42 protein-coding genes (1 of these 42 running past the window's edge) are annotated in these 57,671 nt (G+C 72.0%); 18 read left to right on the top strand and 24 right to left on the bottom strand.

The features are described 5' to 3' along the window. Positions 1 to 314, top strand: partial view of a YchJ family protein gene (locus ACYVAQ_RS00210; RefSeq protein ID WP_460786385.1) — the 3' portion only. 46 nt of this gene lie to the left of the window's left edge; only the last 314 of its 360 coding nucleotides appear in the window; its start codon lies off the left edge, out of view; it ends in the stop codon at positions 312 to 314. A 52-nt stretch (positions 315 to 366) separates the two neighbouring features. Further along, complete coding sequence (locus tag ACYVAQ_RS00205) at positions 367 to 1,191, top strand: adenylate/guanylate cyclase domain-containing protein (protein WP_460786384.1); 825 nt, start codon at positions 367 to 369, stop codon at positions 1,189 to 1,191. A gap of 17 nt (positions 1,192 to 1,208) precedes the next feature. Here the strand turns inward: ACYVAQ_RS00205 and ACYVAQ_RS00200 are convergent, their stop codons facing one another. The 8 genes from ACYVAQ_RS00200 to mshB form a co-directional block, all read right to left on the bottom strand. Next, complete coding sequence (locus ACYVAQ_RS00200) at positions 1,209 to 2,243, bottom strand: hypothetical protein (protein ID WP_460786383.1); 1,035 nt, start codon at positions 2,241 to 2,243, stop codon at positions 1,209 to 1,211. A gap of 85 nt (positions 2,244 to 2,328) precedes the next feature. Beyond that, positions 2,329 to 3,519: a lipid-transfer protein gene (locus ACYVAQ_RS00195; RefSeq protein ID WP_460786382.1), complete on the bottom strand. Its 1,191-nt coding sequence runs from the start codon at positions 3,517 to 3,519 to the stop codon at positions 2,329 to 2,331. Continuing rightward, positions 3,516 to 3,950: a Zn-ribbon domain-containing OB-fold protein gene (locus ACYVAQ_RS00190; RefSeq protein WP_460786381.1), complete on the bottom strand. Its 435-nt coding sequence runs from the start codon at positions 3,948 to 3,950 to the stop codon at positions 3,516 to 3,518. Before ACYVAQ_RS00190 ends, ACYVAQ_RS00195 begins: the two co-directional genes overlap by 4 nt. A gap of 71 nt (positions 3,951 to 4,021) precedes the next feature. Continuing rightward, positions 4,022 to 4,879, bottom strand: a complete 858-nt coding sequence (locus tag ACYVAQ_RS00185; RefSeq protein WP_460786380.1) for an esterase/lipase family protein — start codon at positions 4,877 to 4,879, stop codon at positions 4,022 to 4,024. Between the two features lie 31 nt (positions 4,880 to 4,910). After that, positions 4,911 to 5,591, bottom strand: a complete 681-nt coding sequence (locus tag ACYVAQ_RS00180) for a YoaK family protein (RefSeq protein WP_460786379.1) — start codon at positions 5,589 to 5,591, stop codon at positions 4,911 to 4,913. Next, a complete protein-coding gene (locus ACYVAQ_RS00175; protein ID WP_460786378.1) occupies positions 5,588 to 7,246 on the bottom strand; it encodes a VanW family protein in 1,659 nt (552 codons plus the stop codon). The genes ACYVAQ_RS00180 and ACYVAQ_RS00175 overlap by 4 nt, the downstream gene beginning before the upstream one ends. Positions 7,247 to 7,253: 7 nt before the next feature. Further along, the gene (locus ACYVAQ_RS00170) at positions 7,254 to 7,616 is read right to left on the bottom strand and encodes a hypothetical protein (RefSeq protein ID WP_460786377.1); all 363 of its coding nucleotides are present in this window, start codon (positions 7,614 to 7,616) and stop codon (positions 7,254 to 7,256) included. 1 nt (position 7,617) lies between these two features. Next, a complete protein-coding gene (mshB, locus tag ACYVAQ_RS00165; RefSeq protein WP_460786376.1) occupies positions 7,618 to 8,541 on the bottom strand; it encodes an N-acetyl-1-D-myo-inositol-2-amino-2-deoxy-alpha-D-glucopyranoside deacetylase in 924 nt (307 codons plus the stop codon). 24 nt (positions 8,542 to 8,565) lie between these two features. Here mshB and ACYVAQ_RS00160 point away from each other — a divergent pair, with 24 nt between their 5' ends. After that, complete coding sequence (locus ACYVAQ_RS00160; RefSeq protein WP_460786375.1) at positions 8,566 to 9,666, top strand: hypothetical protein; 1,101 nt, start codon at positions 8,566 to 8,568, stop codon at positions 9,664 to 9,666. A 10-nt stretch (positions 9,667 to 9,676) separates the two neighbouring features. On the opposite strand, the gene ACYVAQ_RS00155 is transcribed toward ACYVAQ_RS00160, so the two are convergent. The 3 genes from ACYVAQ_RS00155 to ACYVAQ_RS00145 all read right to left on the bottom strand — a co-directional run bounded on the left by ACYVAQ_RS00155 (position 9,677) and on the right by ACYVAQ_RS00145 (position 15,016). Continuing rightward, positions 9,677 to 9,955: a hypothetical protein gene (locus ACYVAQ_RS00155; protein ID WP_460786374.1), complete on the bottom strand. Its 279-nt coding sequence runs from the start codon at positions 9,953 to 9,955 to the stop codon at positions 9,677 to 9,679. A gap of 108 nt (positions 9,956 to 10,063) precedes the next feature. Next, complete coding sequence (locus ACYVAQ_RS00150) at positions 10,064 to 11,869, bottom strand: CocE/NonD family hydrolase (protein WP_460786373.1); 1,806 nt, start codon at positions 11,867 to 11,869, stop codon at positions 10,064 to 10,066. A 30-nt stretch (positions 11,870 to 11,899) separates the two neighbouring features. Further along, positions 11,900 to 15,016 carry an MFS transporter gene (locus tag ACYVAQ_RS00145; protein WP_460786372.1) on the bottom strand — a complete coding sequence of 1,039 codons (3,117 nt, stop codon included), beginning with the start codon at positions 15,014 to 15,016 and terminating at the stop codon, positions 11,900 to 11,902. A gap of 270 nt (positions 15,017 to 15,286) precedes the next feature. On the opposite strand from ACYVAQ_RS00145, the gene ACYVAQ_RS00140 reads away from it, so the two are divergent. Next, positions 15,287 to 24,949, top strand: a complete 9,663-nt coding sequence (locus tag ACYVAQ_RS00140; RefSeq protein WP_460786371.1) for a C25 family cysteine peptidase — start codon at positions 15,287 to 15,289, stop codon at positions 24,947 to 24,949. Positions 24,950 to 24,956: 7 nt separating this feature from the next. On the opposite strand, the gene ACYVAQ_RS00135 is transcribed toward ACYVAQ_RS00140, so the two are convergent. The 4 genes from ACYVAQ_RS00135 to ACYVAQ_RS00120 form a co-directional block, all read right to left on the bottom strand. Further along, entirely contained in the window at positions 24,957 to 28,712 is a 3,756-nt protein-coding gene (locus ACYVAQ_RS00135; protein ID WP_460786370.1) for an AAA family ATPase, read from the bottom strand. A gap of 63 nt (positions 28,713 to 28,775) precedes the next feature. After that, on the bottom strand, positions 28,776 to 29,108 hold the full coding sequence (locus ACYVAQ_RS00130) for a cupredoxin domain-containing protein (protein ID WP_460786369.1): 333 nt from the start codon (positions 29,106 to 29,108) through the stop codon (positions 28,776 to 28,778). Between the two features lie 46 nt (positions 29,109 to 29,154). Further along, a complete protein-coding gene (locus ACYVAQ_RS00125) occupies positions 29,155 to 29,394 on the bottom strand; it encodes a hypothetical protein (protein WP_460786368.1) in 240 nt (79 codons plus the stop codon). A gap of 2 nt (positions 29,395 to 29,396) precedes the next feature. Continuing rightward, complete coding sequence (locus ACYVAQ_RS00120; protein WP_460786367.1) at positions 29,397 to 30,446, bottom strand: oxygenase MpaB family protein; 1,050 nt, start codon at positions 30,444 to 30,446, stop codon at positions 29,397 to 29,399. A 95-nt stretch (positions 30,447 to 30,541) separates the two neighbouring features. Between ACYVAQ_RS00120 and ACYVAQ_RS00115 the strand changes: the two genes are divergently transcribed. Beyond that, positions 30,542 to 31,153 (top strand): TetR/AcrR family transcriptional regulator, encoded by a 612-nt coding sequence (locus ACYVAQ_RS00115; protein ID WP_460786366.1) that lies wholly within the window; start codon positions 30,542 to 30,544, stop codon positions 31,151 to 31,153. 230 nt (positions 31,154 to 31,383) lie between these two features. Here the strand turns inward: ACYVAQ_RS00115 and ACYVAQ_RS00110 are convergent, their stop codons facing one another. Then, positions 31,384 to 34,587, bottom strand: coding sequence for a beta strand repeat-containing protein (locus ACYVAQ_RS00110; RefSeq protein WP_460786365.1), 3,204 nt, complete (start codon positions 34,585 to 34,587; stop codon positions 31,384 to 31,386). Positions 34,588 to 34,838: 251 nt separating this feature from the next. On the opposite strand from ACYVAQ_RS00110, the gene ACYVAQ_RS00105 reads away from it, so the two are divergent. Further along, positions 34,839 to 36,440 (top strand): hypothetical protein, encoded by a 1,602-nt coding sequence (locus tag ACYVAQ_RS00105; RefSeq protein WP_460786364.1) that lies wholly within the window; start codon positions 34,839 to 34,841, stop codon positions 36,438 to 36,440. Positions 36,441 to 36,453: 13 nt separating this feature from the next. Here the strand turns inward: ACYVAQ_RS00105 and ACYVAQ_RS00100 are convergent, their stop codons facing one another. Further along, positions 36,454 to 37,644 (bottom strand): helix-turn-helix domain-containing protein, encoded by a 1,191-nt coding sequence (locus ACYVAQ_RS00100; RefSeq protein WP_460786363.1) that lies wholly within the window; start codon positions 37,642 to 37,644, stop codon positions 36,454 to 36,456. Between the two features lie 109 nt (positions 37,645 to 37,753). Between ACYVAQ_RS00100 and ACYVAQ_RS00095 the strand changes: the two genes are divergently transcribed. Then, complete coding sequence (locus tag ACYVAQ_RS00095) at positions 37,754 to 39,604, top strand: flavin-containing monooxygenase (RefSeq protein ID WP_460786362.1); 1,851 nt, start codon at positions 37,754 to 37,756, stop codon at positions 39,602 to 39,604. 10 nt (positions 39,605 to 39,614) lie between these two features. Here ACYVAQ_RS00095 and ACYVAQ_RS00090 read toward each other — a convergent pair whose 3' ends face one another. Further along, positions 39,615 to 40,097: a MarR family winged helix-turn-helix transcriptional regulator gene (locus ACYVAQ_RS00090; RefSeq protein WP_460786361.1), complete on the bottom strand. Its 483-nt coding sequence runs from the start codon at positions 40,095 to 40,097 to the stop codon at positions 39,615 to 39,617. Positions 40,098 to 40,127: 30 nt separating this feature from the next. Between ACYVAQ_RS00090 and ACYVAQ_RS00085 the strand changes: the two genes are divergently transcribed. After that, entirely contained in the window at positions 40,128 to 40,427 is a 300-nt protein-coding gene (locus ACYVAQ_RS00085) for a hypothetical protein (RefSeq protein WP_460786360.1), read from the top strand. On the opposite strand, the gene rnhA is transcribed toward ACYVAQ_RS00085, so the two are convergent. Genes rnhA through ACYVAQ_RS00070 form a run of 3 tightly spaced genes read right to left on the bottom strand, consistent with a single transcriptional unit; the run spans position 40,424 to position 41,942 of the window. After that, positions 40,424 to 40,870, bottom strand: coding sequence for a ribonuclease HI (gene rnhA / locus ACYVAQ_RS00080; RefSeq protein ID WP_460786359.1), 447 nt, complete (start codon positions 40,868 to 40,870; stop codon positions 40,424 to 40,426). The two genes, ACYVAQ_RS00085 and rnhA, sit on opposite strands and share 4 nt — an antisense overlap. Then, positions 40,867 to 41,511: a hypothetical protein gene (locus ACYVAQ_RS00075; protein WP_460786358.1), complete on the bottom strand. Its 645-nt coding sequence runs from the start codon at positions 41,509 to 41,511 to the stop codon at positions 40,867 to 40,869. Before ACYVAQ_RS00075 ends, rnhA begins: the two co-directional genes overlap by 4 nt. Further along, the gene (locus tag ACYVAQ_RS00070; RefSeq protein WP_460786357.1) at positions 41,508 to 41,942 is read right to left on the bottom strand and encodes a type II toxin-antitoxin system Rv0910 family toxin; all 435 of its coding nucleotides are present in this window, start codon (positions 41,940 to 41,942) and stop codon (positions 41,508 to 41,510) included. Before ACYVAQ_RS00070 ends, ACYVAQ_RS00075 begins: the two co-directional genes overlap by 4 nt. Before the next feature lie 69 nt (positions 41,943 to 42,011). On the opposite strand from ACYVAQ_RS00070, the gene ACYVAQ_RS00065 reads away from it, so the two are divergent. The 8 genes from ACYVAQ_RS00065 to ACYVAQ_RS00030 all read left to right on the top strand — a co-directional run bounded on the left by ACYVAQ_RS00065 (position 42,012) and on the right by ACYVAQ_RS00030 (position 46,626). Beyond that, on the top strand, positions 42,012 to 42,722 hold the full coding sequence (locus tag ACYVAQ_RS00065) for a methyltransferase family protein (protein ID WP_460786356.1): 711 nt from the start codon (positions 42,012 to 42,014) through the stop codon (positions 42,720 to 42,722). A gap of 16 nt (positions 42,723 to 42,738) precedes the next feature. Next, positions 42,739 to 43,227, top strand: a complete 489-nt coding sequence (locus ACYVAQ_RS00060) for a VOC family protein (RefSeq protein ID WP_460786355.1) — start codon at positions 42,739 to 42,741, stop codon at positions 43,225 to 43,227. Next, a complete protein-coding gene (locus tag ACYVAQ_RS00055; RefSeq protein ID WP_460786354.1) occupies positions 43,224 to 44,075 on the top strand; it encodes an SDR family NAD(P)-dependent oxidoreductase in 852 nt (283 codons plus the stop codon). The genes ACYVAQ_RS00060 and ACYVAQ_RS00055 overlap by 4 nt, the downstream gene beginning before the upstream one ends. After that, positions 44,072 to 44,788 (top strand): enoyl-CoA hydratase/isomerase family protein, encoded by a 717-nt coding sequence (locus ACYVAQ_RS00050; RefSeq protein WP_460786353.1) that lies wholly within the window; start codon positions 44,072 to 44,074, stop codon positions 44,786 to 44,788. Before ACYVAQ_RS00055 ends, ACYVAQ_RS00050 begins: the two co-directional genes overlap by 4 nt. Before the next feature lie 37 nt (positions 44,789 to 44,825). Then, positions 44,826 to 45,263 carry an SRPBCC family protein gene (locus ACYVAQ_RS00045; RefSeq protein WP_460786352.1) on the top strand — a complete coding sequence of 146 codons (438 nt, stop codon included), beginning with the start codon at positions 44,826 to 44,828 and terminating at the stop codon, positions 45,261 to 45,263. A gap of 1 nt (position 45,264) precedes the next feature. Further along, positions 45,265 to 45,669, top strand: a complete 405-nt coding sequence (locus ACYVAQ_RS00040; protein WP_460786351.1) for a TIGR03618 family F420-dependent PPOX class oxidoreductase — start codon at positions 45,265 to 45,267, stop codon at positions 45,667 to 45,669. Between the two features lie 94 nt (positions 45,670 to 45,763). Beyond that, a complete protein-coding gene (locus ACYVAQ_RS00035) occupies positions 45,764 to 46,285 on the top strand; it encodes a pyridoxamine 5'-phosphate oxidase family protein (protein ID WP_460786350.1) in 522 nt (173 codons plus the stop codon). Between the two features lie 5 nt (positions 46,286 to 46,290). Next, positions 46,291 to 46,626, top strand: a complete 336-nt coding sequence (locus tag ACYVAQ_RS00030; RefSeq protein WP_460786349.1) for a hypothetical protein — start codon at positions 46,291 to 46,293, stop codon at positions 46,624 to 46,626. 51 nt (positions 46,627 to 46,677) lie between these two features. Here the strand turns inward: ACYVAQ_RS00030 and ACYVAQ_RS00025 are convergent, their stop codons facing one another. The 3 genes from ACYVAQ_RS00025 to ACYVAQ_RS00015 form a co-directional block, all read right to left on the bottom strand. Further along, a complete protein-coding gene (locus ACYVAQ_RS00025; RefSeq protein ID WP_460786348.1) occupies positions 46,678 to 47,226 on the bottom strand; it encodes a hypothetical protein in 549 nt (182 codons plus the stop codon). A 223-nt stretch (positions 47,227 to 47,449) separates the two neighbouring features. Continuing rightward, the gene (locus ACYVAQ_RS00020) at positions 47,450 to 48,688 is read right to left on the bottom strand and encodes a hypothetical protein (protein WP_460786347.1); all 1,239 of its coding nucleotides are present in this window, start codon (positions 48,686 to 48,688) and stop codon (positions 47,450 to 47,452) included. Beyond that, a complete protein-coding gene (locus ACYVAQ_RS00015; protein ID WP_460786346.1) occupies positions 48,685 to 49,329 on the bottom strand; it encodes a mycothiol-dependent nitroreductase Rv2466c family protein in 645 nt (214 codons plus the stop codon). The genes ACYVAQ_RS00020 and ACYVAQ_RS00015 overlap by 4 nt, the downstream gene beginning before the upstream one ends. Before the next feature lie 112 nt (positions 49,330 to 49,441). Between ACYVAQ_RS00015 and ACYVAQ_RS00010 the strand changes: the two genes are divergently transcribed. Further along, the gene (locus tag ACYVAQ_RS00010; protein WP_460786345.1) at positions 49,442 to 52,207 is read left to right on the top strand and encodes an ATP-binding protein; all 2,766 of its coding nucleotides are present in this window, start codon (positions 49,442 to 49,444) and stop codon (positions 52,205 to 52,207) included. A 546-nt stretch (positions 52,208 to 52,753) separates the two neighbouring features. Further along, positions 52,754 to 57,487 (top strand): DUF6531 domain-containing protein, encoded by a 4,734-nt coding sequence (locus ACYVAQ_RS00005; protein WP_460786344.1) that lies wholly within the window; start codon positions 52,754 to 52,756, stop codon positions 57,485 to 57,487. Positions 57,488 to 57,671: the final 184 nt, after the last annotated feature.

Here is a 57,671-nt window from a genome sequence, read left to right as displayed (position 1 = left end):
ACGCCTGCTGCGGGCCCCTGCACCGCGGAGCCCGGGAGGCGGTGACGGCCGAGGAGCTGATGCGGTCGCGCTACTCGGCGTACGCACTCAAGGACGTGGACTACGTGTTCCGCACCTGGCACCCGCGGACCCGCCCGGACGTGATCGCGCCCGACACGCTGACCTGGACCGGCCTGGAGATCCACGGTTCCGGTGAGGACTGGGTCGAGTTCACGGCGTCGTACGAGGGAGCGGTGACGGGCTCGATGCACGAGCGGAGCCGGTTCGAACGGCGCCGCGGGCGCTGGGTGTACGTCGACGGGGACGTGACCTGAGCAACGTGCGGATCACCCTCTCCGACCACACCCGACGCCCTAGGCTGCGGCCGTGACGGTGCTGCTGGGAATTGGTTGCGCGGTGCTCCTGGCAGCCTGCGTGGCACTCGGCTGGGCGCTCGCGTTCGCGCGCCGCCAGCTCTCGCTCGCCCGGATGCACATCGAGACCCTCGAGCGCGACCTGGACGCCGCGCTCCGGCCCGGACCGCCGACCAGCTCGGCAGAACGCGCCGTCCGCCGGGTGATCCGCACCGCCTCGCGGGTGCGCGAGCAGGGCATCACCGGACTCATCCAGTCCACGATCGAGGACATCACCACCTGGGCCGGAACCGAGCGGGCCGACATCCTCAACATGGCCGCGGCCGACGGCACGGTCACCCTGTTCTTCTCCGACGTCGAGGACTCCACCGCCCTCAACGACCAGCTGGGCGACAAGACGTTCGTCAAGGTGCTGGCCGCGCACGACCGGATCGTGCGCACCCGCGTCGAGCAGCACCAGGGCCAGGTCGTGAAGACCGCGGGCGACGGCTTCATGGTCGCCTTCCGCGACACCGAGGCGGCCTGCCGGGCGGCGATCGCGATCCAGCGCGACCTGGGCCGCCCCGGCGACGCGATCCTGCGCCGGCACCCCATCCAGGTCCGGATCGGGATCCACACCGGCCAGGTGGTCGCCCGCGACGGCGACTACTTCGGCACCAACGTGGCCATGGCCGCCCGGGTCGCGAGCGTCGCCGCCGGCGGCGAGATCTTCGTGAGCGAGGCGGTCACCGAGGCGCTGGCCGGCACCAGCATCACCCCCGTGCCGGTGGGGGTCTACGAGCTCAAGGGCCTGTCCGGGGAGCACGCGATCTCGCAGCTGCTGGCCGCGGCACGGTAGCCCCTGCCGTCACCGGGTCAGCCGCCGGTCGCCTCCGCGTGCCAGGACGGCACCTGGGCGAGCTCGTACGACGCCGACGACGGCCCCGCCGCGGTGTGGCAGTCGCCGGTCACCGGGCAGCGCACGATCCACTTCTTCGTGTTGTCGACCGCGACCAGCAGCTTCGCGTCCGACTCCCACTGCAGGCCGTTCGTCGACCCGAACGCGAGCTGGCGGACGAGCGTGCCGTCGCTGACCCTGCGGACCTGGACGGCGCCCGCGCCGTAGCCGGCGACGTACGTGCCGCCGGACGAGACGGAGACCGCCCGGAACGCTGCCGTCCAGGTCGGGGCTCGCGGGGCGGAGAGGCTGGTGACCCCGGCCGGGGTGGTGCTGGTGGGCCGCAGGAACAGCAGGTCGTGCGTCGGGTCGGCGAGGTAGCCGCGCACGCCGAGGCTGGTCGTGGTGCTGCCGGGGACGGCCCACCGGTGCGTCGACGACGAGCTGAAGTCGGTGTACCAGACGCTGGCGCTGGTGGCGCCGACGTAATTGCCGTCGTTGCCGCAACCGTGGTGCGCGACGAGCGCTCCGGTCAGGTCGGTGACCCGCAGGTCGCAACCGCCGTACCCGTCGGTGCTGTGCCGGACGATCCGCCGGTGGTCGGCGGTGAGGTACCAGGTCAGGAAGCCGCTGCCGTAGTCCGAGCCGGCGCTGATCCGCCGCACCGACGTGGCGGTCACGCGGTAGAGCCAGCCGTCGTAGTAGTCGTTGTCCATCCGCTGCACGTACCAGGCGGTGCCGACCCGACCGACCAGCGTGAGGAGGTCGGGCAGGTACGGCTGCGTCGAGTGCAGCCGCCACGAGCGGGGCAGCCGGACGGTGCTCCCGGTCGAGGAGTGCAGCGCGCGGCCGACCAGGTAGTCGACCTTCGGCGCCGCGCCGCGGCCCAGCGTCGAGGCGGCGACGTGCTCGGTGGTGACGCCGCCCGTCGCGGCCAGCGCGGTGGTCGACGGTGTGGCGACAGCCGCAGCTGTGGCGATCGCGACGAGCGTCGCAGCGAGACGGTTCCTCATGGTCCCTCCAGGTCATGACGCGGGCCCGAGCCCGACGAACGCGTGTCCCGGGATCCTGCGCCGGAACCGACCGGAGGAAACCTGTCTACCGCGCCAGGATCACCGACGACCCGTGCCCGAAGAGGCCCTGGTTGGCGGTGATGCCGACCCGGGCACCCTCGACCTGGCGGCCGCTCGCCTGACCCCGCAGCTGCCAGGTGAGCTCGCAGACCTGGGCGATCGCCTGGGCGGGCACGGCCTCGCCGAAGCAGGCCAGGCCGCCGGAGGGGTTGACCGGGATCCGTCCGCCGAGCGCGGTGTCGCCCGCGCGTAGCAGCACCTCGGCCTCGCCGCGCTTGCACAGCCCGAGGTCCTCGATCCAGTCCAGCTCGAGGGCGGTGGAGAGGTCGTAGACCTCGGCGACGTCGACGTCCTCGGGCGAGATGCCCGCCTCGTCGTACGCCGCCAGGCCGATCGACTCCTTGAACGTGTGGTCCGGGGCGCCCGCCACGGCCGAGCAGTCGGTGGCGAGCAGCGGCATGTCGATGACCGTGTTCGGGAACGTCGGCGTGACCGTCGAGACCGCCTCGACCCGCACCGGGTCGGCGATCCCGTGCCTCCTCGCGTAGTCGACCGAGCAGAGCACGAGCGCGGCCGCGCCGTCGGAGGTGGCGCAGATGTCGAGCAGGTGCAGCGGGTCGGAGACCACCGGCGAGGCGAGCACCTCGGCCACCGACGACTCCTTGCGGAAGCGCGCGTAGGGGTTCTCCAGGCCCTGCCGGGCGTTCTTCACCTTGACGGCGGCGAAGTCCTCCGAGGTGGCGCCGTACAGGTCCATCCGGCGGCGCGCGTAGAGCGCGAAGTACGCCGGGTTGGTCATGCCGAACAGCCGGAACCGCAGCCAGTCCGGGTCGTCCCAGCGCTCGCCCGCGTTCGGCGCGAGGAAGCCCTTCGGGGTGGTGTCGGCGCCGACGACCAGCGCGACCTCCGACATGCCGGCGAGGATCCGGGCGCGGGCGGTGTCGATGGCTTGGGCGCCGGTGGCGCAGGCGGCGTACGACGTCGCGATCCGGGCGCCGTTCCAGCCGAGCGCCGAGGCGAAGGTGGAGCCGGCGACGTACCCGGCGTAGCCGTTGCGGACGGTCTCGCCGCCCACGACCAGGTCGACGTCGGACCACGCGATGCCGGCGTCGGCGAGCGCGGCGCGGGCCGCGTGGACGCCGTACTCGACGAAGCTCCTGCCCCACTTGCCCCAGGGGTGCATGCCGGCCCCGGCGACGGCGATCGCCCTGCTCACGACTGCGCCTCCACGGGCTTCCAGCGGTAGGTGGTGCGACCGTCGGGGTCGAGGGGTTCGACGACGAGCTCGACCTCGTCGCCGACCTTCAGGTGCTCGACGCCATAGCCGTCGGCGACCTGGCCGAGCACGACGAGGCCCTCGGGCAGCTCGACGGCGGCCAGGGCGAACGGCTGGAACGGCTCGGTGCGCGGGACGTACGGCGCAGGAGGCTGGTACTGCGCGTCGGTGTAGGACCAGACCCGGCCGCGGCGCGAGAGCTCGGCGGGCTCGGTGGTCTCGCCGGAGCACCGCGGGTTGCGGCAGTACGTCGCCGCGTCGGCCGGCGGGGGCGGGAAGACCAGGTTGCCGCAGTCGGTGCAGCGGGCGGCCAGCAGCCGCGGGTCGTCGCCCGTGGTGAACCAGCCGTCGACGACGGGGGTGGCAGACATGGATCATCCCTCTCGGAACTAGAACGTGTTCCTATTCTAGCCCAGTCCCCGGAGGTCGAGCCTGCCGAGACTCAGCAGTGCGGCTGGAAGTCCGGACGAGCGGGACCGGCGTGGGCCAGCGCGTCGAGCGCGATGTCGATCGTGGGCCGCACGGTCGGGACGAAGATGTGCTCGGTGATCAGCAGCGGGCACTTGTCCTGCAGGGTGATGTTCGTGGTCCGCGGTCCGGCCGCCAGGAACGCCGAGGTGTAGGGCACCACGACCTCGTCGTACCGGGTCTCGATCTGGGTGTAGCTGACCATCCCGGGCGTCTCGTCGCCGGCGTTGAGGTTCTTCAGGAACGTCGATCCCCAGGCCTGCTGGTTGCACGCCACGCACAGCGCGCCGGGCAGCAGCTGGTAGAGCGGGTTGAACGCGGCCGTCGGGACCAGCTGGGTGCCGTGGTTGGACGGCGCGATGCCGATCAGGTCGTCGACGTACCGCGCGCCGCCGAGGAACTTGATGTAGTAGCGCGGCATCATGCCGCCCTGGCTGTGCCCGATCATCGACACCTTCGACGCGCCCGTCGCGGCGAGCACCTTGGCGACGTACGCCTTCAGCTGACGCGCCGAGGTGGGGATGTCGCCGGTGCCGCGGTTGCCGTAGTCGAGCGCGAAGACGCAGTAGTGGCGGGCCACCAGCGCCGTCTCCAACGGTTCCAGGAGGTGTCGCCGGTCACCGAAGGTGCCGTGCACCATCACCACGGGCTCCGGGTGGGTCACGGTCGGCCGGCACGACCAGTTGTTGACGCCCGCGATGTCGCCCTCCGGCGCGGTCGGGAGCGGAGGCAGGATCGTGGTGTCGGCGTGCGCGGTCGCGACGCCCGAGAGCCCCACGGTGAGCAGGAGACCGGCGACCAGGGCCGAGAGGTACGTCGAGAAGGGCCGCATGACCTGATTCAACGACAGGTTGTGCGATGAGTCACAGACCGTCCACCGGTCGGCTCAGGTGACCCAGCGTCGTGACGGCCGCGATGACCACGCCCGCGACCACCAGGCCGAGCCCCAGCTCGGCCCTGATCAGCAGCGCACCGACAAGCGCGCCGAGGAGGATCAGCACGACCGCGCCGAAGCGCCGGGCCGCGCGGGACCGGTGCTCGCCGCGGAACGGGTCGGCGGCGAGGCCGGTGAGGGTGGAGGTGACGACGACGGTGGTGATGTCAGCGACGGCGACGTGCCGGGCGGTCGCCGCCTGGATGCCCATCGCCACCGCGGCACAGGTCGTGACGGCGACCATGACGCCGTGCGTCGGGTCGTCGACGAGCAGCAGCACGGCGCCCAGGGCGAGCATGATCGCGGCGACCGCGGCGAGGGCGGCCGTGACGGGACGGGTCCAGCCGGTGCCGGCGTACCTCATCGCGCGGCCACCGCTCGCCGCCCCGGCCATGTAGCCGAGCAGGGCGAGCGCGGGGCCGAGGACCGGCAGGCCGGAGCCGCCCGCGAGCGCCATGCCGAGGACGACCACGTTGCCGGTCATGTTGCCGGTGAAGACCTTGTCCAGGCCGAGGTAGCCGACCGCGTCGTTGATGCCGGTCGTGAAGGTGAGGGCGAGCATGAGGAACAGGTGCATCCGGTGCACGGGCACCGCGCGCAGCCGCCTCACCGGCAGACCACCCGCGCGACCGGGGCGGTCACGGATCGGAAGGTCTCGGTGTGGTCGACCGCCGCCTCCCCCACCGGGCGGAAGACGCGGGTGACGGCGACCGTGTAGCCCGCGCTGCCGGCGCTCGGACGACACGCGCTGCCGTGCTGGGTGCGCGTCGGCGGCGGCACGGGGTCGGTGCGGGCGCCGCGACGGAGGGTGACGGTCCAGGCCTTCGTCGACCACAGCCGGACGCGCACGGTGCCGGGCCGGCCCGGCCGGGCCGGGGTGAGGGCGACGTCGACCAGCACGCCGGAGGGGCTGTCGTTGCGGAACTGCTGCTGCGCCGGGACGTCGTTGCCCACGGTCGGGTCGACCACCACCGGCAGGTCCGCGGTGACGTCCGCGAGGCCGGCCCGGAAGGCCGCGCCCGAGAGGGCGACGGCGAGCGCTCCCGCGCCCGGCGGAGGCCGGAGGACGTCACCCGGGCGCAGCACCCTGCCCTGGACGGCGGCCACCCCCGCACGCACCCGGGCGTTGTCGGCCGGGCTCGCGACCGGGGCTGCGAACGACACGATCGGGGTGCGGATCGCCAGCGCCCGGGCGTCCGCGGCGGTGAAGGTCGGCTGGGTCGAGGTGCCGGTGACCGCGCGGGTGCGGCCCGCTCCGTGCGCCGTCAGTGCGGACCGGAAGGCGGTGACGACCGCGGCATCGGTGAAGGTGCTGCCGGGTCGCGCCGGGACCACGCGCGGCCGGTCGCCGACGAGGCGGACGGTGGCGTCCCGCGGCGCGATGGCGGTGCGGGCGTGGGCGACGAGGGCGAGCACCCGCGGCCAGTGCAGGAGCGGCACCAGGCGGCCGTCCTGCGGGACCATGGCCAGCGCGGCGGCGTACTGGCGCGGCTGGAGGGTGAGCCGGCGGGCACCGAAGCCGAGCGTCACCGGGCCGGACATGGCCGGGTGCGCGAAGCTCGCCAGCGCCGCGGTGAGGTCGGCCTGGTCGATGGCGGGCGGCGCGGGCACGAGGGGCACCTGGGCCCGGCTCCGCCCCGAGAGGTACGCCGTCTCGAGCGCGTCGACCGCGGCCGCGAGCGAGACCGCGTCGCCGGCCTGGCCGGGGATCTCGCGCACGCCGTGGGCGGTGAACACGACGCGGCCGTCGACCGGCGGAGCACCGAAACCACCGGACATCGTGCGGATCCGGGCGGCCAGTCGGTCGGTGTCGACGAGGGCGACGGCGTCGCGCCGCGCGGCGTCGCTGAAGTAGTCCCAGAGCCGCTGCGGGTGCCAGCTGCGGACCGGGTCGGTGAGGTCCACCGAGGCGACCGCGTCGATGCGCAGGCCCACCTGGGCGGGCCGGATCGTGACCGTGCGGTCGGCGCCCGTCGCGTCGGTGGCGGCGAGGGTGATCGGGGTGTGGGCACGGGCCGCGAAGGCCGCCTGCAGCCGGGCGATCGCGGCGTCGCGGCTCAGCCCGCCGACGTCCACCCCGGAGATGGTGGTGCCGCGCGGGACGCGGTCACCGGCGGCGGCGTGCGCGGCGACGTACCCGGCTCCCCCGAGGACGCCGAGCAGCAGCACCACCACGACGACCACGGACAGCCCGGCCCGCTCGCGCTCGACGCGCCCCAACCGGTCGAGCACGACCGGCGCGGACGAGTCCTCCCAGAAGCTCACACCGGCATTATCGGGAGCCGGCGGGCCCTCCTTCGGGAGGCACGACGGGCGACCGCTTCCGAGCGCCGATCATCCCGGCGATCAGGACGACCACGGCCGCGACGAGCACGGCCCAGCCGGCGACGTCCTGGGCGATCACGAAGTCGCCCTCGGGACGGACCTGGCTGGCGTAGACGACCAGGGCCGACCACCCGAGCGCGAACGGCATCCGCGCCCAGCCGCCCGGCAGCGCGACCATCGTCGCCGCGGTCGTCATCAGACCGAGCGCCAACCCCCACGGGTAGCCGTGCAGCGCGACGGTGAACAGCGACACGGCACCGCCGAGCAGCAGGGTCGCCGCGGCGACGACCAGCCGGCCCAGCCAGCGCACCTCAGTCGGGGTCGATGCCGGCGAAGAGGTCGGACTCCCAGCCGTTCTCGCCGACCGGGCCCAGCGTCCCCTTGGCCAGCCGGAAGTGCTCGACCGCGAGCGCCTCGGCGCCGAGCTCGTCGTTGAGCGAGAAGAACCCGCCCTCGGGGTTGATCTGGGTGGGGTGCGCGCGCAGCGCGGCCACCTTCTGCTGCACGTACGCCGACCCGTCGACCTCGCACGCGATGTCCTGGTCCTTGCAGAACATCGGCGGCAGGTCGCCGTCCGGCTCCATGCCCTCGAAGGCGGTGGTGTTGCCGGCCGCGCGCAACCGCCGCAGCCCCTCGCGCAGCCGCGTCTCGGAGATCGCGCCCCAGTAGATCTTGGCGATGTCCCAGGGCTCCCCGAGGTCGCGCCGGTACGACGGGACGGCGGCCAGGCTGGCGGCGTACGTGGCGACCCGGTGGGCCTGGACGTGGTCGGGGTGGCCGTACTGACCGAACTCGTCGTAGGTCACCATCACCTGCGGCCGGATCTCGCGGATCACCCGGACCAAGTGCGCGGCGGCCTCGGTGAGGTTGGCGTACCAGAACGCGTTGTCGTGGATGTCGTCCGCGGCGACGGCGTAGCCGTCCTCGTGCCACTTCATGCCGGAGTCGCGGTAGGTGCCGAAGCCACCGAGGAAGCGGTGGTCGGTGACGCCCAGCGCCTTCATCGCGTTCGCGAGCTCGCCCTTGCGGTGCTCGCCGAGCGTGTCGTCCTGGTCGGCGGCCAGGTGGGCCAGCTCGGGAACGAGCACCTCACCCATCTCGCCGGCGGTGCAGGTCACCAGCGTGACGCCGCGCCCCTCGGCGACGTACCGGGCCATCGTGGCGCCCTGCCCGATGGACTCGTCGTCGGGGTGGGCGTGGACCAGGAGCATGCGGAGGCCCGGCGTCTGACTCATGGTGCCCAGCGTAGTGTCGCGCCCATGCAGCGTGGGGTGCGCCGTGTCGCCGTGACGATCGCAGTGATGACCGCCGGGATGACCGTGGCGACGGGGCTGGCCGGTTGCGGGCTCTTCCACGACACCCCGCACATCGACGCGGCCGCGAAGCTGCTGCCGTCCGACACCACCGCGATCGTGTTCACCGACCGGCAGGCCGTCGCGAAGCGGCTGGGGGTCGACATCAGCGGGCGCGACGCGACCGACGAGCAGATCGTCGCCTACAACAAGGCGTTCGCGGACCAGGGATGGGGCACGACCCAGCTGGCGACGTACCTGACGGTGATGAAGGACGCCCCCTTCAACGAGCTCGACGTGCGCTGGGAGGCGGCGGCGCGCTGGGGCTCCGGGGCGGACGCGCGGTCGGCGTACCTCTGGCGGACGAGCGACAAGCTCGACCTCAGCGGTCTGGACCGCAGCCTCACCGAGCACGGCTGGAAGAAGGACACCGTCGACGGGCTCGCGCGCTACACGATCGACTTCGCCAAGGCCGCGGACCCGAACACCGGGCTGGTGGCGGGGATGTACCCGGCCGCCATGACCGACGTGCTCATCGACTCCGACGACCACCTCGTCGTCGGGTCGGGCGACCCGGCCGCGCTGGCGGACGTCGCCGCGGTCGCGAACGGCGACGCCACCTCGTTGGACAAGCAGCCCGGCGCGTTCTCGCCGCTGCTCGACAAGGCGGAGAAGGCGGAGTTCGCGGCGATGTCGACCGGGAGCGGGATCTGCCAGCAGGTGACGGCGTACGGGACGGACAGGCCGACCAGGCCAGGCCCCCTGTACGACGCCCTCGGCCACCCCACCGCCCGCGCCCTCGTGGCGACCGGCGACCCGCTCGCGACGACGAGCTACCTGGAGTTCGGGTCGGCGGACGAGGCCACCGCGGACGCGACCGCGCGGCAGGCGCTCATCGCGCAGGGCAAGGAGCTGCGCTCGCAGCAGCCGTTCAGCCACCTCGGCACGTTCACCGTGGCGCACGACGGATCGCTCGAGTCGATCGCGTCCACCTGGGCGACCGGCCCCCGCGCCGCCGTCAGCACCGAGATCACCGGGGGCGGTCCGGCGGCCTGCCCGCCCAGCTGATCGGGCTGAGCTACGGCTTCTTGATCCGCTTCGGCGCGTCCGGCAACGGCGCGGGCGGGAGCTGCACACGGGTGGGCTCGGGCGGCGGCGCGTCCAGCCAGCCGTCGTACCTCTCGACGAGGAGCTCGAGGGTGATCGCGGGGGCGTCGGTGGTGACCGCCCAGGGGTGGTCCTCGTCGTCGTCCTCGCCGGCCAGCCGCTCGCGGCTCAGCTCGGCGCGGTAGCCGTCGGCGACGAGCGCCGCCACCGCGGCGCGCGCCTCGTCCTCGTCGAAGAAGATGCCCCGCACGCCCCCATCATCGCCGAGTTCAGGCTCGTGGTCAGCCGAGACCAGGGTTTCGGCTGACCACGAGGCCGGATTCGCGGGACCAGAAGCCAGAACTCGCGAGAGAGGGGGTCAGGGGACGACGGGCAGGCTCAGGGTCTGGGTCGAGCCCGACGCCACGGTGACGGGGACCGGGGTGAGTCCGCCGCGGTAGTTGACCGAGCCGCCGGCGACCTGCAGCTCGATCCGGTGACCGGCCGCGAACCGGTGCACGATGCCGGGCACCTTGACCGTGAACGGCTGGGTGACGTCAGGGATCCGGACCGGCGCCTCGAGGCCGTGGATGAGCGTGGCGGTGCCGTCGGGGGCGACATCGGCGACGCGGACGAAGAGCACGAGCTCACCGGACTCCCCGGTCGCCTGGGTCAGCGCCGCGGTCGGCGCGCTGACCTGGAGCCGCACCGTGGGCGAGCCGGCGACGTCGACCGGGGAGGCCAGCGCGGCCGTGTCCCAGTGCACCATCGTGCCGGGCAGGTCGCCGGGCAGGCTCGGGGCGGTGCCCAGGTAGCTGCCCAGGACGTCGGCGTTGTTCAGGCTGGTCGGCGCACCGGCCGCGGGCGTGACCAGGGTCTGGCTGCCGGCGGCGCTGGGCGTCGTACCGGTGACGAGGCCGTTGGTGCCGGAGAGCCGGTAGACCCGCGCGGTCCCGACCGGGAAGCTGTTCGAGGTGGCGTACGCCGGCGTGGCGATGCCCGAGTAGCCGACCCAGTCGCGGAAGTAGGCGAAGTTGGGCCCGGTCGGGGTATCGGCGCCCTTCAGGTAGTGGTCGAACCAGTTGGCGACCCGCGCGGTCTCGTACTGCGTCGCCGGGTCCGGCGAGGTCAGGCTGATCTCGCCGGGGGCCGCGGTCGAGCCGGAGTGGCCCCACGACTGCCAGACCATCTTCACCGGCGTGCCCTGCGCCTTCAGGGCGCGGTAGGTGGCGGCGGCCTCGTTGAGGTTGAACAGGGTGTCGTTCTCGCCCTGCATGAGCAGGGTCGGGATCTTGATCTTCGCCATGTACGACGCTACCGACGCGTGCTGCAGGTGCGCCGTGGTCGCGGGATCGGTGTAGCCGGTCGTGCCGGCCCACACCAGGCCGGGGCAGATCCAGTCGGCCATGTTCGCGCAGGCCAGCAGGTCCGGCGGGACCTGCTGGTTGGTGATGTCGCCGGTCATGCCGATCAGCGAGAAGCCCGCGGCCCAGATCAGCTTCGCGGCACCCGAGTGGGCGGTGGTGACGCCGGTCGCGGTGGTCTGGTCGGTGTTGTTCGGCGCGAGGCTGTAGCTCAGGTCGTTCCACGTGATGATCGGGATCATCGTGTCGAGGCGCTTGTCGACGCTGGCGGTCGCAAACTGGAAGCCGCCGCCGTACGAGCCGCCGATGGTGCCGACCCGCGGGTCGAGGGTGGCGCCGTCGTCGAGCTGGACGACGTCCAGCGCCGGCGCGGCGGTGGTGTGGGCGGCGTCGGTGTAGGCGATGCCGGACTCCCCGCCGAGGTAGCTGATCAGCTGGCTGCCGGCCTTGCCGTCGTAGTCGGGGTCGTCGAGCGTGACCTTGCAGGAGGAGCCGCCGAACCCGAGGCCGGAGTAGGACAGCACCTCGTAGTCGCGCGACGCGAACGCGGCCCCGATGCCGGCCTGGTCGTTCTTCGACCCGCCGAACCCGTTGGTCGTCAGGATCGCCGGGACGCGGTGCGTGGGCGAGGCGTCGGCGGGCTGGTAGAGGTCGCCGACGATGTCGCAGGTCTGGTCGTCGTTCGGGCCGACGACGACCTTGAAGTGCAGCGTCGTGACGGAGTACGCCGGCGCGGCGACCGCGTGCGCGAGGGTGCTCGGCGCCAGCGCACCGGCCAGGAGGAGGGCCGACGTGGCGGCGTACAAGGGGGTCTTCCGCATGCGCGTCCAACGACGGGTGTGTGACGCGCGTTACGTGCCGAGCGGCTGCTCGGCGAGCTCGGCGACCAGCCGGCGGCCCGCGGCCCGGCCCGCCTCGAGGGCGGTGTCGATCTGGTGGAACTCCAGCAGCCCGATGTTCCGGGTCTGGATGCGGACGACGAGGTCGGCCGCCCTGGCGGCGCGCCGGTTCTCCTCGGCCGCGGCGAACAGCAGCGTCCGCATGAGCGTCTCGGGGAGGGTGGGGACCCGGGGCGGGCGCGGCGCGCCGGCGTTCCGCGGCCGGGGCTCGCCGCTCCCGACCGACAGGTCGAGGGCGATCACCGGGCCGGCCGACTCCCCGGCCAGCGGGAGCACCGGCAGGTTGCCGGTGACCGCGCCATCGACGTACACCCGACCCTCGTGGACCACCGGCGGCAGCAGGCCGGGCACCGCCGCGGAGGCCCGGGTGATGTCGCGGAGCAGGCCGCGGCGCAGCGCGACCGCCCCGTGGCTGTGGATGTCGGTCGCCATCACGGTGAGCTCGCGCGGGAGCGACTCGGCCGTGGCATCGCCGTACACCCGGGCCGCGGCAGCGGCGATCCGGCCGCCACGCGACAGCGCGTACTTCGGCAGGCCGTAGTCGCCGACCGGGTTGTGGTGGACGAACTCCTCGCGGACGATCGCCTCGATGTCGGCGGGGCTGTGGCCGGCGGCGTACAGGGCGCCGACGTAGGAGCCGACGCTGGTGCCGGCGACCCGGTGGACGACGACGCCCGCGGCCTCGACCTCGTGCAGCACGCCGATGTGGGCGAAGGCACGGGCGCCACCACCGGCCAGGGCGATGCCGAGGGACCGACCGGCGAGCCGGGCGGCGAGCTGCTCGCGTCCGCCGAGCGCGGCCTGGTGGACGCGGCGGGCACCGGTGGCGTCCATCCAGGCGGTGACGCGGCGCGGGTTGGTGGGACCGTCGAGGAGCACCTCGCACCCCGGCACCGGCGCGACGCCGCGCGGGTCGCCGTGGGCGACGAGCACCACCACGTCGGCATGCCGCCGGCAGAAGTCCGCGTGCGCGGGGTCGGTGCCGGCCACCAGCAGGACTCGGTCGTGGTCGGCCTCGACCGCCGCCAGTGCGCTCGCGTCGAGCGGCCGGTCCACGACGGCGACCGTGCGGTGGACCCCGATCAGGTCGGCGAGCTTCGCCGCGGCGTCGCGGGCCGGCGCGTTGCCGAGACCGAGGACCGCGATCGTCGAGGGCGGTCCGGCCTGGCGGGCGGGCGCGGGCAGGCGGGCGATCTGCTCGGCGAGCATCCCGGCCAGGCCCCAGCCGGCGCCCGGCACCTCCTCGAGGGCGGAGCGGAGGTCGCCGACACCGACCTCGACGACCACGGAGTCGCGCTCGGCGACGAGGTCGGCGGAGCGGGGGCGGCCCGCGAGCACGCCGAGCTCGCCGACGACCGCTCCCCCGCCGACCCGGTCGACGACGACACCGGCCCTGACGACGGCGATCCGGCCGGCGACCACCACGTAGACGACCTCGGCGGGTTCGCCCGCGCGGCAGAGCGCCTCGCCGGCGAGCACCTCCCGGCGTACCCCCACGGCGGCGAGGCGGTCGACGGCCTCGGGGGCGATGTCGCGGAACGCGGAGAGCTGCCCGACTCCGCGCTGGTCGGCGCTCGCGACGTCGTTGTGCTGCAGCTGCGGCTCCGCAGGAGCGGGGGTGCCCTCGTCGACGGCCTCCGGCCGGGTCATCAGCGCGGCCGCGACGGCGACCGCGGCGAAGCACCACAGCGACAGCCGCCAGCCGTCGCGGAACATCTCGACGGCGGCCGCGGGGTGCAGCGGGGAGGCCTTGCCGACGATGACGACGAGGACCGAGACGCCGAGGACGCCGCCCATCTGCCGCACCGCGGACACCACCGAGGACGCGGTCGCGTAGCGCCCGCCCGGGACCGCCGCGAGCGCTGCGCTGCCGAGGATCGGCAGGGTCGCCCCGGCCCCGGCGCCGGCCAGGATCGCTCCCGGCAGCCAGTCGTGGAGGTAGTGCGGCGACGTACCGACGTGGTGGACGAACCACCACAGACCCGCCACCCACACCAGCGCGCCCGGTACGGCGACGTTGCGGAAGCCGTGCTTCTGCGCGACCTCGCCGAGGCGGGGCGCGACCAGCGCGGTCACGAGGGCGCTGGGCGCGACCGCGAGGCCGGCCTTCCAGAGCGGGAGGTGCCAGACGTAGGTGAGCCAGAGGATGTGGTTGAGCAGGTAGGCGTACATGCCCATGCCGGCCAGTGCGGTGGCGAGGTTGGCGACGGCGAAGGTACGGATCCGGAGCAGGGACGGGTCGACGACCGGGACCGGGTGGCGGACGGTGCGCAGGCCGACGACGACCAGCAGTGCGCCCGCGACCGCGAAGCAGCCGAGGGTGCTCGGTGACGTCCAGTGCCAGTCCGGGCCGCGGATGATGCCCAGGCTGAGGGCCGCGAGGGCGAGCGCGAGGACGCCGACGCCCGGCAGGTCGGGCATGCTGCGCTTGCCCGGCGAGCGGCTCTCGTCGATCAGCCGGGAGCCGAACCAGAGCGCGGCCAGACCGAGCGGCAGGTTGACGAGGAACGCCAGCCGCCAGCTCGACGCCGCGACGATCGCGCCACCGATCGGGGGGCCGAGACCGGCCGCGAGGGCCGCCGTGGCGCCCCACAGGCTGACCGCGTGGCCACGGCGCTCCTCGGTGGCCGCGTGGATGACGACGCCGAGCGACGCCGGCACCAGCAGCGCGGCACCGAGCGCCTGCCAGACGCGCCAGAAGATGAGCAGGTCGAGCGAGTGCGCGCTCGCGCAGAGCACCGACGCCGCGGTGAACATGGCGACGCCGATCGAGAACATCCGGCGACGGCCGATGACGTCCGCGAGCCGGCCGCCGGCCACGAGCATCGCGGCGAAGACCAGGTTGTAGGCGTTGAGGACCCAGGCCAGAGCACTCGTCGACGAGCCGTGGAAGGTCTGCTGGATCGCCGGGAAGCAGATGTTGACGATGGTCGCGTCGAGGAACGCGAGGAAGGCTCCGAAGGACGCGACGAGCAGCGCGCCGCGCGAGCGCTGGGCGCGCCGGTCTGGACCAGTCGATCCCCACTGTGACGGGACAGACAGAGGCGTCGGATCGGTGCGAGCGGTCAACGGGACCTCCTCGGCCCGAGGTTCCCCGAATGGCGGAATCAGGCCTGGTTGAGCGGGTTCCCGAGCACTCGCGCGCTGCCGGCGACGTCGGGAGCACGACGCGCCGCTCCGATGGTTGCGCATCCATTACGGCTTTGTCAGCGAGAACACAAATCAGATGACTGTCGGCCCGCCGTAAAGGGTGCTTGACTCCGAGACAGCTCGGGATGATCCGACGGCTCGGCGTGGACCGCTCACTGAAGGTTCCCCCTTGAGCACAGGAGACATGCGATGGCGCGAGCACGGAGCGTCCAGCTGCAGAGGCCCCAGGCTGCGATCGCGGCCGCGATGGCGCTGGCCTGCGGGCTGCTCATCCAGTCCGGTCCGATGGACCGGCTGATCGCGGCCGGTGAGCGGATCGGCCATGCCGTCACGAGCGGCTCGGCCAGCGCGGCGGAGTCCCACTCCCCTGCGCCGAGTCCCAGCGCCTTCCGCCGCTCGGCGGACGGCTCGCTGCACCTGGTCAACCGAGCGGCCGGCCTGCGCGCGACGTACGACGGACAGGGGCTGGCCGTGCGGCCCCGCACCGGCGGTGGCACCGTCCACATCACCGCGACGTCGCTCGGGCGGGCCGGCACCGCCACGACGCTGCCGGCCGTCCCGCCGATCGCCACCGACGAGACCGCCATCGCCCGCCGTGGCGCCGCGAACGAGTGGGTGCACAGCCGCGCCACCGGCCTCGAGCAGGGCTGGACGATCCCCGCGCGGCAGCCGGGTTCCGGGCCGCTCACGCTCACCCTCGGCATCCGCGGAGCGGCCGTCCAGCGCGCGTCCCGCACCACGCTGTCCCTCGTGCCGCCGAAGGGCGCCGTGATCTCGTACGCCGGGCTGGTGGTCCGCGACGCGCGCGGGCACCGGCTCCCGGCGTACTTCACCACCGGTCGGTCCGGCACCGCGATCCGTATCGACGACGCGCACGCCCACTACCCGGTCGTGGTCGACCCCGACCTCGACGCCGTGCAGGTGATCGGCTCGCCCGCGACCGCGAACGGCAACCAGCTCGGCACGGACGTCGACGTCAGCGGCCGGTGGATGGCGGTCAAGGAGCCGGGCGCCCACCTCGACGCCGGCCCGACCCGGCTGGGACACATCGACGTCTACCACGACACCGACGGCAACGGCTCGTGGTTCCTCGTCGCCCAGCTGGCCGACTACCAGCACAGCACAGCCGGCGTCACGAACACCGGCGTCGCGATCACCACGGAAGCGGCGGGTGTCACCGTCTTCGCGATCATGTCGACCGGGGCCATCTGGTCGTGGACCTTCGCGGGCGACCCGGACACCGTCGCGCCGACCTCGCAGCCGGTCCAGCAGCCGCCGCTGACCGGGGTGTCCCCGGCCGGAGCGTTCATCCTGAACCCGACCGCGATCGACGCCGGGATCGACACCCTCGACGGCTCCGGCCTCCTCGTCGCCGGCTACCCGAACGCGGGCGACCAGGGTGTTCGGACGCTCAACCCCGACGGCAGCGTGGGCGCGCCGAGCGAGCAGATCGGCACGGCCGAGGTCTTCCGGCGTACCGGCGCGTTCGGGACGCCCTGGGCCTTCGAGGCCCGCATCGACCCACCCGGCGGCATCACCCAGCCGCCGGCGAGCCGCGACATCCTGCAGCTGTTCGGCACGAGCGTCTCGATCAACCCGACCGGCGCGATCGCGATCGGCGCACCGGGCGACGACGGCGTCCAGACGCACACCGGCGGCACGATCGCCAACCCCGCCCCGTTCGGCACCACCACGAACGAGGGGTCGGTCCGCACGTACAACTTCCAGGGCGGCACGTGGACGCAGGAGCAACGGCTGACCTCGTCCCCGACCGTCGCCGGGGCCAAGTTCGGCTCCTCGGTCGCGGTCGCGCCCGACGACACCGTGGTGGTCGGCGCGCCCCTCGAGAACAGCAGCACGGGCGCGGGCTACCTCTTCACCGTGACCGCCGGCCCGGGCACCTACGTGTGGAACCAGGTCCAGCGGATCATCCCCGACGACCCGACGACAACGGCCAACGAGGCCGTGGCGAGCTCGGCGATGGGCACCCGGGTCGCCATCGACACCGCCGGGCGCCGGTTCTACCTGTCCGCGCCGAACCAGGCGATCGCAACCGGCAGGAGCGGGGCCGTCTACGGCTACACCCGGGCCAACTCGGGCCCGGCGACCGCCGGGACCTTCACGGCCCGGCTGGTGCCGGCCACGGCCAGCGACCAGCACGGCGGCCTCGCCCAGGGCTTCGGCGGCGCGCTGGCCGCCAGCGACAACGACGTCCTCGTCGGCGCGCCGTCCTTCGGTACGGCGTACGAGACCCTCGTGGGGCGGGTGGTCGGGTTCCACCGCACCGGCACGTCGTACGCCGTCTCCACCGAGGTCCAGCCGCTCGCCTCGATCCTGGACGGGGACGGCTTCGGCACCGCGGTCGCCCAGGACGGCGACGAGCTCGCCGTGACGCTGCCCGGCAGCAGCCGGGGCAGCGGGTTCGGCCAGGGCGCGGTCGCGATCTACCACCGCGACGCCACCGGCACCTGGACCTTCGAGCAGATGCTCTTCCCGTACTCGAGCATCAAGAGCACGGGCACCACCTGGGGCAACGCCGTGGCGCTGCACGTCACCCGCGACGCCCAGGGACACGACATCGGCCTGACCGTCGCCGTCGGTGACCCGCAGGACAGCTACTTCGACCCCGACGGCAACGGCGCCGCGGCCGCGACCACGATCACGAACGCCGGCTCGGTGGCGCTCTTCGGGCGCGACGGGCCGCCCGGGACGGCGTACCAGAACGGGTACAAGATCTGGGCCGGTGGCCGCGAGAACAGCAACCCGCTCAGCACCCTGAGCAGCGTGCAGGCCGGCGCGAGCTTCGGCTCCGCCCTCACCTTCACCGCCGACGGCACCCTGCTCGTCGGGTCGCCGAACGCGGGCGGCGACGCCGGTGCGGTCTACCGCTTCGACAAGGCGACCCCGACGACCTCGGTCCTCAACTACCTCCCCCAGGAGACGGTCAGCGCTCCCAGCGGCTCGGTCGGCTTCGGCGAGGCCCTCGCCGCCGACGGCACGAACGTGCTCGTCGCCCCGTCGGACGGCAGCGGGCTGTCCCGCTTCACCGACGGCAACCCGGCGACGAACCTCACCGCCGTCGGCACCTTCCCGATGAACATGTCCGACACCGGCAAGCCGATCGGCCTGACCCTCGTCGGCAACCGGTACGCCGTGAGCGGCGACGCCCCGGCCGACGACACGAACATCTACCACGTCCGGATCTACCGGATCATCGGCGACGTCGCCGTCCGCGAGGCCGACGTCCGGCCCACCAGCTTCGGCGACATCGGGCTGGGGCTGTCGCTCAACCACGGCGGTTCCGTGCCGACCCTCGTCGTCGGCACCCCGCAGACCTTCGGCGTCAACGGCGGCGACGCGGCGACGTACGTCGCGCGGGTGCGCTCCGACGGCTCCGCCCAGTGGTCGAAGAGCGGCGTCCTGACGATCCCGGCCGCGAACAACCCTGCCGCGCAGTTCGGCTACTCGGTCACGAACTGGCCGGCCAACGGCGGCGCGGTCGTCGGCGCCCCGCAGGCCGACATCGAGGGCGTCGCCTCGGGGGCGGTGTTCACCTACGACACCTCCGGCGTCGTACCGCCTCCCGGGCCGCAGGCCTTCGTGGACGTGTCGGTGCCCGCCGACCTGCAGGTGGGTGCGTCCCAGCTCAAGACCGCCTTCCTCAAGCCGTCGCTGCTCACCCAGCACGCGACCTCGGACGGGTCCGTCGCAGCAGCGTCCATCGGGGACCTCGACCTCAGCCAGGCGCCGCTCGGCACCGCCCTCGCGGGCTCACCGCTGTCGCGCATCCCCCTGTCCCGCATCCCGCTGTCCCGGATCCCCCTGTCGCGCATCCCGCTCTCCCGCATCGGTCTCGACGGGGTCGACGGAGGCTGGGCGGCGTTGCTGGCCGGCACCGCGTTCGCCGGTCTCCCGTTGCAGAGCGTCTCGCTCGACCAGGTGTGGGACGTGCCGGGCGTGCAGGCGCTCACCCTGGGCCAGCTGCAGCTGGCAGACACGCCGCTCTCCCGCATCCCGCTCTCGGCGATCGCTCTCGGGGCCATCCCGCTCTCGCGGATCCCCCTCGACCCCGCATCGCCGTCGAGCGCCGTCGCCCAGTGGTGCGCGGCCCTCGCCGGCGCGTCCGCCGACACCGCCGCGCTCGGTCTCGACTGCGCGAACCCCACGGCCGCCAGCAACGACGCCGTGACGATCTTCTCCGTGGGCCTGCAAGGAGCTCCTCTCTCGCGGATCCCGCTGTCGCGCATCCCGCTGTCCCGGATCGACCTGTCGACCTCTCCCGTCGCCGGGACCCCGTTGTCCCGGATCGGTCTGGCGGGCTCACCGCTCTCCCGGATCCCGCTCTCCCGCATCCCGCTCTCCCGGATCCCCCTCTCCCGCATCCCGCTCTCCCGGATCCCGCTGTCCCGGATCCCGCTGGCGGGTCTCCCCCTCTCGAGGATCCAGCTGTCGGGCGAGTCGCTGACCTCGATCCCGCTGTCCCGCATCGACCTCGGCAGCACTCCGCTGTCGCGGATCCCCCTCTCACGCATCGACCTCAGCGCGGTCCCGCTGTCCACGATTCCGCTGTCGTCGCTGCCGCTCTCCCGCATCCCGCTCTCGGGGGTGCCGCTGTCCCGCATCGACCTCGGCGGTACGCCGCTGTCGCGGATCCCTCTCTCCCGCATCGACCTGGCCCGGTCTCCGCTCTCCCGCATCCCGCTGTCGCGGATCGACCTCAGCACGGTCCCGTTGTCCCGGATCCCGCTGTCGTCGTTGCCGCTCTCCCGCATCCCGCTGTCGCGGATCCCGATCGACACGATCGCCGTGAACGGCACGCCTCTCTCGCGGATCCCGCTGTCCCGCATCGACCTGGCGGCGAGCCCGTTGTCGCGGATCTCGCTGGCCACGCTGACGGCGGTCCAGCGTGCTGCTGTCGCCGACTGCTCGGTGGTCGCGTGCGACGACCCCTCCGTGACGCTGGCCGACGTCGCGGCCGCAGGGGCCCTCAAGGCGACCGCTCAGCTCGGCGACCTGGCCGACCACCTCGCCGGTGCTCGGCTGGGGAACCTCGTCGGGTCCACGGCGGACATGACCGGCGACAACCTGCGCAACGCGCTCGGCGCGCGCACGCTGGCCGATCTCGGGGGGTACGACGACCTGACCCTCGGCGACCTCGACCGGATCTGGCCCTACCTGACGCTCACCGACCTCCAGCAGCAGCTCGCGGGGTTCCGGCTGTCGGACCTCGCCCAGCACCTGATCGACAACACCGCCGACGACGTCGTCGGGGCGGTCGACGGCAGCGGGATGACGCTCGCCGACCTCACCGGCTGGGACGACGTCACCCTCGGCGAGGTCGACACGGTGGCGAACCACCTGCACCTGAGCGACCTCACCCCGGCCCTCGCCGGCATCAGGCTCGGTGATCTCGCGGCAGCGATCCAGAAGCCCGGCGGCGGGACCTACTCCGGCGACGAGCTCGGCGCGGCGCTCGCACAGGCGCTGCCCGCAGGCGTTGTCGGCGACGTCACCGACTGGGACGACGTCACCCTCGGCGAGCTCGGCGAGTACGGCGACACGACCCTCGGCGACCTGCTGTCGGTCCTCGGCGCCGATGACGCGGGACAGGTCACGCTCGGCGACCTCCTGCTCGCGCTGATCAACCCCCAGCAGTACCCGTGGCAGAACCTCGACCTCTCCCAGGTCGAGGCCCAGGCCCTCGACGCCTCCCCCAACGGTTCGCCGGTGACGGTCGCCTACCGTGCCGACGCACCCGACGGGCTGCCGCGCACCGTCCGCGTCACCGTGGAGCTCCCGCCGGGCGCCCGGATCGAGCCGGACTCGGTCACCGGCGACGCCTCCGATGACGAGCTGACGCCGGCGATCCAGGGCAGCACCGCCACCTGGACCTTCACCGACGTCCCCGCGAACGCCCCCCAGTCGCTGGCCTTCCAAATGGACGCTCCGATGAGCCTCGGCCCGGTGTCGACACGCGCGACGGCGTATCTCGTGGACGACGACGAGGTCGCGACCGACGCGGCGAGCGGCACGGTCCGCGAGGCGTTCGAACCGAACGACAGCGTCGCCACCGCGACCCCGCTGCCCGACGACACGATCGTGATGTCCCACCTCTCGCACGCCGGCGACCTGGACGTCTACAAGTTCGACGTCACCGACCCCGGCAGCCGCGTGGCGATCAGCCTGAGCAACCTGCCGGCCGACTACGACGCGGTCCTCTACGCGCCACGGGAGAGCACGATCGTCCCGACCGCGCGAAAGCGCTACGACCCGGTCGCCGACACCGGCGGCCCCCAGCTGCCCGCCAGCACGCAGGACGGGACGCAGAGCCCCGAACCCGTGGTCGGCGACGACATCCAACGGCCGAGCGACCTCGGCAACCTCGCGGTCGTCCAGGGCTCGTTCAACCGGGGCCGGGCCAACGAGCAGATCGACACCGACCAGCTCACCCGGACCGGCACCTACTACCTGGTCGTGTCCGGTTACAACGCCGCATCGTCCAACCAGCCCTACGCACTGCGTCTCAAGCGCTTCGGCCCCCAGCCCCTCCCCTCCTGCCCCGCGCGCACCGTCACACCGGGTCAGCTCGGGACCTCGCTGCCGACCAGCCTGCCGGGAGGCACGAACACGGTGTTCGTGGTCGACCGGTCGCGGATGGCCGGGCTGTACGGCGAGGACCGCACCGCGACGCTGATGAGCCGGCTCAGCACCTTCACCACCTGGCTCAACGGGCAGTCGCTCGGGCAGAAGGCCGCCGTGCTGACCGTCGACGCCGACCCCGCGGTGCGTGCGGCCTACGACCAGTGGGACGCGCACCCCTGCCTGAGCTCCGGGGCCAACGGCGTGGTCGGCGAGATCGCTCGGATCCTCAACGGCTACCGCGCGGCAGGCAGCACCATCTCCAACGTCGTGCTCGTCGGTGGCGATGACGCGGTGCCGTTCGCCCGCGTCCCCGACAGCACGCAGGAGGCGAACGAGTCCGACTACGCGCCATACTTCGACGACGCCGGCAACGCGCTGTTCGCCACCTTCGCGAACAACAACGTCCAGTCCGACAACCCGTACGTCGACCGCTCGCCCTACGCCTTCGGTGACCGCACGCTCTACGTGCCGGACGCGGCCGTCGGCCGTCTCGTCGAGTCCCCGCAGGAGATCGGCGACCAGCTCACCGACTTCCAGAACGCCAACGGCAAGCTCGCTGTCCACACCGGTCTCGTCACCGGCTACGACTTCCTGTCCGACGGTGCGCAGCGGGTCGCCGGGAACGTCGCCAAGACCTACGGTTCGACGAACAGCTCGATGATCTCCGAGACGTGGACCCGCGCCGACCTGGAGAACGCGATCAGCACGATCAAGCCGAACCTGCTGGCGTTGAACGCCCACTTCGACCACTACAACGCACTCCCCGGGGCGGGCAACGCGGCGCACAACGAGAGCGACCTGTTCACCGCGGCGGCCGTCCGAGGAGCCCTCAACGGCGACCTCGCCGGATCCGTCGTGTTCTCCATGGGCTGCCACAGCGGCCTGTCCGCCAGCGACCTGCTGCTGGGGGCGGGCGACCAACGGGCGCTCGACTTCGCGCAGGCCGTCTCGAGCCAGGGCGGCGTCTTCGTCGGCAACACCGGCTACGGCTACGGCGACACCGACACCGTCGCGTACTCCGAGGCGCTGATGTCGGAGTTCGCAGCACGCCTCAACGGCAGCATGACCGTGGGAGACGCGCTGCTCTACGCGAAGAACGCCTACTTCTCCGGGCTGTCGGTGCAGACGCCGTACGACGAGAAGGTCGTCGAGGAGACGACGTTCTACGGCCTGCCGTTCTACCGGCTGGACGTCGCGAACCCGCCGGCCGTGCCGGCACCGCCGTCCGCGGTGCTCGTGCCCGACGGCGCGACCGGTCTGTCCTCGGTCACCACCCATCTCGAGCCCACCTACGTGCAACGCACCGGGACCGGCGGCACCACCTACATCGCCGCCGTCGACCCAGCGACGAACCAGGACAGCGTCACGATCGTGCAGAACCGGCCGGTGGAGCCCAAGGTCGACACGACGTACGCGCTGCCCGGCGGGCTGGACGCCCACGACGGCATGGTCCTGGGCCTGACCAGCGTGGACACCCCCGACACCGACCCGTACGTCGCTCAGCCGATCGTGGACAGCTCGGGCGAGCGCGTGGACGTCGGGGTGGACACCGCGTTCCCGACCCGAGCGGTCTCCGTCAACGACGGGTTGGAGCCGGCCGGCCGGACGTTCCACGTCGCTGCCACGACCGGCTACTTCCGGACGACGAGCGCCGACGGCAGAGGCATCCAGCGCACCTACCAGTCGATGGACGTCCAGACCTACCTGCCGCCCGCCGGCAACGACGACTGGACGCCGCCGACCTTCTCGCAGGTCACCGGCGCGGTGATCAACGGGTCGCTGACGATCTCCGCGCACGTGCTGGACGACCGCGGCACGCCCTCGCGGGTGAAGCGGGTCCACGTGCTTCTGCTCGAGGACCCGCCGGCCGGGGTCGCGACCACCTGGCGCGCGCTCGACCTCGTCCGCACCGGGGACACCGACGAGTGGAGCGGGTCGATCCCGACCACCGGTCGCAACCTGGAGCTCATCGTGCAGGCCGTCGACGCCGCCGGCAACGTCGCGGTGACGACCGACAAGGCGCAGAACTTCGCCGACGCCCCCATCGAGGGCGCGACCACGACGAACCCCACCGGCGGCACACCGGACGGAGGGACCCCCGCCCCCGTCACCATCACGCCGAGCGGCCCCCAGGGCGGCAACGGCTGGTTCACCGGCCCGGTGACCATCACCGCCACCGGCGGCAGCCGGCTGGTGTACGAGGTCGTCGGCGAGACCGCGCCGCGCGGCTACCAGCAACCGTTCACGGTGTCCGGGACCGGCCTGCACACCGTGCGGATCACGAGCGCGGACGGCCAGACGACCACGACGACGATCCCGATCGACACGGTCGGTCCGGTGGCACAGCTCGACAGCCCGGCCGTGGGCCAGCTGATGCCGGCCGCCCCGGGTGCCCTGATCCAGTTCAGCTGCCCCGATGCCGGGTCGGGTTCCTCCTCGTGCACCGCCACGCTGGACGGCTCGCCGGTGACCAGCGGGTCCACGGTCCCGCTGCCTCCCGGCCAGCACACGGTCGTGGTCACGACGGGACCGGACAACGCCGGCAACGCTCCCAGCCAGCGGACGCTGACCCGCACCTTCACCGTCGTGCCCGCACCCGCGACGGTCGGGACGATCGGCGTCACGAAGCCGAAGGACGGGTCCACGACGACCCTGACCGTGCCGTTCACCGGCTACACCGTGCTCACCTACAGCGGCACCGTGGCCTGGGGCGACGGTGCGACGACCAACTGCGCGATGGCCGGCTCCGGCTGCACGGTGACCCGCAACGGATCCGGTGGCGGCACGCTGACGGCGACGCACGTCTACCCGGCGTCGTACGTCGACACCACGGCGACGGTGAGCATCGTGGACAACCTCGGCCAGAGCGCCTCGGGAACGGTCCTGGTCAACAGGAAGACGACGCTGACGGCGACCGCGGCGCTGCTGCAGATCAAGGCAGGCACCAGCACGGTGACCCTCAAGAGCGGTGCCATCTCGGCGACGCTCAAGAACGGCTCCGGAGCGGCGCTGAGCGGCCAGACGATCACGTTCTCGTTGCCGGACGGGACGACGATCTGCACGGCCACGACCAACGCCAGCGGTACGGCGGCCTGTCCGACGACCATCACCTTCACGGTGGCGATGGTGCTGGCCGGCCGCTACAACGCGACCTTTGCGGGCAAGGACACCTACCACGGCTCGACGGCGTCGGCGAGCCTGATCGGGTGAGCCGGGTCTAGAGAGGGACCGGGAGTGCGGGGAGGCGGACCACTCCCAGCGCCTCCAGGTCCCGCGCAACCTGCCGCGCGACGTGCTCGTCGCCGGTGAGCTCGGCCACCTCCTGCAGGGCGAGCACCTGCTCGAACCGGACCTCCGCAGATGCGGCGAGCTCGGCAGCCCGGCGCGCCGAGACGAGGGCCTCGGCCGGACGCCCCTCCTGACGGAGGAGCCAGGTCCTCAGTCGCGCGGCGGTCGCGTCGGCTCCGGGGAACCCATGACCGTCGTCGACCCGGGGGGCGGTCAGCTTGAGCTGGGCACGCGCCTCACCCGAGCTCCCGGCCAGGAGGTGCGCCTCGGCGAGCCGCAGGCCGAACTCGACCGCGAACTGGTCGACGCCGAGCGCCTCCATCTCGTCGACCGCCTGACGCAGCGCCTCGACAGCGACCTCGCCGCGGCCGCTGCGCGCCTGCGCCCGGCCCAGGTTCCCCAGTGCGACGGCGCTGCCGATCGGGTAGTCCGCCCCGAGCCAACGGGCGCGTGCCGAGGTGAAGAGCGCGATCGCCTCGTCGGCATGCCCCTGGTCGGACAGGATCTCGCCCACGTTGTTGTCCGCCGTCGCCTCGGCGACGACGTCACCGGCGGCGCTGAAGCACTCCCCCGCCAGCCGGTAGTGCTCGACCGACGCCACCCACTCACCGCGGTAGTAGTAGGAGATCCCCAGGTTGTTGAGCACGTTGCCCTGGAAGAGGACGTCGCCCAACCCGGTGAAGAGCTCGAGCGCCCGCTCGCCCTCGGCCAGCCGGGACACCTGGCCCAGGTGGGTGAGCGCCATGTGCGTCAGCATCTCCGCGTGCGCCTCGGTCGGTACGTCGCCCGCGGCCCGGGCCAGCTCCGCCGCCTGACGCGCCAGGGTCAGCTGCTCGTCGATCCGACCCAACCTGTCCATGACCCCTGCGGAGGCGAGCAGCAGGGGCGCCTGCAGTGCGTCGTCGACCAGCCTCGCTCCCCGGCGGTACCACCTCAACGCGTCGCCATAGCGGCCCTTGCGCTCGCGCAGGACGCCACGCTTCCTGATCAGCCGGACCGCATCGGCCGCCCGTCCGTCGAGCAGCCGCTCGGCCCGTCGGTAGCGACCGTCGGCATCGGCGTAGCGGGCCGCCCGCTCGAGGGCGTCTCCGAGCGCCTCGTGGACGCGCATCACGTCGGTCGGCCGCAGCTCGTCGACATAGCGGGCCGCCGCTGCCGCCCGTTCGTACGCGGCGATCGCCTCGGCGACCGCCATCTGCTTCCACGCCCGGTCCCCGGCCGCGACCGAGTAGCGCCAGGTGCGCTCGTGGTCGCCGGCGCGGAAGAAGTGCTCGGCGAGCAGGCCGACGTCGTCGGCGTACGAGCTGGCCTCGAGGAGCTCGCCGACCTGCTGGTGCAGCTTGGCGCGCGGGCGGTAGGGCAGGGCCTCGTAGGCGACGTCGCGGTAGAGCAGGTGCCGGAAGGAGGCGGTGCTCTCGCTGCTGAACTCGACGAGGTCGCCGAGTCGGTCCCACGCCGCCGGCTCCGGGGTGGGCAGGCCCGCGCCGGCGAGCACCAGGGACAGCAGCCGGGTGTCGAAGCGTGGGCCGAGCACGGCGGCGTACCGCAGCAGCGTGCGGTCCTCGGGGACGAGCCGGTCCAGGCGCTCGGCGATGACGCGCTCCACCGACTCCGGCAGGTCGGCCGTCTCGACGCCGGCGCGCACGGCCTCCATCAGCTGCAGCACGAACAGCGGGTTGCCGTCGGCGCGGTCGGCCGCCCCCAGGTCGTGACGTACGACGGACGCATCGCCCAGCGCGTGGGCGGCGAGCTCCGCGACGGCCGCGGCGTCGAGGGGCTCCAGCTCGAGCCGCTCGACCTGCTCCAGCTCGCCCAGCACGACCGCCGTGCCCGGCCGGGCGGCCGCGACCATCAGCCACGGGTGCTCGGCGACGGACATCGCGAGGGTGCGGAACAGAGCGGCCGATGCCTCGTCGGCGTAGTAGGCGTCCTCGGCGACGATCAGGGTCGGCGTCGCCACCATGACCGTCAGCAGCTCGAGCACCGCGTCGTGGGTCCGCGCCACGACGAACTCGTCGGCGATCGCGGCGGCCTCGTCGGTCGGCTCGACCGCGGCGTCCACCGGCACCGCGAGCAGCGGCAGGAGCGGCAGCAGGGAGGGCCGCACGCGGGTCACCGTCCGGGCGAGCACCTCCCCCGCCTCCTCCCGCGTCGCGCTGTGCTGGATGCCGAAGAGGCGCCGCAGCAGCACCTTCGCGGCGGCGTACGGGGTGGTGGAGAGGTAGGGCTGGCACTCGACGGTGACCCGCGTGAACAGCCGGTCGTCGGCGGCGACCTCCTCGACCAAGCGGGACTTGCCGATGCCCGCAGCCCCCGACAGCACGACCGCGCGTCCCCGTCCGGCCGCCGCGTCGGACACCCAGCCGCGCAGGACCGCCAGCTCGGCTTCCCGACCGACCAGCGGCAGCCGTTCCGGCGCTGCATCCGGGAGCCGCTCGGCGTCGACGTCCTGGATGACATACGCCTTGATGGGCTGGGTCTTGCCCTTGACCAGGAAGGGCGGCAGCTCGTCGGCGGTGATCCGGACCCGGCCGTTCTCCACGACGCCGGCCGACGCGACCACCTGGCCGGGGCGCGCGTGCGCCATCAACCGCGCCGCGAGGTTCACCGGGTCGCCCATGACCGTGTAGGTACGTCGCCCTGCCGCACCGAGGAAGCCCGCGAAGATCCGGCCGCCGTTGACCCCGCCCTTGAGCCGCTTCAGCGGGTCGCCCTGCACGAGCTGGACGGCGTACCGCAGCGCCGCCTCGTCGTCGTCGACCGTCGACCGCGGCGCGCCCGCCGAGGCGATCAGCTTGATGCCGTCCGCGATCACGTCGGTGTAGAGGAACTGCACGCCGTACACGCGCTGCAGTCCCTGCACCGCGCGGACCAGGCTGTCCAACGAGCGGCCGAACACCTCGACCCCGTGCTCGGCCAGGCTCGCGTCGGTGCCCTCGACCTCGAGGAAGACGATGGACGCGATCCGGTGCTCACCGCCGAGCCGCGACAGCGCGCGGATGTCGTCGCGCAGACCCGGCGACACCAGCTCCTCGGGGGCCGGCGCCCGCTCCTGCTCCGGTACGACGCGCGGGCGACGCAGCGCCGGAGCGGCGAGCAGCACGCCGTGGTCGGTACACCCGCCGAGCCAGGCCGGCGGCAACGTGGCCGCCAGCTCCGGGCTCACCAGCACCTGCCCCGCCTCGGCCGCCGACTCCAGCTCCACGGCGCGGGTCACGGGAGCGCCGGCCAGCACCAGCTCACGCCAGGTCGGCTCACCCACCAGGAACATGTCGAAGTCGCCGAAGTGCCCGCCCACCGACATCCTCAGCCCGATCCGCGCGAACCGCGGCGCCCGGATCGTCTGCTGCATCCGCGCCGACGCACGCGCCGCCGCGAGTGCCGAATCGACCCCGGGGAACCAGATCAGCAGCGCGTCGCCCCCGAACTTCAGCACATCCCCGCCCTCGCTGTCGGCGATGGCGATGAGCGCCTCGAAGCAGCCGTTGACGATGCCGGTCAGCCGCTCGGCACCCTCGCGGCCGAGCGCCGCGAGCCGCTCGGACATCGCGGTGAAGCCGGAGAGGTCGGCCGAGACCAGCGACCCGGTGAGCCGGCGGTGGACCAGGTCCGGGGCGTCACGCAGCCACTCGACCGTGACCCGAGATGCATACGGTCGCCAGTCGTCCGGACTCGGCGCGGTCACGCTCGCATTCTGGCACCGCGGATCGCGCGAGCCGGGCAGTTCGCCGAGGCACCCGGCATCGGCCTAGACCACCTTGACGGTGCCGCGCATCATCGGGTGCACACCGCACTTGTAGCGGTAGGTGCCGCGCACGCGGAAGGTGTGCCAGAAGGACTGGCCGGGCTGCAGCAACGCCGAGTGGAAGATCCGCGGCCCGCTGGTGATCACCACGCTGTGGGCGAACAGGAGGTCGCGGTTGGTCCACTGGACCGTGCGGCCGAGGTGGATCGTCACGAACGACGGCGAGAACGCCATGTTCTGCATCACCACGTGCACGGGCGTCACGGCCTGGGCCGGGGCCTCGGTCGGCAGCACGGCGAGCAGGCCGCTGACGGTCAGGGCGAGCGCGAGCAACAAGTTCCGGATCCTCATGCCCGGTGCACGAGGTACGACGCCGGAAGGTTCAGTGCGTCAACGCCATCACCGGCCAGCCCAGCACCTGGGCGGCGTACCCGGCCCAGGACGCGGGGCCGGACATCCCGGCGACCGTGAGGGTGTGGTCGGCGGCGTACCGGAGCCCGATGACGACGTACACCACCGCGGCGATCGCCAGCAGCACCATCAGTCCCTTGGCCCCCGCGGAGACAGGTCGGTGGACCTTCTCCTCGCGCGGGGTGACGGTCTTCGTCTCGTCGTACCTCATGCTCATCGCTTCCCCAGGATCGGCTCGGACTCGACCAGACCCGCGTCGCTCGGGGCCTCACCGGCTCCGAAGACGCGGGCGTGCTGCTGCGCGCGCCACTCGAGGTGGGCCTCGGCGGGCTTGGCGTAGCCGAAGCGCTCGCGCGCCTCGGCCGGCGTGACCACCTCCGGGGTGCGCGGCGGGACCTTGCGCAGCACCGGCTCGACGATCGGCACGCTGCCCGGCGAGAGCGCCCGGAGCAGCTGCACCTGCAGGGAGGTGCTGAGGCGGGCGAGCCGGAACGCGACCATCAGGACCGGGCGCACCAGCACGTCGACCACCCGCGGTTGCGGGACCTCCCCCATGTCCCGCATCCAGCGCGGGAGGGTCGCGATGACGCCGGCGCGCAGCACCTTGTTGTTGACCCAGGTGACCGGCGCGAGCCAGCGCGGCAGCGGCGTGACGAGCTGCCCGCCGTTGAGCAGGTGCTGCATGGCCTGGACCGCGATCGGCGAGCCGACCAGCTGCGGCCGCATCCGCTCGAAGTAGGCGATGATGCCCTCCCGGGTGCGGGGAACGTCGGCGGGGTCGCAGGTCTGCAGCTCGGCCGCGACCGCGCACTCCTCCCAGTACTGCGCCTCCTCCTCAGGACTGAGCCGACCCGGGCCGTAGCGCTCGTAGGCGTAGAGGATCGAGTGCCAGGCGGTGAGGTGGATCCACAGCTGCGAGTGGGGTGCATTGGCGTCGTACCGACCGCCGCCGTAGGGCTCGGTGCCGATGGCCTTGGAGTGGATCTTGACCAGGATGTCGGCGGCCTTGAGCGTCTGCTCGGATCCGCCGAACGCGACCATCGAGAAGTAGCGCAGCGTGCGGTCGTAGCGGGTGCGCGGCCGCCTGTAGATGTCGTGGGTCTTGTCGACCGACGCGACCAGGTCGGGGTCGAGCTCCTCGACCACCACCGCCCGGATGAACCCGACCGTCAACGAGGTCGGATAGCTCCAGACCTTCCACGTGACCGAGTCCGGCCCGAAGAACCCGTAGTCCTCGGCCGGCTCCACGTCCCTGCGCCCCATCGGAGGTCCTCTCGACATTTGCTACGGCTGCGTAGTAATGTTTTCTACGCGGCCGTAGCAATGGTTGTCAAGAGGTCTCCGGAAGAGGTGGCGCGATGGGTACGACGACGCGGACCCGGCGTACCTATGCCGCCCGGATGCCCCTGGAGCAGCGCAAGCAGCAGCTCCTCGACGCGGCCCTCACCCTGATCGGCCGGGTCGGCTACGGCGGGGTCACCGTCGAGGCCGTCGCCGCGGAGGCCGGTGTCACCAAGCCGGTCGTGTACGGCGCCTACGCGAAGCTCCCGCTGCTGCTGGGCGACCTCCTCGACCGGACGTACGCCGATGCGCTGACCCAGCTCCTCGCGGCCTTCCCGGACACGACCCCGGATCCCGCCGAGGTCACCCGCGTGTGGGCGGCCGCCGTGCGCGGCAACCCGCGCACCTGGGCGCCGATCCTGCTGACCGGCGCGCACACGCCGCAGGTCGTGCTGGACCGCATCGAGGACGGCCGGCAGCTGGTGCGCGACAGCCTCGCGCAGGTGCTCGCGAACGGCGGACCCGTCACCAGCCGTCACCGCGTCGCGTCCGAGGCCGTCATCGCCGCGGCCGAGCACTTCGGTCGGCGGATGCTCACCGCCCCCGACGAGGTCGACGACGACGAGCTCGCGGAGCTCTTCGACGACCTGGTGCGGGCCGCGGTGCTCCCCCGCCGGACACGCCGCTGACGGTCCGTTTGGTGATTTGACGGCCCCTGCGGCCAAAATGTGCGAAGCGGGCCAGGTCAATCCCTCGCAGCGGCATTGTCGAGAGTGGCCTGGCCCGCGCTCGCGGGGCCGAGAAGTGGGGTCGGTCGATCCCCAGGACGAGCGTCGGCGTTCCGTTCCACCGGCTCCGCCTGCGGGCCGTCGTGACGACGACCCGCAGACGGCACCTCACCGGTGGGGACGGTGGCGCGTCACTTCAGGGTGATCTTGTTGCTGGTCGCCGCCTTGGTGGCGGCGGTCTTGGCGATCTTGACGACGTAGGTGGTCTTGGCCGCCTTCTTCTTGTCGGTGATCGTCTTGCTGGCCTTGCCGGTCGCGCCGAGCTTGACCGTGCCGACCTTGATCATCTTGCCGGCGACGACCTTGTAGATCGTCGCGGTGGCGCCCGCGGCCTTCGACGAGCTGGCCGCGATGGTCAGCTTGTCGTTGCCGGTCGCGGTGTTCTTGCCGGTCAGCTTGGCGCTGATCGCGATCGGTGCGGGAGCCGCGTTCGCGAAGGTCACCGTGTCGTTCAGCTGCGACTCGGCGACCACCGGGTCACCGAACCAGCTGTCGTGCATGATCCCGGTGATGACGGCCGAGCCGGCCTTCGTGCCCTGGAAGATGTACGTCGCGACACCCTTGGCGTTGGTCGTGCCCGAGCCGCTGCCGTTGCCGTTCTGCAGGGTGTCGGGTCCGGTGCGGAGGAAGTCCACCGCGTAGCCGGCGAGCGGCTGACCGAACTGGTCGATGGCCTTGAACGTCTCGGTCACCGTCGTACCCGGCGTCACGGTGTTGGCCGTGTTGTGGGTCAGCGTGTACGTCGAGTGCGCGAGGTCCACCGTGTACCAGTTGATGGTCGGCGCGTCGGCGGTCAGCGCCTGCGAGCCGGTCGGCGCGACGGACGGCTGGTAGCCGGCGGTCACGGCGTCGGCGTCGGCGCCCCACTTGGTGACGTCGACCGTGACCGAGCCGTGGATCGTCTGGTCCCCGGCCGCACCCGAGCTCACACCGAACTCGTCGGTGGCCGAGGGCTGGACCGAGCCGACACCGCTGCTGGTCAGGTCGACCGAACGACCCGTGTCGTTGCCGAACTGGTCGGTCGCCGTCGGGACGAGGTTGACGTCCAGCGCGGTCGACGCCTTCGGCAGGATGGTCGAGTCGTTGTCCGAGGCGAAGGCGAGGGACAGCGCGCCCGGGTTGAGCGGGTTGCTGGCGTCCCAGCTGATCGTCGGCGTCGTGGCCGGGGTGTGACCGGCCGCCGTGATCGACAGCTTGGTGGTGAGCTGGCCGTTGCCGGCGGCGAACGCGTCGTCGTGACCGATGGCGATCGCGTAGTTGTGACCCACGTTGCCGTGCTCACCGGTGGTGACCGTGATCGAGGAGCCGGAGCTCTTCCAGTCGCCGATCACACCGCCCTCGGCAGCCGGAGCGGCCGGGGTCAGCTGCGAGAGGTCCGTTCCCGGGCCGTCGTTGGTGTCCGGCGTGAAGTAGCCGTGGTCCACCGACAGGGTGACCGGGACACCGACGAGCGACTGGCCCGCCGCGTTGGTGACGCGGATGTTCTCCAGGCGCTGCGGGATGCCCGGGGTCGCACTGGAGTTGCCGCCGATGTTCTCGCCGAACGGGTTGCCGTAGGAGTAGACGTGCGCGACGGCGGTGTCCATGAAGTCGGTGCGCAGCGAGACGCCCGGCGCGTAGTCGCCCGAACCCGCCGTCAGCACGTCGCCGTAGTCCGCCGAGGTCAGCGTCTGGTCGTTGATCGCGACGCCGAACGAGCCGTCCGCGGCCGTGGTGACGTTGACGTGGGTGTTGTCCACGCGGCTGGTGCCGGACGGCTGAGCGCCCTGGGCGGCCACGACGGCGTCACCGTTGGGGCTGAAGGACGCGGTGAAGCTGCGGCCGCCGAGCGTGGTGCCGTCGGGCAGCTGCAGCGAGCCCTTGAAGGTGTGCGTGGTGCCGGCGTTGACCGACACCCGCGCACCGTCGTTCCACTTGACCTGCGCCTGGCCGATGCTGACGGTGAGCGGGGTGGCCTGGACGTCGTTGCCGGACGGGCCGGGGTTGCCGTCGAGGTCGGCCCAGACCTCGAGCTTCGAGACGCCGTTGCCGGCGGGGGCCGGGACGGTGACCTTGCCCTGGGCGTTCGGGGTGAGCTGGCCGGTCGGCTCGACCGTGGTGGCGCCGCCGCCGAAGCCGGTGGTGGTCCAGCGGTAGGACAGGTCACCGGCGAACGGGTTGCCGTTCTGGTCCTTGACGGTGGCGGAGAACTCGTTGCCCGCGAGCTCGTCGCGGTCGTAGCCCTTGTCGGCGGACCCGATCGTCACCGTCGTGGCCGAGGCGGTGTAGGACTTGATCGTGACCGAGCGCTTGATCTCGGTGCCGGCGTTGTAGCTGCCGTCGCCGTTGTCGTCGACGAAGAAGTCGTAGGCCTGGCCCGCGGGGGTGCCGGGCACGTTGGCGAACGTGACCTGGCCCTTGCTGTTCGTCGTCGCGGTGCCACCCGGGTAGAACACGAACGGGAACGCGAAGACCGACGGGGAGACGACCGAGGCGCCGGCGACCGGCTTGCCGTTCTGGTCGAGGACCGTGACGGTCACGCTGGTGGTGTCGCCGTCCTTGACGTTGGTCGACGCGGCGACCGCGGTGGTGCCGGTCCCGATGGTCTGCTTGTACAGGTGCACCACGGTCGCGTCGTCGCTGCCGTCGGTGGCGGTGACGATCGCGTCGTTGGTCGGGTTGGCGCTGCTGTCCCACGAGTAGCCGGTGAAGTCCGCAGCACCGGCGAAGGTGCGGGTCGTGCCGCTGACGTCGCCGACGACGTCCGGGTGGGTCGTCGCGCCCCCACCGACCACGTCGAGGTCGATGCTCGGCGAGGCGGAGCCGTCGTTCGTCGTACCGGACACGACGCCGTAGTCGTTGCCACCCGGGGTGTGGTAGACGCCGACGGAGGCCGGCGTGGCGGCGAGGTTGACCGCGTTGCCGCCCGGCTTCACCGTTGTGGCGGTGCCGAGCGCGGTGGTCGCGATGACGTTGCCGAGCCCGTCGAGGCCCACGGCCTTGAACTTCACGGAGGTGTTGTTGAGCGCCACCGGCACGGTCCACTCGGCCGAGTAGTAGCCGTCGGGGTTCGCGGTGACGGTCGCGCCGATGTTGTGGTCGGACCCGTCGTTGTAGACGAACTGGACCTGGGAGATCCCGGCGCCGGCCTCGGCGACGAGGTGGACGGTGGTGTTCACGCCGTCGTTGGCGGTCGACACCTCGGACGCCGCCGGCGTGATGAGCTGGACGCTGTTCGCGCCCGCCTGGGTCTTGATGCTGTCCGCGAACGCGGGACCGGCCATGCCGATCCCCGTCACGGTGAGCGTGGCGACCGCGCTGGCCGCGAGTCCCCTCTTGATGCCGCTGCTGTTCATTCGAGATTCCTTCCGGATGGTGATCGCGCCCCACCCGATTCCCCGTCGTGTGGACGCGGCCCACGCAGAGCGGGGGCGCGCCCGAACCTAGGAAGCGCCGGAGGTGCGGCGCGGTTTCTTGCAGCCGGTCGTCGCGATGCGCAATTGGCATAGTCAATCCGGACTAAATGATCCCGAATCATCCGATTTGTGCCGTGCATCCCCACCAGAATCCGACCCTGGCACGGCGTCGTCGGCAGGAAGGGGGATCGATGTCCGAGCAGCGGAGCCGACGCGGGCGACCCATGCGGCTGCCCACGGACGGGACGCTGGTGCCCGGCCTGCGCATCGACTCCGGCGCCCGGCTGTCCTGGCTGCTCGCCACCTCGCGCGTCTACTCCGAGGCGCCCGGTCCGCGGCGGCGTACGGAGTTCGCCGCAGCCCTCACCGCCCTCGGCATCCGGGCGGACAGGACCCGGATCAGCCGGTGGGAGTCGGGCGCGATCAGGATGCCCGACTCGGTCGTCGCGGGCTACGAGCACCTCCTCGGCCGGCAGCCGGGAGCACTGATGACGGTCGCCGCCGGGGTGCAGCGGTCCCTCGACCCCACCGCGCTCACGCGGCCCCTGGTCGTCTGCCTGGACCCGGACCGGGCGCCCTCGCGGGACGCCCTCTTCGAACGGGTGATGAGCGGGCGGCACACCGGCCTGCACTGGACGCTCCTCGCCGCGGCGATCGAGACGAGCCCCGACCTGTACGTCCCCCAGGCGGTCTGGACCGACCTGTGCGAGCGCGTGCTCAGGGAGCTGCTCTGCGCGCGCAACCTCGGGTGGATCCGCCGGTTCGAGGCCGCGCGGACGCTGGCGCGGACGCCCGCCGCGCAGCACGCCATGCTCCGCGCCATCGGGGCCGAGGTCACCAAGCCCGGCGCGCAGGCGATCGAGGCCGTCGTCGCCCTGCTCGCACAGATCGACCAACAACCCGTCACCGACCTACTCCTGCGGATGCTGACCGGCCCGGACGGCGGCGCGTTCCGCGGCGCGGCCTGGGCGCTCAGCCTCAAGCTGCTCCACGGGCAGGTCGGCGAGCACCAGACGCAGGAGATCGCCGAGGTCGCGGCCCGACTCGTCGTACGTCGCGACAAGACGCTGCGTCCCGAGGCGGTGAGCCTGCTCGCCGCCGTCCCGGACGAGGTCAGCAGCGACACCATCGCCACCTTCGTGCCGGCGGCGGCGCGGACCGGCCTGCACTACCAGATCGAGTGGAACGAGTCCGTGTCCGCCCGCGAGGCCCGCCGCACCGCCACCGCGATCGCCCAGCGCACGCAGGCATCCCGGGTGACGACGCAGCACATCGAGCACGACGAGATGCTGGCGCGGCTGATCCGCGAGGCGCTCTTCCACGTGCACGCCAGCCGCCGGCACCAGGCCTCGCTCCTGCTCTCCCAGAGCCCGTACGCCGCACCCCTCGCCGGGCACCTGCTCGATCAGATCGCGGGCGACCCCAGCGTCGCGGACGGCGGCCTGATGCTGCTGCGCTACCTCAACGTCGACGAGGACGCGCGCGGGCGCCTGCTCACCTGGGCCATGCACCACCCCGAGCCCAAGCTGCGGGTCGGGGCGATCCTCGCGCTGAGCCAGCTCCGGACGCCGATGCCGCAAGCGACCCAGCGCCAGCTCGCCGACCTCGCGACCACCGCCGACCCCGAGATCGTCGCCGCGCTGACCCACTCCCTCGGCGTGGTGCGCTCCACCGAGCTGGACCGGGTCGCGGAGGTGGCCGAGGAACCGGACCGCAGCACGGCCCGGTGGTGGCTCGACCTCGGCGCCCGCATCGACGACGAGCCCTGCCCCGGGCACCCCGGCGAGGACTGAGCGACCCGGCCGATCAGGCCGGGTGGACCTCGAGCTCCACCCCGTCGGCCAACCGGTAGGGGTTCGTCGCGATCAGCGCGCCCACGGCCCGCCGCAGCCGGGAGATCTCGGCGCGGACGGTGACGAGGTGCTCGGCATCGCCGTACAGCCGGGTGCTGAGCTCGGCGGCGGTGAGCCCGCGCGCCCCGGCCGCCGCGAGCAGGCCGAGGATGTCTGCGTGCCGGCGGGTCAGCGCGGTGCGCCACGACTCGTCACCGCTGACCTCCAGCACCGGCTCGCTCCCCCGCACCAGCCGGGCCCGCAGCCGGGTGTCGGTCGTGCCGGGCCGCACGAGCCACCCCTCGCCCAGCCGCTCCGGCAGGCACAGGCCCAGGCCGGGGACGGCGATCGCCCGGTCGGCACGCGGCGCGTCGATCCGATCACGCGCGGCGATCCCCGAGTGGTGCGCGACCCAGCCGTGGTCGTCGACGACGAGGAGAGGGCCGCTGGTCGTCCCGACCACGGCCTCGCTCGCCTGCCGCAGCCGCGCGAGCCCGGCCAGGTGCTGGCGCCACAGCGACGCCTCCGCGATCCGCACCGCGCTCTCGACGAGCGCGCCGATCGCGGGGTGCAGGGTCAGCGCGGGACCGCTGACGTCGACGACGCCGAGCAGCTCGCCGTCGCGCGGGTCGTGGATCGGGGCGGCCGTGCAGTACCACGGGTGCTGCTGGGCCTCGAAGTGCTCGGCGGAGAACAGCTGCACCGGTGCCCGCTCGGCGAGCGCGGTGCCGATGGCGTTCGTGCCGACGACCCGCTCGGTCCACAGCATGCCCTCGACGAAGCCGAGCCGGTCGGCCGTCGCGCGCACCCGCGCCGAGCCCTCGCGCCAGAGCAGCACGCCGTCGGCGTCGCAGACGACCATGAGGAACAGGGACGCGTCCGCGACGCTCGTCAGCACGCTGCGCAGGTCGTCGATGACCGACGACAGCCGGGAGGTACGCCGGCGGCGTACCAGCTCCTCGGCGGGCATCGGCCGACGGGCGTTGACGCGATCGGCCGCGAGACCCATGTCCATCACGCGCTGCCAGGACCGCGCGACCAGCGCCCGCGGGCGCTCGGGGGGACGGCTGCCGCTGAGCACGGCGTCGTGGATGCGGACCAGCTCGCGCGCGTGCAGTGTCAGGTCCGTGCCCGGCACGACGGCGCCCATCACCTGGTGGCCCATCCGCACCCCCTCTGTCCTCGGTCACGCTACTCCGGTCAGTGTGACGGCGGCCACGTTGCAACGCGCTGCAACGCTGTCCGCGCGGTCGGCCGAGGAGTGTCCTGGGCCCATGACTCAGATCGACGAACGACCCGCCCCCTCCCTCGCGGAGCGGCCGGTCGAGAGCACCCCCAGCGAGCGGGCCGACGCCTGGTTCGCGTCCTTCGAGGCGGCCCTCGCTGCCCGCGACGTCCCCGCTGCCGCCGCCCACTTCGCCACGACGAGCTTCTGGCGCGACCTCGTCTCCTTCACCTGGAACCTGAAGACCGTCGAGAACCCGGCGGGCGTGGCCGACCTGCTGACCGCGACCCTCGACGGCACCGCACCGCGCGGGTTCGAGCTCACCGAGCCGGCCACCGAGGACGGCGGCGTCGTGACCGCGTGGTTCCGCTTCGAGACCGCCACCGGACGCGGCAACGGCCTGCTCCGGCTCGTCACCGAGGACGGCGCGGACAAGGCGTGGACCTTCCTCACCGCGCTCCAGGAGCTGACCGGCCACGAGGAGCCCCGCGGCACCCGGCGCCCGATGGGCGCCCAGCACGGCATCGACAAGCACCGGCAGACCTGGCTCGAGCGGCGCGAGGCCGAGCAGGCGTCGCTCGGCATCACCGAGCAGCCGTACGTGCTGGTCGTCGGCGGCGGCCAGGGCGGCATCGCCCTCGGCGCGCGGCTGCGCCAGCTCGGCGTACCGGCCCTGGTGATCGACAAGCACCCGCGCCCCGGCGACCAGTGGCGCAACCGCTACAAGTCGCTGTGCCTGCACGACCCGGTCTGGTACGACCACCTCCCCTACCTGAAGTTCCCCGACAACTGGCCCGTCTTCGCCCCCAAGGACAAGGTCGGCGACTGGCTCGAGTCCTACGTGAGGACGATGGAGGTGCCCTACTGGTCCAACACCGTGGCCACGTCGGCGTCGTACGACGAGACCTCGGGGCAGTGGACCGTCAAGGTGATGCGCGACGGGGAGGCGCTGACCCTGCATCCCTCCCAGCTGGTGATGGCGACGGGGATGTCGGGCAAGCCGAACGTCCCGTCCTTCCCCGGCCAGGACGTCTTCCGGGGCGAGCAGCAGCACTCCTCGCAGCACCCCGGCCCCGATGCGTACGCCGGCAAGCGGGTCGTCGTCATCGGCTCGAACAACTCCGCCTTCGACATCTGTGGCGCGCTGTTCGAGCACGGCGCGGACGTCACGATGGTGCAGCGCTCCTCGACGCACATCGTCAAGAGCGCGACCCTGATGGACATCGGCCTCGGCGACCTCTACTCCGAGCGGGCGGTGGCCGCCGGCGTGACCACGGAGAAGGCGGACCTGATCTTCGCCTCGCTGCCCTACCGGATCATGCACGAGTTCCAGATCCCGCTCTACGACCAGATGCGCGAGCGCGACAAGGACTTCTACGACCGGATGGAGGCCGCCGGCTTCGACCTCGACTGGGGCGATGACGGCTCGGGGCTGTTCATGAAGTACCTCCGCCGCGGCTCGGGCTACTACATCGACGTGGGCGCTGCCGAGCTGGTGGCCGACGGCGACGTGAAGCTGGCGCACGGCGAGGTCTCCCACCTCACGGAGTCGTCCGTCGTGCTCGAGGACGGCACCGAGCTGCCGGCCGACCTCGTCGTGTACGCCACCGGCTACGGCTCGATGAACGGCTGGGCCGCCGACCTCATCTCGCCCGAGGTCGCCGACAAGGTCGGCAAGTGCTGGGGCCTCGGCTCGGACACCACCAAGGACCCCGGCCCGTGGGAGGGCGAGCAGCGCAACATGTGGAAGCCGACCCAGCAGGAGGCGCTGTGGTTCCACGGCGGCAACCTGCACCAGTCACGCCACTACTCGCTCTACCTGGCGCTGCAGCTGAAGGCCCGCTACGAGGGCATCCCGACCCCGGTCTACGCGCTGCAGGAGGTCCACCACCTCAGCTGATCGCCTCGATTCAGCTCGGGGGCAGCGGGCTGGTCGTCTCCTCGGCGACCAGCCCGTTGAGGCGCTCCAGCAGGGCCCGCAGACGGTCGTAGTCACGCGCCCCCAGCTCGTCGCGCCAGCCGGCCTCGAGCCCCGCGATGGCGCGGCGGATGACGGTGATCGCGTCGTGGCCCCGCGGCGTCAGCGCGACGACCCGCTCCCTCCGGTTGTCGGGGTTCACCTCGCGGGTCAGGTAGCCGGCCCGCTCGAGCTGGGCGAGGAGGTTGTTCATCGCCTGCTTCGTCGCGTGGGCGCCGCGGGCGAGGTCCCCGGGCGAGCGGCCGTCAGGCCCCGGGTGCTGGAACACGGCCAGGTGCGCGGGCTGCAGGTCCTCGAAGCCGGCGGCCCGCAGCTCCTCGACGACGTGGGCACGGGTCGTCACGAACGGTCGGCGCAGCAGAGCCCCGACGAGGGGCTTGTCGCCGTGGTCAACTCCGTGTACCGTCTTCGCCATAGTAAACACACTGTACTACGGAGGTGGGTCATGGCCCAGGACGTCATCAACGCGCTGTTCTCCGGCGACTCCGAGGAGCTGATCCCTCGGTACGCCGAGGGCATCCGCCGCTTCGTCGACGCCGGCGGTACGCCGCCGGAGCAGCTCGTGGTCGCGCACAGCCCGCAGGGCCTGCACGTGACCCTCGTGTGGGGCGAGGGTGTCAGCCACGAGCTGCTCGGCACGCACATGCGCGGCCTCATCGGCGAGCTCGGGCTGCCGATGCCGAGCGTCGTGCACGGCACGCTCGCGACGACGTCCTGGGAGGACCTGACGGCAGCCGCCGTCTAGCGCCCCATGGCCTCGGCCATCCCGCGGGTGGCCAGCTGGTCGGCGAGCTCGTTGTCGGCGACGCCCGCGTGACCCTTCACCCAGAACCACTCGACCTCGTGCCGCGCGCAGGCGGCGTCCAGGCGCCGCCAGAGGTCCTCGTTCTTGACCGGCTGCTTCGCCGAGGTCCTCCACCCGTTGCGCTTCCACCCGGCGACCCACTGGGTGATCCCGTTGCGCACGTACGTCGAGTCGGTGTGGATCTGCACCACGCACGGCCGGGTCAGCAGCTCGAGCGCCTCGATGGGTGCCGTCAGCTCCATCCGGTTGTTGGTGGTCGACTCGCTCGATCCGCCGTACAGCTCCTTGACGTGGTCGCCGAAGCGCAGCACCGCGCCCCAGCCGCCCGGGCCGGGGTTCGGGGTGCAGCCGCCGTCGGTGTGGATGACGACCGGTGTGCTCATGCGCGCTCCGAGATGAAGGCGACCGCAGTGCTGATGCCGAGGTCGCGCCCGCGCAGGGTGGTGATCCGGCGGCCGGGCTGGACGGCGTCCTTGACCCGGCCGACCCCGTCGCCGAGGAGCGCGGCCGTGGCGTCGATGTTCGCGACGGTGAAGGTGATCCCCCAGATCGACGCCGGCCCCTCGCCGTGCGCGGCGGGGTCGCCCACGACCTCGAGGATGACCTCGCCGAGACGGTAGAAGACCTGGCGTACGGCGCCGCCGCCCAGCTCGCCGTCGCGGTGCCGGCGGGGCTCCAGGCCGATGCCGGCCAGCGCGTCGAGCGTCCGGTCGAGGTCGGGCGTCATCAGCACCAGGTGATCGATCCCGGTCACCCCCGTCGCTGGTTGAGTAGCCCGCAGCGAGGAACGAGCGGAGGGCGTATCGAAACCAGCAGCGAACGTGGCCACCCCGTCGACGTCAGCCACCGCGACACCGCTCAGGCCCCAGCCAACGACGCCCCGCCCGGCCTCGCGGCCGACGAACCGAAGCCTCACCGAGCCGACCTGGCAGATGTCTCCGTCGACCGCGAATCCCGCGTCCCGCCAGGCTTCTGGCGCATCGGCGACCCTCAGGTCGACGACCCGCACGTCCGGACCGGTCATGCGGTGGCGATCGCGACGAGGCGCTTCATCGACGCCTCGAGGTCGCTCTTGATCGTGCGGGCGGCGACCGCACCCATCGGCCCCTTGAGGAGCGGGTGCTTGAAGTCGGCGACCATCGCGACCGCCGTACCGTCGGCGACGTCGGTGAGGTCGAAGGTGAGCGTCACCGCGGTCCCGCCCACACCCTCGCCCACGAGCGCGACGTGGCGCGGCGGGGAGAAGTCCTCGATCACCCAGGCGATGCGGTTGCGGATGCCCTTGGCCTTGATCACGCTCTCGATCCGCTGGCCGGCGGCGAGCTCCTCGGGCAGCTCGCCGCGCCACCCGTCGTGCAGGCTGAGCCAGTCGTCGAAGCGGCTCAGGTCGGACACGGCCGCCCAGGCCTCGTCCGCCGATGCGGGTACGACTCCGGTCACGCGCAGCTGGGCCATGGCCGCACCCTAGAGGAGATAGGTCGTTCGCCCGATGTGTGGCCCGGGCGCAGCCGGCACGCTGGCCGGGTGAGACGAACCCTCCTGCTCGCCTTCGCCACGGTCGCGGACGCCGGCTTCCTGCTCGCCGTCGCCTGGTCCGTCGTGTTCCTGGCCGACCTGCGCCTGCTGACCACCGTCGACGGCCCGGCCCACCTCGGCGCAGCCGACGCAGCACTGGTCGACCTGGCCCTGCTCGGCGCCTTCGCGGTCCACCACTCGGTGATGGCCCGCCCGGCGGCGAAGCGGCTGCTGACCCGCTGCGTGCCCCCGGCGGCCGAGAGGTCGACGTACGTGCTGGGTGCCGACGTGCTGCTCCTCCTCACGCTCGGGCTCTGGCAGCCGATCGCCGGTGACGTCTGGCGCCTCGACGGCCCGTGGCGCGGCCCCGTCCGGGCGGCCTACGTCGGCGGCTGGATCGTCGCGATCGCCTCGACGTTCATGATCGACCACCTCGCGCTGGTCGGTCTCCGCCAGGCCGCGGGACGCGACCGGCCGAGCCGGTTCCAGGTGCGCTGGCTCTACGTGGTGGTCCGACACCCGCTCATGCTGGGGTTGCTGATCGCGTTCTGGGCGACGCCGACGATGACCTGGGGCCACCTGCTGTTCGCGGCCGCGGCGAGCGGGTACATCGCGGTCGGCATCCGGCTCGAGGAGCGCGACCTGCGCCGCGAGCTCCCGGCGTACGCCGACTACGCCCGCACCACTCCGGCCGTCCTCCCACGCCTGCGGAGATCGTGATAGAACACGTTCTACCATGCCGATCACGAACGGACCCCTCACCCAGGTCAGCTGGGTCACCGACGACCTCGACGCGACGGAGCAGCTGCTGTCCGGCCAGCTCGGCGCCGGTGCGTGGACGCGGATCCCGGGTGTCCGGTTCGACCCGGACAGCTGCACCTTCCGCGGCCGACCCTGCGACGCGGTCGCCGACATCTCGATGGCCTACAGCGGCGACCTGCAGCTGGAGCTGATCCGCCCGGTGTCCGGCGAGAGCGTGTGGTCGGAGTTCCTGGCCACGCACGGCCCGGGCCTGCACCACGTCTGCTTCCGCGTGCCCGACCTCCCCGAGGCGGTCGCCGCGGCCGAGGCCGAGGGCATCGAGGTGCTGATGTCCGGCGCCATGGCCGGGCCGATGGAGTTCGCCTACCTCGACGGGTCGGCGTTCGGGGCGCCGTACGTCGAGCTCGCGCGGATCTCGCCGGAGATGGATGCCTTCTTCGCCGCCATCAAGGCCGGCGGATGACACGCGTCCTCGTCACCGGCGCGGGTGAGCGCTCGCTCGGCGAGGCCACGGCGCGGTTGCTGGCCGAGCAGGGCGCCGAAGTCACCGTCACCACGCGGACCGACGCGGCCGCTGCCGCCGCGCGCATCGGGCACGGCGTCGTCGGGCACAACCTCGACCTCGCCTCGCGCGCGTCCGTCGAGGCCTTCGCGCAGTGGTACGCCGACGAGCGCGGCACTCTCGACGTCCTGGTCAACAACGCCGGGATCCACCTGGACCTGCGCTCGCGCTGGAAGGAGCCGCAGCTGGTCGACGGCGAGGAGATCCACTGGCGGGTCAACTACCTCGGCACCTGGCACCTGACCTCGCTGCTGCTGCCGCTGCTCGACGCCTCCCCCGCGCCGCGGGTCGTGGACATCGTCTCGAAGCTGCACCGGCGCGGGAGCAACGCCGCGCTGCTCGCCGGCGTGCAGCCGTACGACTCGTGGGCGGCGTACGGCACCTCCAAGCTCGCGCTCGTCCACCACGCCACCGAGCTCGGCCGCCGGCACCCCCGGATCGCGACGTACGCCGTGCACCCCGGCGAGGTCTACACGCGCATCGCCGACCGCGGGCTGGAGACGAGCCCGGTGCTGGGTGCGCTGCGCAGGCTGGCCGCTCCGCTGGAACGCCGGGCCCTGATGAGCCCCGAGGACGGTGCCCGGACGACGGTGCTCTGCGCGACCGCTCCCGACCTGGCCCCCGGCTACTACCGCAACGGAGCGCCGGCGGAGCCGTCCGCCGATGCGCAGGACGCCACCGCCGCGGCCCGGTTGTGGGACGCCACCGCCGCCTGGCTCGCGAGCGGTCGCCATACTCAGGGGCCATGAGCCTGCTGCGCGAGCGCCGTGACGACGGCGTCGACATCCTCCGCATCGACCGCCCCGACAAGCGAAACGCACTGGACACCGCGACGATCCGGCTGCTCAACGACGCCCTCGCGAACCTGGCCGCCGACCCCGACGTGCGCGCGGTCGTGCTGTCGACGACCTCCACCACCGCGTTCTGCGCGGGCGCCGACGTCGGCGAGGAGCTCACGCCCGAGGGCGGCGTGGAGCGGATGGAGGCCTTCGCCGAGCTGTACCTGCGCGTCGAGCAGGTACCGGTGCCGACCATCGCCGTCTGTGTGGGCAACTGCGTGGGGGCGGGCGCCGAGATCGTGGCGGGCTGCGACCTGCGGGTCGCCGGTGACAACCTCAAGCTGGCCTGGGCCGGGGCGCGGCTCGGCGTGCCCGTCGGTCCGGCCCGGCTGACCACCCTGATCGGGATGTCACAGGCCAAGGAGCTGATCTACACGGGTCGTCCGGTCGGTGCCGAGGAGGCCCTCGCGATGGGCCTCGCCCACCGCAGCGTCCCCGCCGACCTCGCCGAGGAGACCGCGCTGAAGCTGGCCGGCGCGATCACGCGGCAGTCGCCCGCCGGCGTACGCACGCTGAAGGAGATGTTCCGCGACCTCGAGCAGCTGCCCCGGCGCATCGAGCACGAGAACGCGCTGCTCGTGGAGTTCCAGCGAAACGGCGCCGGGCTGCCGCAGGCCCGCTGACCGCGGACGCGCGACGTCGCGTGGGACCATCGGTGCCGTGAACGTCGACGTCGAGGTCTCCACCGTCATCGATCGCCCTCCCGCTGTCGTCGCGACGTACGCCGCCGACCCGGTGAACGCGCCCGAGTGGTACGTCAACATCCGCAGCGTCGAGCTGCACACGCCCGGTCCGGTCACGCTCGGCTCACGGATGGACTTCGTGGCGCACTTCCTGGGCCGCCGGATCGCCTACACCTACGAGGTGGTCGAGCTCGTGCCGGGCGAGCGGATGGTGATGGAGACGGCCGACGGACCGTTCCCGATGCGCACCACCTACACCTGGAGCCCGGACGGCGACGGCACCCGGATGACGCTGCGCAACACCGGCTCGCCGAGCGGGTTCGGCGCCCTGGCCGCACCCGTGATGAGCCGCGCGATGCGCTCGGCGACGACCAAGGACCTGCGCCGGCTCAAGAGCATCCTCGAGGCCCGCTGACATGGCCACCTCTCCCCTCGACCGACTCGGTGACGACGGCCTCGCGTTCCTCGCCGAGCGCGTCATCGGCACCCTCGCGAGCACCCGCGCCGACGGCACGATCCACCTCGCGCCCGTGGGCTTCACCGTCGACCTCGCCACCCGCACCGCCTGGGTCATCACCGACGGCGGCTCGGCGAAGGCCGCCAACCTGCACCGCTCCCCCGTCGCCGCGGTCTCACAGGTCCAGGGCGCGCGCTGGATCAGCCTCGACGGCGTGGCGACGGTCCACGACGACCCCGCGACGGTCGCCGACGCCGTCGCGAGGTACGCCGTGCGCTACAAGCCGCCGCGCCAGAACCCGACCCGCGTGGCCATCTCCGTGGAGATCCGGCGCGTGATGGCGAGCCGTTCCCTGCTGCGCTGACGGACGTCGGACGAGGGATGTCGAGAACGCCGCGCCGGCTCCGTCCCAGGGGTACGAGGGGCCGGACGGGCCCCGACCACCCGAGGAGACGACCATGGCACCGCACGAGATCACCGAGGTCCTGGACCGCCCGCTCAGCCGGGAGCTGCTGACCCGCGACATCCTGCGCATGGCGTACGTCGCCACCGACGGCACGCCGCGCACCATCCCCATCGCCTTCGCCTGGAACGGCACCCAGCTCGTCGTCTGCACGACGAGGAACGCGCCCAAGCTGCCGGCCCTTCGCTGCAACCCGCACGTCGCGCTGACCATCGACACCGAGGTGCACCCGCCGCAGATCCTCCTCATCCGCGGGACGGTCGAGCTCGACGACGTCGACGGCATCCCCGCGGAGTTCCTGGAGATGAACGGCACCTACACGATGACCCCGGAGCAGCGCGTGGAGTGGGAGGCCGAGGTCCGCTCGCTGTACGACGGCATGGTCCGCATCGTCATCACTCCGACCTGGGCCAAGCTCATCGACTTCGAGACCACGCTCCCCAGCGCCGTCGAGGAGCTGGTCCGGCAGCGGGCGGAGCGGGCCGAGCGCGTCAACGCGGCCGAAGCGGGTAGGTGAGCGCCATGCACACCCCCATCTCCGACGACCAGATCCACGAGCTCGCCGCGACCGCGCGGCCCTACAGCCTGGTCCAGCTCCGCTGGGCACCCGGCCGCCACCAGGACGGCGCCGACGCGATCGAGCTCGAGCACCAGCGCCGCATGGTCGGCCTGCGCGCGGACGGCACGATCGCCGTCCTGTGCCCGGTCCTCTCCGACACCCTCGCCGGGGTGGCCGTCATGACGCTCGAGCCGGACGAAGCCGAACGCACGATGGCCGCCGACCCGTGCGTGCAGGCCGGGATGATGACCGTCGAGGTGCTGCCGTGCCTGGGCTTCCCGGGGGACGTCATACGGTGAGAGCGCCCCAGGGCTCTCACCGTATGACGTCCCGGCGACCTCGGGCCGCGCTCAGGACCCGAACCAGGTGAGCGCCCGGCTCATCAGGTCGGCCCGCTGCGCCGCGCTGCCGTAGGCCTCGAACGGGAACGCCAGGAACACGACCTTGTAGGACCCGTCCGCGACGCTGAGCGCGTCAGCCTGCGTGGCGTCGTCGGTGAACGCCGCCGTGGCCGGAGCGATCGGCGTGACCTCGTCCTCGAACGCGGCGTTCAGGACGGTGTGGTCGAGCGGCACGGCACCGATGCCGTCGGTCACCGGGTTGCCCGCGACGCCGTTGACGTCGGCCGTGGCCTTGTCGTTCTGCGCCTCGGTGCCGTTCCAGTCGACGTGCAGGTAGTCGTGGACGAAGTCCGTCGTACCGGCCGCCTGGTCGAGCAGGTCCTGCCCGGACAGGAACAGCCTGCCGCCGCCGTCGAGGAAGGACGTCAGCTCGCTCTCGTACGGCGTGATCGGGCCCGGGTAGGCGTTGCCGGTGAACCACACGACGGTCGAGTGCGCGTTGAGGTACGACGACGGGATGGCCGGGTCGGTCTTGAGGTCCCAGAACCCGTAGCTCACGCCGTCCGCGTCGAGCGCCGCCTTGGAGTAGGTGTCGGAGGGAGCGGCCGGACAACATCGCACTCCGGACCTCGAAACTTGGCTTGGCAAGCCCCACATTCGTGGGTCGTTCTCCGGCGTACGGCGTTCACGCCGGACGTCTTGCGCCACCGACGCGAGCGCCCGGACCCACCCCACCGGGGTCCGGGCGCTCGCGACGTGGTCCACCGGTGGTCGACCGGCGTCAGCCGGCCGTCGAGAAGCCGGCGGAGCAGCGCCACACCACGGGCACGTGGCTGCCGTCCGCTGCGAAGGCCAGGCCGGCGACCTCGTGCTGCGTCTGGTCGACGCCGTGGGTCATGGTGCCGCCGGGGAAGCCCGGGAGGTCCGGCACCGCCTGCAGCAGACCACCACCGGTCCAGACGTAGCCCCGCGTCGTCCCGTCGCCGTAGTAGAGGAACCCAGTGATCCAGCTGCGGTCGATGTTGAGGGCGCGCCCGCCCTGCGCGTCGGCCGGCTCGCCGAGGTCGTGCTCCGCGCTCCCCACCCAGTACACGGGTCGTGTGTCGAAGCTGTCGAGATCGGTGATGTCGTCGCCGACAACCGTGCCGGTGTCGTTCAGCGCGAAGGAGTAGGCCATGTCGCCGGTGGTCTGCAGGATCTGTACGCGACCGGAGGCGGTCTTCGTCATCGGCACGACCTGCACGGTCGAGACGTCGACGGGCTGGTCGCTGCCTGGGTCCGCCGAGAACGGGCTGTGGCCCTGGGCCCGCATCACGTGCGGGTCCGGGAGCGCGGCAAACACCGCGGTGGTCCCGGCATTGTTGATCCCGTCGGCCTCGCTGCCCGCGATCCAGGTGAACACGTTCCCGTCCGGGTCGGTCCAGGTCGTCAGCTGCTGCTCCCCCGGTACGCCGACGGCGTGCGCCTTGTCGTACGGCGGAGCCCAGGTCGTCGCGAGCCAGGTGCCGTTCTGGTCCGCGGCGGCCCCCGCGATCACACCGGAGCGGTTGATCCGTCGCGGGCGGTCGGACCGGCCGCCGGCCAGGTCCGGGAGGTAGCGGAACGCCCCGGTGGTCGTGTCGAGGACGAAGCCCTGCCCGTTGTCCTCGTCGAACCCGACCGCGACGCCGGAGCTGTTGACGTCGAGCAGCTCGCCGGCTGCCGGCAGGTTCGGGGTGTGCCGGACGAACCCGCTCGGTGCCGAGCTGCTGGGCGTCCAGTAGGTCGCGTGCAGCACGTTGTCGGGATCGAGGACCGAGCCGACCAGGACACCGGCATCGTCGATGTCGACGACACCGCCCTGCCAGCCCGCCGGCACCGGCAGGGCGACGGCACCGCACGGCGCGGTCGCCGCTGTCGGCTGGAGCGGGGTGAAGCGGGGGTGGGTCGTGGCGTGCGTCGCCGGTGCGAGGATGAGTGCCGCCGTCGCGAGCACCGCGCACGCCACGACGCGTGTCGAGCTCCTGGCGAGTGGGTTCATGACATCCGTCCTTCGGTCAGGGCGGCGCCGGTCAGCGCCGCCACGGTGCTGTGCGGACCGCGGCGCGGCCGCGTCACGCCGTACATCCCCGGCTCCTGGGCGAGGAGCAGGAAGGCGTCCCAGAACGCCGCCGCCCGCGCCCGCGCAGGTGCGGGGTCGAGCAGCGGACCGTCGATCGCAACCGGCCCGGCGTCGGTGTGCAGCACCACGATCGGGACGGTCGTGGTGCGGTCCAGGGGAAGCCCGCGGCGCTCCGCGGCGGCCCGCATGGAGGCCTCGATCTGCTCGTCGCGCCACGCCTCGTCGGCCCGGTCAGCCAGTGCCCGCGGCATACCGGCGCGCAGGAGGGCCGCGCCGAGGTCCGGCCCGTCCGCGCCCGCCTCCCCGGAGAACAGGAGCCGGGAGAACTCGCCGAGGAACGCTGCTGCCGGGCCGCTGTCGAGGGCCGTGGCGACGCGCATCGCGCGCAGGGCCCACGACCTGGCGAGCACGACCGGAGGCGGGGCGGGCTTGTCGAGCAGGGCGACGCTGAAGAGGCGCAGGTGCACGGTGAGGTCGCGGTCCGCCGCGGCGGCGTACAGCCACTGCGAGGCGGTCCAGCACCAGGGGCAGCTCGGGTCGCTGTAGAGGTCGACGTCCATGCCCTCGAACCTAGGAACCGTCGCCGTTCCGAGCATCCGTCGAATCATTGATCTTTGCCCCGCCCCGGTCCACGATGTGCCACGGAGGCGTCGCCGGTCGGCGGAGGTGCACGTGGCGGATCTGCTCGGCCGGGCCGCGGAGCTCGCGGCGGTCGCCGACGTGCTCGGCTCGGTGGGCGACGGCGCGGTCGCGATCCAGGTGCGTGCCGACGCCGGCATGGGCAAGACGGCGCTGCTCGAGGAGGTCGCGCGACTCGCCGCCGCTCGGGGCTTCCTGGTGCTGCGCGGCGCCGGCGTCGACCTCCCCGGCGTGCGCTCGTACGCCGCCCTGGCCGATCTGCTGGGACAGGCGCTCGACGAGGTCGGCCCGGAGCTGCCGGACCCGTTGCGCGACTCCCTCGAGGTGGCGGTCCTGCGTCGCCGTGCTCCGGAGGCGGACACCGACCCGCACGCCGTCGCCCGCGCCTTCCTGACCGCACTCGGCCTGCTGGCGCGGTCCCGTCCCGTGCTGGTGCTCGTCGACGACGTGCACTGGCTGGACACGGAGACGGCCCGAGTGCTCGCGTTCGCGCTGCCGCGGCTGGGTGGGATGCGCGTCGCGGTTGTCCTCGCCGCCCGCGACGAGCCGTCCCTCGCGCCGGTCGATCTCGCCGGGGCGCTGCGCTCGATGCCCGGCGGGCGCGGCGGTACGACGCTCCGGCTGTCCGCCCTCGACCTGGACCAGGTGGCGCTGCTGGCCGCCTGCGACGACGGGCGACCGCTGTCCCGCGGTGAGCTGCAGCGCGTCCACGAGGCCTCCGGCGGCAACCCGTTGTTCGCCCTCGAGCTGGCCCGGTCCCTGCGGCAGTCGGCCCCCGGCGTACCGATGGGCGTGCCGACCTCCCTGTCCGACCTGATCGGGCGACGCGTGCGCACGCTCCCGGCCGAGGCGACCGCGGTGCTGGCGACGATGGCCCTGACGACGCGGACGGACCGGGCCCTGCTCGGCGCGGCGACCGGCCAGGCGGACGAGGACGTCGACGCCGCGGTGGACCTCGGCATCGACGCCGGTCTGGTCAGCGAGCAGGGTGGCGTCCTCGCGTTCACCCACCCGCTGCTGCGCCTGGCCGTCGCGGGTGCCGCGCCGCCGTCGCTGCTGCGCGCCGCTCACCGCCGGCTCGCCGACCTCGCCGAGGACCCGGAGCAGCGCGCTGCCCACCTCGCCGAGGCGGTGCGCCGGCCGGACGCCGAGGTCGCCGGGCTGGTCGAGGCCGGCGCGGCGCTCGCGCGGCAGCGCGCGGCGCCCGATGTGGCGGCCCGCCTGGGCGAGGCCGCGCTCCGGCTGACCCCGCCGACAGACACCGACGACCTGCGTCGGCGGCACGTCGACACGGCGTACCACCACGTCGCCGCCGGGTCGGTCCCGACCGCGCTCGAGCACCTCGAGGCTGCTCTCACCCTCGCGTCGGAGCGCGAGGACGTCGCCGACCTCCAGTGGCGACGGGCCATGTTCCACTTCCTCCGCGGCGACCTCGACGCGGCCATCGAGGGGCTGCGGCTCGCCCGCGCGACCACCGAGCGGGCGGAGCTCCGTGACGAGCTCACCCGCCGCATCGCCACGATGCTCGGCTGGCAGGGACGCATGCGCGACGCGCTCGAGGAGTACGGCGACGACCTCCACCGCATCTCCGCGACCGACACGCCGGCGGCCGCGATGGCGCTGGCGATCCGCACGACGTACAGCCACGTGCTCGGGCGGCCGCTACCCGCCGACCCTCTCGACCAGGTGCGGCAGAGGCGACGGCTGCACCCGGACCTGCCCTCCCACGACGACCCCGCGGTCATGCTCTGGTTCGCGATCCTGACCACGACCGACGCGCGGTCCGCCGCGAACGTCTTCGAGAGCGCCCGGCTGCGGGCCGAGGAGCAGGGCGACGACCTCGGCATCGCCTGGATCGCGAGCCGGGTGTCCGTGGCGGAGCTGCTCGCCGGCGACTGGGCCCGCGCCGGGGTGAACGCCCGGTCCAGCCTGCTCGCCGCCGAGCGGCTGGGCGGCCCCCCGGCGTTGATCTCGGCGCTGACCGCGGTGGGTGTCCACGCCGCGCTGGCCGGTGACGCGGCCCGCGCCCTCGACGCCGCGGCGCGGCTCGACGGCTACGGGGCGTTCCTGTTCTCAGCACCCCAGGCGGCGGTGATCCGTGGCTACCTGGCCTGGGTGGACGGTGACCTCGACGACGCCGTCTCGTCGTACGAGGAGGCGGAGCGCGAGCTGGGTCCGCTCGGGATCGTCGAGCCGATCACGCCGCTGCTGCGCTGGCTCCGGGCCGACGTGCTCATCGACGCCGGTCGGACCGACGAGGCTGCCGAGGAGGCCGAGCGACTGCTCCGGCTCGGCGACACGACCGGCCACTCGCTCGCCTCCGCGCTCGGCCACCGCGCCCGCGGTCGCCTCGACGAGGACCCCGCCCGCTTCGAGGCGGCGCTCGCCCTGCACGAGGCTCACGGCTGGCCGTTCGAGCGGGCGCTCACCAGCTACCACCACGGCGTGGTCCTCCGTCGGGCGCGACGGGTGCGCGACGCCCGCGCTGCCCTGACCGAGGCCGCCGACACCTTCACCCGGCTCGGCGCCACCGGCTGGGCGCAGCGCGCCGCCGCGGAGATCGCCCGCCTCGGCGGCCGCACCGCTCAGCCCCGCGCGCTGACCCCCTCGGAGTCACAGGTCGCCCGGCTGGCCGTCCGCGGCCTGACCAACCAGGAGATCGCCGACGAGCTGGTCATCAGCGTCCGGACGGTGGCCAGCCACCTGTCCTCGGCGTACGCCAAGCTCGGCACGCGGTCCCGCACCGAGCTCTCGACCCGCCTCGCCCGCGAGGACCCGGAGGCCGATCTCAGACGTTGAAGCGGAACGATTCCGCCCCTTACCGATTGTTCGCGGGCATCGTCGACTAGGAGCCATGGCCGCTCTTGACGTGGGAAAACGTGCTGGCCAGTGCGTTGGGCGCGATCGAATCCAGCCGACCCGGATCGACCTTCTTGCGGACCATCTGCGGACTGCGGCAGGCGATCCGAGCCGCCAATCTGGATCGGATGCCGCCTTGGGCGGTCCTGAAACGGCGCAGGACGAATCCGACAGTCATGGCGTGACTACGAATCCCTCGCCAGGGAACGCGCTGGTTCTTGAGAAGTCACGCGTCCTGCCGGCCGACCGAGGATGACGTCGTCCCGATGGAATGCGAACCAGCGCTTCGCGGGCGTGCAGATCAGGGCACTGGCTCGCCCTGCTGTTTGCGCCCGCTCTCCTGGCCGGTAGCACGTTGTTCGGGAAAACCGAGATTTCTACGGACTGCTGTGCCTAACGTGTGCCGGCACGGCTCGCGAAGCACGAGCCACCTTCCCTTCAGGGGCGCCAGTGCGCAGTTCTCGGATTCTCGGCATCGTCGTTTCAGTGACGGTGGTATTCGGCGCGGCGAACATCGCCGCACCGTCCTATGCGAACCACGCAAGGCCATCCATCGGATCCCGCCACCGCCCGTCACCGCGACGTCACCGCGCCTGGCGACCGAAGACGCTGGCCGAATCGCCGCAGTGGGTGAGCCGGCAGGTCCGCCGCGAACGGCACGCACACAGCATCGACCTCAAGAAGCGTCGCCACCCGACGACGGTGATGACTGCTCAGGCTCGGTTCCAAGGCGGGAAGCGAACGCGACGAGTGACCGCGTCAACACGCGGCACTGGTCGGACCACGACGCGGTTGACCCCGCGGCTCGCCGGAGCAGCGCCGATGACTGCACCAACCGCCCCGTTCACCGAGTGCCCCGCCGTTGGCAATGACACCAGTTGCGGAATCTTGATCGTTCTCACCGACACCAGCATCGTGGTCTACAGCGACCCGAATCAAGGGACTTATGACGGGGCTGACGACACGTTGATCGGCGTGCTCAACCAGTCTTCGTACACGTCGAACGCGCTGGTGTTGGCCGGAAACTCCACCCTCTTCGGGTTCGATGGCGATGGCCTGTGCGATCCTCCCTATCTCTCCTGCACTTGGCCTCACCCCACCGGCTACGAGGGCCCGAACACGGCGTTCTCCCACATTTCAACCGACCAGAGAAGCGGCGAGGTGGACTTCCCTTCCGGCCTGGCCGCCGGCGCATCCACCTACTTCAGTCTCGAGGAAGCTCTGCAGTCGGGCAGCGTCATTGGCCAGACCCTGTCTGCACCCCAAGCAGGAGGAGCACCCAACCCCCGCTCAGGCGCACAGAATTGCTCGACCGCAAAGCCGATCAACTGCGCGACCGGCGACTTCTGGCACACCTTCACTGACCTGACGATTCCCGGCCGTGGTGTCGCGATCGACTTCGAGCGCACGTACAGCTCGATGCTCGCCGGCACCGATTCAGCGTTCGGCTATGGCTGGTCGTCGCCTTACTCAATGGCTCTCACGTTCGATTCCAATGGCGATGCCACCGTCCATCAGGAGAACGGCTCGACCATCGACTTCCAGTGGTCGAATCCCGGCTTCATCGCGGCCCCCAACATCCAGGCCACACTGACGCAGAACTCCGACGGCACCTACACGCTCACCGATCTCCGCGGCGGCATCAAGCACGACTTCACCGCCGCCGGGGTGCTGACCGAGATCGATGACCGGAACGGCGAAAAGACCACCGTCTCTCACGACTCCTCCGGACACCTCTCCGGTGTTACCGACTCGGCAGGCCGCACCGTCACCATCACCACTGATTCGGCCGGCCACATCACTGCCCTGAGCGACCCCTTAGGCCGCACGGTCGGCTACAGCTACGACGCCGCCGGCAACCTGCACAGCGTCACCGACGTGCGCGGCGGGACCTGGTCCTTCACCTACGACAGCGCGCACCAGATGCTGACGATGACCGACCCACGCGGCGGCACCGTCACCAACACCTACGACACCCAGGGACGGGTGACGACCCAGCAAGACGCCATGGGACGCACCACCACGCTTGCCTACACAGGCGATCCGAGCACCACCGCGGGCAGCACCACCACCATCACCGACCCCCGTGGAAAGGTCACCCAAGAGACCTACCAGCACTTCCTGCTCCAGTCGATGACACGCGGCGTAGGTACCAGCGACGCTGCCACCACAGCCTTCACATACGACCCGATAACTCTCCAAGTGGCTTCACGCACCGACGCGAACAACCACACCACGCAGTACTCCTACGACAGCGCCGGCGACCTCACCAACATCACTGATCCACTGGGACGCCAAACCACCAACAGCTACAACAGCTTCGGTGAGCTCACCAGCACCACTGACCCGTCCCTCCACTCCACCACCTACACCTACGACGCCCAGGGCAACCTGCTCGCGACCGCCCGTGCCCTCAACTCGACCACCACGCAGGCCACCCGATTCCAGCACGCCAACGCGGCGCACCCAGGTGACGTCACGACCCTGATCGACCCGACCGGATACGCATGGAACTACGGCTACGACTCGGCAGGCGATCGCACGACCGTCACCGACCCACTCGGCAACGTCACTACCGCGGCCTATGACCAAATCGGCCGATCCACCTCGATGACCGACGCCCGCGGCAAGACCACGCTCCTGGAGGTCGATGCAGCCGGCGAGCTGACCAAGCAGACCAGTCCTGCGGGCGGGGTGACCACCCACACCTATGACGCCAACGGGAACATGACCGCAACAACGGATCCTGACGGCAACACCACTCAAACGGCCTACAACGCCGACGACCAGCCCACCACCATCACTCGCGCCGACGGCACCACAGTGAGCTACGGCTACGACCTGGCGGGCAACCGCACGTCTCGTACCAACGGAGCCGGCAAGACCACGACGTACGCCTACGACGCACTCAACCGGCAGACCTCGACGACGAACCCCCTAGGCAAGGTCACGACCGACACCTACGACGGAGCCGGAAACCGCACGCTAGAAACCGCTGCAACGACCATCACAACCACCTACGGGTACGACAAGGACGACGAGCTGACCTCGGTCCAGTATTCGGGGTACAACCCGCCCAACGTCACCTACAGCTACAACCCCGACGGCACCCGCGCGACGATGACCGACCCAACCGGCACCACCACTTACAGCTACGACAACCTCGGGCGCGTCACCTCGGTCACCAACGGCGCCGGCAAGACGGTCTCCTACAGCTACGACCTCGACAACAGGGTCCTGAACCAGGGATACCTCGCAGCCGGAAACGTGACCCGCGGCTACGACGCAGCCGGAAGGATGACATCCGTCGCTGACCCCTACGGACACACCACGACCTACACCTACGACCCAGCCGGAAACATCACTGCATCGACGCTGCCCAACGGCGTAACCACCGCTACCGGCTATGACGCCAACGGCAACATCAGCAGCATCACCGACACCGGGCCAGGCTCGGCCGGCTCGTTCGCATCGTTCAACTACATCCGCGACCCCAGTGGTCAACTCACCCAAGAAACGTCCACCGGCATGGGGCAGCCCAGCCAGGTCTACACGTACAACCCGCTTAACCAACTGGCGTCCCGCAATGGCAGCAACTACACATACAACGCCGCGGACGACCTGACGCGACTCGCCACCGGCGCGACAGCCACCTACAACGATGCCGATCAAGTCACGACCTACACCGACGCTGGCGGCGCGACAACCAACGCGTCTTACAGCTACAACGGCGAGCGACTCAGTGGTCCCGCGCCCACGGCGGGGACGGAGCAGTACTACTACAACCAGGCGCACCACCTCTCCTCGGTCGACGCACCGAACAGCAACCCGAGCGAATCGACCTACCACCCGCTCACCATCACCCGGATCGTCAACACCACGACCGGCACTGGGACCTGCACACCGAGCCCCTGCGCACGGCTGGGGGCCGGGTCAAGCGTGACTATCCAGGTCGGTGGCAAGGCCGGCATTCCCAGCAGCGGCGTCACGGCCGTCGCGCTCGACATCACCGCTCTCAATGAAGCCGGAACCGGCTACATTCTCGTCAACGCTGCCGGCGCGCCGACACCAAACGGCCGTTCGATGAGCTACACGACGAACCAGGCGCAGACCAACACGGTGATCAGCGGTGTCAGCAGCGACGGCAAGATCACTCTCTACTCCTACCAAGCCACCGACTTCACCGTCGAGGTCAGCGGCTGGTACTCCACCGGCCAAGCAGCCTCCACGTTCACACCCCTCAACGCCAGTCGCATCCTCGACACCCGCAACGGCACCGGAGCCTGCACCCCGAGCCCGTGCGCACGGCTAGCGGGCGGCGCCACCACAACGATCCAATTCGCAGGCAAGGGCGGCATCCCCAGCAACGGGTCGGTGACCGCCGTCGCCTACACCTTGACCGCCTTCAACCCCGGCGGCACCGGATACGCCATCACCTGGCCCTCTGGAGAAGCGCGACCGGCGCCCAGAACGCTCTCGTTCGCATCAGGCGTCAACAGCTCGACGCTCATCGTCACCAAACTGCCGACCAACGGCTCGATCAGTCTCTACAGCAACGTCGCCTCCGACTACGCCATCGACATTGCGGGCGTGTACATGACAGCGAGCGGCGACGGCAGCATCTTCGTGCCCTATGACCCTGCTTCGGACGGTAACCAACGCGTCCTCGACACCCGCAACGGCACAGGCACCTGCACGCCCAGCCCGTGCCCCAAGATCGGGACGTCCACCGCGGTCACCGTCGGGATCGACGGTCACGCCGCGATCCCGCACGACGCCATTGCCGCCGTCATGAACGCGACAGCCTGGACACCCGATGGAGACGGCGGCCTGGAAGCCTGGCCTGACAACTCGTGGTCGTCCAATCTCGGCCGGAACATGTCCTACCAAGCCGGCGTCACAACCTCTACCTCGATACAGGTAGAGATCGGCGATAACGGCAACATCGATCTCAAGGCGCTGACAAGTCCCACGAACCTCACCCTTGACGTCGAAGGCTGGTTCGAGCCCGCCTACCCCGCAACCAGCTACACGTACAACGGTGACGGGCTGCGCGAGACCGTCACCCCGGATCAGACCACTGGCCACACCGGAGCCACGACCTACCAGCAAACCTGGGACATCAACGGACCACTACCCCTTCTCCTAGCCGACGGCACGGATCAGTTCATCTACGGTCCCAACAACACGCCACTAGTGCCGCGTGTCGTAAATAACTAGATGGTTAGTGTTCTGAAATCATGGGGCATGGCCAACCGTCCTGCCCCTGCTCTCGTGCTTCGTGATGGCGATCGGGAGGAGCTCGAACGCTGGACCCGTTCGGACAGGGTCGGCGCTCGTGCGGCGAAGCGTGCGCGGATCGTTTTGCTGGCTGCCGACGGGGAGGCGAACACGCGGATCGCAG

The organism is Nocardioides maradonensis, assembly GCF_054777115.1.
Note: the sequence above shows the minus strand (reverse complement) of the source record. Positions and strands in the feature narration are given on the sequence as shown.

Bases quoted from the DNA above. Each gene is read 5' to 3' on its own strand.
- ACYVAQ_RS00200 (WP_460786383.1), bottom strand. From the start codon at position 2,243: ATGAGGAACCGTCTCGCTGCGACGCTCGTCGCGATCGCCACAGCTGCG.
- ACYVAQ_RS00190 (WP_460786381.1), bottom strand. From the start codon at position 3,950: ATGTCTGCCACCCCCGTCGTCGACGGCTGGTTCACCACGGGCGACGAC.
- ACYVAQ_RS00185 (WP_460786380.1), bottom strand. From the start codon at position 4,879: ATGCGGCCCTTCTCGACGTACCTCTCGGCCCTGGTCGCCGGTCTCCTG.
- mshB (WP_460786376.1), bottom strand. From the start codon at position 8,541: ATGAGTCAGACGCCGGGCCTCCGCATGCTCCTGGTCCACGCCCACCCC.
- ACYVAQ_RS00160 (WP_460786375.1), top strand. From the start codon at position 8,566: ATGCAGCGTGGGGTGCGCCGTGTCGCCGTGACGATCGCAGTGATGACC.
- ACYVAQ_RS00150 (WP_460786373.1), bottom strand. From the start codon at position 11,869: ATGCGGAAGACCCCCTTGTACGCCGCCACGTCGGCCCTCCTCCTGGCC.
- ACYVAQ_RS00140 (WP_460786371.1), top strand. From the start codon at position 15,287: ATGGCGCGAGCACGGAGCGTCCAGCTGCAGAGGCCCCAGGCTGCGATC.
- ACYVAQ_RS00125 (WP_460786368.1), bottom strand. From the start codon at position 29,394: ATGAGGTACGACGAGACGAAGACCGTCACCCCGCGCGAGGAGAAGGTC.
- ACYVAQ_RS00120 (WP_460786367.1), bottom strand. From the start codon at position 30,446: ATGGGGCGCAGGGACGTGGAGCCGGCCGAGGACTACGGGTTCTTCGGG.
- ACYVAQ_RS00115 (WP_460786366.1), top strand. From the start codon at position 30,542: ATGGGTACGACGACGCGGACCCGGCGTACCTATGCCGCCCGGATGCCC.
- ACYVAQ_RS00110 (WP_460786365.1), bottom strand. From the start codon at position 34,587: ATGAACAGCAGCGGCATCAAGAGGGGACTCGCGGCCAGCGCGGTCGCC.
- ACYVAQ_RS00105 (WP_460786364.1), top strand. From the start codon at position 34,839: ATGTCCGAGCAGCGGAGCCGACGCGGGCGACCCATGCGGCTGCCCACG.
- ACYVAQ_RS00100 (WP_460786363.1), bottom strand. From the start codon at position 37,644: ATGGGCCACCAGGTGATGGGCGCCGTCGTGCCGGGCACGGACCTGACA.
- ACYVAQ_RS00095 (WP_460786362.1), top strand. From the start codon at position 37,754: ATGACTCAGATCGACGAACGACCCGCCCCCTCCCTCGCGGAGCGGCCG.
- ACYVAQ_RS00090 (WP_460786361.1), bottom strand. From the start codon at position 40,097: ATGGCGAAGACGGTACACGGAGTTGACCACGGCGACAAGCCCCTCGTC.
- ACYVAQ_RS00085 (WP_460786360.1), top strand. From the start codon at position 40,128: ATGGCCCAGGACGTCATCAACGCGCTGTTCTCCGGCGACTCCGAGGAG.
- rnhA (WP_460786359.1), bottom strand. From the start codon at position 40,870: ATGAGCACACCGGTCGTCATCCACACCGACGGCGGCTGCACCCCGAAC.
- ACYVAQ_RS00075 (WP_460786358.1), bottom strand. From the start codon at position 41,511: ATGACCGGTCCGGACGTGCGGGTCGTCGACCTGAGGGTCGCCGATGCG.
- ACYVAQ_RS00070 (WP_460786357.1), bottom strand. From the start codon at position 41,942: ATGGCCCAGCTGCGCGTGACCGGAGTCGTACCCGCATCGGCGGACGAG.
- ACYVAQ_RS00060 (WP_460786355.1), top strand. From the start codon at position 42,739: ATGCCGATCACGAACGGACCCCTCACCCAGGTCAGCTGGGTCACCGAC.
- ACYVAQ_RS00055 (WP_460786354.1), top strand. From the start codon at position 43,224: ATGACACGCGTCCTCGTCACCGGCGCGGGTGAGCGCTCGCTCGGCGAG.
- ACYVAQ_RS00050 (WP_460786353.1), top strand. From the start codon at position 44,072: ATGAGCCTGCTGCGCGAGCGCCGTGACGACGGCGTCGACATCCTCCGC.
- ACYVAQ_RS00040 (WP_460786351.1), top strand. From the start codon at position 45,265: ATGGCCACCTCTCCCCTCGACCGACTCGGTGACGACGGCCTCGCGTTC.
- ACYVAQ_RS00035 (WP_460786350.1), top strand. From the start codon at position 45,764: ATGGCACCGCACGAGATCACCGAGGTCCTGGACCGCCCGCTCAGCCGG.
- ACYVAQ_RS00030 (WP_460786349.1), top strand. From the start codon at position 46,291: ATGCACACCCCCATCTCCGACGACCAGATCCACGAGCTCGCCGCGACC.
- ACYVAQ_RS00020 (WP_460786347.1), bottom strand. From the start codon at position 48,688: ATGAACCCACTCGCCAGGAGCTCGACACGCGTCGTGGCGTGCGCGGTG.
- ACYVAQ_RS00015 (WP_460786346.1), bottom strand. From the start codon at position 49,329: ATGGACGTCGACCTCTACAGCGACCCGAGCTGCCCCTGGTGCTGGACC.